This is a genomic window from Agathobaculum sp. TL06 (assembly GCF_054658635.1).
In genome coordinates this window covers 1-55069 of sequence record NZ_BAAGGY010000020.1, presented here as the reverse complement: position 1 = coordinate 55069, position 55069 = coordinate 1, and the positions used below count along the sequence as shown (strand labels likewise).

Here is a 55069-nt window from a genome sequence, read left to right as displayed (position 1 = left end):
CACCTTGCCGCCGCAGACCACCAGCACACGGGCCCTCCGCAGGTAGTCCCGCGCCATGTCGATACCGTCCTTGTGCTCCTGGGGGATACTGTCCTTCAGGAACAGGGGCAGGAACAGCAGGGGGCAGACTGGGGAGAAGCCCGCGTCGTACACCTGACGGCACCAGCGGGCGGCGTTCTCCGTGTTCTCGAACTCGTTCCCGCCCCAGGGGGCGGTGATATAAGCCAGAGGCCGTTTCATAGGCAAATCCTTTCTCCCGGCCATTCCGGGCATAAAATAAGGCGGCCCGTTCAGCCGCCGTAGTCGTGGTGGAAATCGTGGTTGACCAGCATGGTGTAGTGATTGTCTGTAGAGCTGGGTGCATTGAACAGGGCGGCCAGCAGATAAGCCTTGGTGTTCCAGACGCGGGTGGTGTTCTCGCTGATGCCGTCCAGCACCTTTTCGATGTGGCTGGAGGTGATCTGCTCAAACCGCTGTTGGACAAAGGCGGTGGGATACTCCGCGTCCCGCCCGATCTTGATCGTGGGGCTGCGGGTCATGGCTACCTCCAGCATAATCTCCACGAACTCGTCCACCTGGGTCCGGTTGACAGGGGTACAAATCAGGTCATACTCAATCTGTTCCCGAATCTCCTTTCGCTTCTCATACACGTCCGTCATTCCTTCCGCCGCAGGCGCAGAAAGAACGAATGAATGAGTGCTTGATCTTGATAGATGCGTATTTGATTTTTGAGTATTTGATCTCTTAGTATTTAATTCTGCGGGCTTTTCCGTAGATGGTTCCCCCATATCCGGCTCCACCAGATACGGGTTTTCCGTATCTGGTGCGTCCGTATCTGGCGGAGGCGTATCTGGTCCCGGTTCCTCTGGCGGTTCCTCCGCAGCGGGGCGGGGCTTCTCGTAGATGGTGTACTCGGTGTCGCTGATGCGCCCGCCGGGGCCTCGAAGCTGGCGGCGAACGATGTAGCCCGCCTTTTCCAGCTCCCGCAGCGCCCCGCCAATGGCGTCCACGCCCTCCTTGCAGATGGCCGCAAGGCCCCGGGTGGTGTAGTTCCACTCGTCTGGCAGGGAGAGCATCATGGACAGCAGACCCTTGGCTTTCAAGCTCAGGGCCGTGTCCTTCAGGTGGTGGTTGCTCATTACGGTATAGTCCCGCGTCCGTTCTATGCGGAAAACTGCCATGTTCTGTCACTTCCTATGTAGCGTCGTTAGGGGCGTTGGGCTGGATGGGGGCGGTCTGCGCCTTCTCGCGGGCAAACCGTTCCTCCAGCCGGGCAACGCTCCAGTTGGATTTGAACTGCCCCAGGGGGCTGGGGCCAAACTGCGCCCTGGCCCGGTTGTCCAGATCCAGCAGCCGTGCCCACAGCTCCGGGTGGTGCCGCCGCAGGCTCCGCAGCGCCCCAATCCGCTGGAAGGGGCAGCACCAGCAGGAGGCCCGGTGATAAATCTCATAGAGGCCGCCGAAGTCAAAGCCCCGGTCATAGCACAGTTGCAGGGCCTGGGCCTCGGTGATGCCCCAGTCCACCAGGGGATAGTTGAGGCCCTTGCACCGCCACGCCTCGTCCGCCGCAATCCCCACATATTGCTGAAGCTGGTGCGCCCCCTTGAGCCGGTTGACCTCCTTGCTGATAAGGTGGGTCTTGAGCTGGCCGGTACACCAGCGGACCTTGATGCCCGGCCAGCCGTTGCCGTAGGGCGGGATGCCCAGCCGTGCCCGGTTTTCCAGGCAGGACGGCTTCTGTTTCGGTTCCTCGAACATCATGTACTCGAAGCTCTTGGGGGAGCGCAGGGCGGTGATATGCAGGCCACGCTCCCGGAACAGGTACTCGTCTACCTTGGCGATGTGGCCGTACATCTCCGGGAACTCCATGCCGGTATCCGCCCAAATTACCGCGTCAATGGGCAGGCCGCGCTCGATCATCAGCAAAGTAAGGCAGGTGGAATCTTTGCCACCGCTCAGGCTGATGGCATGGAAATCATCTTTGGGTGTAACAGCAGCGCCCATTCATGGGCACGCCTTTCAGACCTCCTTTTCCGATTACAGCTCATAGACCGGCTGCTCATTCTCAAAACAAGGGCCGCATAGCTCGTCCAGGGCCTCGGACAGATCATCCAGGTCCAGGCACATCTCGCTCCGCGCCGGGTCTCCCTTGATGGTGCGGTATTCGGTGACATACCCGCCGCCCTCATACTCCACGCGCACACAGGCCACACAGACAAGGCTCATATCCTCCAGCAGCCACAGCTCCAGGGTCCGGGTGGTGACGGCGATCTCCGCCGTGCTCTGGTCCATCTCCTCATACAGCAGGGTGGCCCGCTGGTGGAACAGCTCCTCCCCCCGGTAGTTGAAGGACTTCTCATGCTGGCCCTGGGTGGTATAGGCATATACCGTCCGGGCCTTGTCCCGCACGGCCTGAGTCAGGGCATGGAAGTCGATGTCCCCCAGGTAGTCCATGGCGTCCTCCGAAGGGTCGCCGTCCTCCGCCATCCTGGCACAAAACAGGCGGGTAATCTCCTCCCGCAGGCGGTCCATCTCGTACATAACAATCCCTCCATTCATCAATCAGTGATGCTTTTTCTTTTTTGGCTTGATAATGTGGCCTTCTACCACCAGGGCGTGGCAAATAATACGAATTTCCTTGCGTTCCTGGCTTTTGAGAATCCTCTGGTGTCCCTGTTCACTGAGGAACAGCCGGGCGGTCTCCCCCCGCAGGGCGATGAGGTTGTCGTCCTTGAGAACTTCAAACTCCACCATGTGCCGGGTGTCGTCCCGGAACCGCTCCACCGCCAGCAGGTCATGGCCCCGTGTCGTGAACTGCCTCATATCTTGGACCCCCGTTCCCGGATGTCCAGGGCGGGCAGCCCATACCGGGCAATCAAGGTGGCGTTGACAATGAGGCGCAGGGCCTCGTCGTCCACAAGATCCCTGTCCGGCAGGTCCTGGGCCGTGGGGACCGTGCCGCCGTAGAGGTCCCGCGCCGCCGAGAGAAGGGCGTAGTCCTGGAGCGAAATCCCCCGGCGGTCCGCGTAGGCGGCCTCAAAGCCATGCCGGTAGAAACAGTTGACAGTCCGCTGCCACAGTTCCGCGCTGGAGGTCAGCAGAAACAGGGCGGCATAATAGGCGGAAGTGTCCCGGCGGCGGTAGTAGCCCAGGCGGGCCTTGGCCTGCTCCATCCGCTTCGGGTGTTGGCTGTCCCGCCAGAGTGTGCCGGGAAAGCTGGCGATCATCGGCCAGAGGCGGACGGGCAGAATACCTTGCTGCCCAAAAGTCTCCTGGACGGCCTCATAGTAACCCACCACACCAGCCTCAACCCGCTCGGCCAGCCAGGGACAGCCCTGGGCGGTACAGCCGGCCTTGGGGTTGTACTCGGTGCAGAGGCAGCAGCGGACGTGCTCCGGCTTGTATCGAAATGTGCAGATAAACATGGTGTCCTCCTGATTTTGGGCGCAAAAAAACCGGACAACATCCATGTGTCCGGCTGTGCTCCCAGTATTGAATTATCTCTCCTGGCTGCGCTGGCGCTTTTTCTGCCACGCCTCCAGCAGCTTGATGATGGTCTCCTGCATCCGCTTGGGCGTATAGGAGCGGGGGAAGTATTTGTGGAGGGTGTCGCTGGTAAACGTCACCTTGTCCTGTGCATCCTTTTTTTCCTCCAATAGAATCTCCCGCGCCTGCTCCACGGTCAGCGCCTTTTGCTGGCTGAGTTTTTTTATACGCTGGGCCTGTGAAAGCGAGGGCATATTCTGGGAGTAGTCCATGCCGTCCAGCACCATACGTTGCTCGTCATGGGTAAGGGCAGCCAAAGGGTAAGCCGTACTCAGGCCGATTTCGCCCTCGTCCACCAGCTTCATCAGGGGCGGGACGAGGTTTGTCAGGCTGGCATACCGGCGTAGAGTGTCTCCGCTGATGCCGAGACTTTTCCCGATCTCATCGTCGCTGCGCAACTTCGCCGCAATTTGCGGCGAAGTTAAATCCGTCCGTGCTCCCTGATGCTTGGAGACCTCCAGCCGGAGGCGGTAGGCCCATGCCCGTTCACTGGGGAGCACATCTTCCCGCTGGATATTGCTGTCCACCAGCTCGGTGGCGGCCTCCTCATCCGTCATATTACGAATGATAACGGGCATATCCGGGATGCCCGCCAGCTCACTGGCCCGGTGCCGCCGCTGTCCGGAGATGATCTCATACCCGCCCTCCGGGTCCGGGCGGACCACGCCGGGGTAGGTGACGCCCCGCTCTCTGATGCGGGCCACAAGCTGGATCATGGTGGGGTCGTCATCCCGCACCAGATAGGGCTGGTTCCGGGGCATGAGGCCCCGGAGGGTGGGATACCCCTTAAAGGGGTGCAGCTCTGTGAGCGGTAGACGCACTACCGTTTCGTTCTGCGGGGAGGAACGGGATTTAGGAGTGGGGGGCTGGGAAGGGTCAATCTTATCACTCAACCAGTACGACCTCCTTCAATAGAAAAAGGGCGTTCCCAAACGGAACGCCCTCAAAAATCGGTTTGTGATATTTGATTTTTGACTGTAAATACTGTTTGTCGATTGCCCTCAAACCATTGATATTCCTTGCTTTTCGGGATAAATCCTATAAGACCACTCGTACCATATTAAGGGACAAACTTTAATACAAAAACAGCCCTCCAAATCGGAAGGCTTTTGTACCTATGCCTGGAAAGCCTGATATTGTGGGCCTTTCCGGGCTTTTTCTGTTTTCCGTGAGCTTGGCAATACAACTCGCCAGCGGGCCTGGTTTTGGCATGCTGGCATGGTAAGCGTTTGGAAGTTCACTTTTGCCCCCTCCGGTCTATACGAATAAAGAAATGAGAAAACGCTAAAAGTGTCCCTCGCCAACCAGCGCCTCATATCCCATACAGAACAATTTAGCAGGAACCTCTGAGGCTCCCACTTTCTTTATTTTATAACCGTTCGAAAGGTACTCCGCAATCCCCACAGATTACATTGATTTCCCGATATTTCTCATCGCTGGCGTTCCGGATTTCATTGATACTGCAGCAGCCGTAACCACGCCTGCTGTTTGGGGATACGGTGATCGCCGGGCGAGTCAATTCGCATCATCATAAAAAATCTTGCTTCCATTCGATATAAGCAACGCTGTCCTCCATTTCTTTAATGGATTCTTGCAGCGCTTCCTGCTTCTTTGCCAGCATTTCTTTTCTTGGGATAATCGTATCATTTTTTACCGCAAAGATTTTCCCTATTTGCGCTGATTTGTGCTATAATCTTTGTACGAGCTGATAGGGAGGGATTGGATGAGCCTGTATAATATTGCAAGGGAGCAGTGGCAAGCGTGGCATGTGACAACCGCAGAGGATCTGGATTTGCGGCTGGACAGTTTCCGCATTCTGTTTGCCTACCACTCCGGTAAAATAGAGAATGAGGAGATCTCGTATCATGACACCCGTGAGATCTTTGAAAACGGCAAGGTTGTCGGCTATACCGGAAGTCCCCGTTCGTTGTTTGAGCAACAGAATCAGAAAACTTGTTATGAGTTCCTGCGGAGAAAGATTCCCGAAAAAGAGCCGCTGTCCATTCCTCTGATTCGTGAGATCCACCGCGTATTGACCGAGGGGACCTATGATGAACAGCGGTATGTTGTGAATGAGGAGCGCCCTGGGGATTTCAAGAAACATGACTATGTGACAGGTATCCATGAAGTTGGCTCCTATCCCGATGAAGTCGAAGAAGATTTGACCGAGCTGCTGGATGAAGTCAATACCATCGGACAGAAGGACCCGCTGAAAGCTGGTGCCTACTTCCACGCCCGGTTCGAGAATATCCATCCCTTTGCTGACGGGAATGGCCGCGTAGGGCGGACCCTGCTCAACTACTGGCTGATGATCAACGACTACCCTCCTATGATCATTTACGAAGAGGACAAGAAAGAATATTACAGTGTCCTACAGCAATACGATGAGCAGGAAACTCTGGAACCGCTTGTATCTTTCCTTGAGGAGCAGACTGTAAAGACCTGGAATCGTGCCATGCGCCTGTCACAAAATGAGGCCCCGCAGAGAAAAGGTTTGGATTTTCATATGATGTGAGGGGGGACACGAGCCGGCTTGCGCCTTTTGCGTGGGAAATTGAAAACGGAGGCTTGATTTCCGCACCGGAAAGCGCTATCCATATCTTATGGGATATATATTAAAAAAACAGATAAAATTCGGATTAATAAAAGGAGGAAGACGGTGGGAGCGGCGAAAGACAAGCTCGCCCCGTGGTGCCGGGCTCATGGGAAAGAGAGCCTTCTTGCTCTATATGACGAGAGCAACAGCCAGTTCGCAGAGGAAGCGGCCTATTCCTCTGCAAAAACACGGAAGTGGCGCTGTCCTGTATGCGGAATGTCCTGGACAGGCAGCACCAACAAAATGAACCGGCTGTCTCTGGGCAGCTACAATGTAATCAAGAAGCGGTCGGAGAAAACCTATTGCCCTTATTGCAAGGGAGAGCGGGTGTCCCCAGGCTATTGCCTGCTGGCGGAGCGCCCCTGGACGGGGGAGTTCTGGGATGCGGAGCGGAATGGCGAACCGGCGGAGGCGCTGGAGAGATATTTGCCCGGGACCCACAAGAAGTTCTTCTTCCGCTGTGGGGTATGCGGCTACTCCTTCCCAAAGCCCATCGCCCCCAGGGACATTGACGGGAAGCTGCGCTGTCCGGAGTGCGGAAATGGCAGGAGCCGGGAGGTGACGGAGCGTAGTTGTCTGGCCAGTCGGTTTCCCCAAATTGCGAAGGAGCTGGTGGATGAGATGAACGGGGGACTGAACGGACGGAACATCCGCCCCAGCTACCAGAAAAGCCCGCTGTGGTTCTGTTGTCCCGAGGGGCATCTCTACCAGGCGTGGGTGTATAACAGAACCGGGCGAGGGGATGGCTGCCCTCGGTGCGGCCAGCGCAAGAAAACCTCGTTCATGGAGCAAACGATTTTCTACTACCTGAAAAAGTGCAGCCGCGGTGTCCGGAACAACCAGATGGACAGGGGAAACAGCATCGACGTGCTGCTTCGGGAAATGCAGGTTGTTGTGGAGTACAACAGCCTCTATTACCATATGCGGGCCTGGGATAAGCAGGAGACGGAGGCAGTGGAGCGGTCGTTGGACAAGTACCAGCGGTTATCCCGGTATTACCGGATCTTTGTTGTGACGGAGTGGGAGAGAGAGGCCAAGGCGCTGACTGAGCTGAATTCTCCGCTTATCCGCCCCATCTTGGTCCCAGTATACGCCTATGCGAAGCAAACGTTTTCTGACTATAACCAGAAAATTCTGGAGCTTCTACGGCTGGTCTTTCCAGACAGGGAGAGCTATCCCAGTGTTGACATCCAGCGGGACGAGCTGGAAATTCTGACCCAGTATGTCAGTAGCGCCGTAGAGCACAGCTTTCAAGATCGGCATCCTCAGTTAGCCAAAGATTGGGACTGGCAGCGGAATGGTACGTTGGCGCCCAACATGTTCGCGCCCAATGCTTTACACAAGTTCTACTGGGTCTGCCGTAGCTGCGGCAGATCCTATCGGATGAGCATGGGCAATCGGCAGAAGGTGAATCCGGACACCTGCCCGTTCTGCTGCCGGAAGAGCCGCTATCCCTCGTCTTTGCTGGGAGAGTGTTACCCTGGACTGAGGAGTTTTTGGAACCAGAGCCTGAACGAACTTCCCTTTGACGAGGTTTCCGTGGCCTCGGAACGGACGGGAATTTTTAACGGACCGGAGGGACAGATCGTGCCTATCCGCGTCTGCAACGTTTCGAACTGGCTGTGGAAACATCCGGATCGCCATCCGGAGGAATATCTCCGGCTCCAGATTAAATACCAGGAAAAGAAAGCGCAGCGGAAGTCATAGCGACAAAACAGGCGGAACTGTTTCAGACAGTCCCGCCTGCTTCATGGAATACAAAATGCAATCTCTCACCCTCGTTTCGGCGTGACCATCTTGCGGAGCATGTCCGTGGGGATATCGCCGCTGCGGGCCGTAGAACCATCGTGACGATCTGCACTGTCATCTTCCCGCTGACGGGACTTTCGTCCCTCGAAAACCGTTCAGAGCGACCGAAGATTTGTCGCCCAAACAGTGGGAACAGCGGTCCCAAGCTGTCGGGAGAGGCAGGCCCCCGCCCCTCCCGTTGCCAAGAGGACTTGCGCACAGTATCCTCACTCGTCCCCACCGCGTTGCCAATGGCCTGGATGCTGGACCAGCATTGGTGGGTTTTGTGGTTCTCCCACCGCTGCAGGAAACTATATACCGCCAATTCCCCAGGATACAGCTCCGGGAGAACGACACCTCCCTGTTTTACCGTTCCATCTATACAGGCGACAGGCAGGACTATTCACAAGAAAGTAAAAGAAGACCAAACTGAAATCCCCCCTGCCGCTTTGGGCGGCAGGGGGGATTTATGGTCTAATCATTCTAAAAATTCTACACTGTCATCTTCACCAATAGCGAGTTTGATATACGTCATCACGTCATCCTCGTATGTGCTGTACACCCCCAGGTAAGCGGTATCTGGTGCAAGTTCGGTTTTGCAGTATGTTGTGCCGTTAAAGGCAAAATCGGGGCCGCCAGTTAGCACGCCGATGGCGGATTCCGTTTCCACAGTGACACCATTACAGGCGATGAACACCTTGATGAGGTTGTCATCCAATGTGGTTTCCTTGGCGGCGCCGGAAGTGACCTCTTTACAGGTGACAACGGAACCCTCCCCGAAAGAGCAATTGCTTCCCAGGCTGACCATGGCGTGGTAATCGCCTGCGATGGTAAGGCCACCGTTAAAAACACAGTTTTCAAAATAGACATAGTATTAGCTCCATTACGCGTACTGGCAGGGTCAACGGTAACCATTTGATCAAAGGTCATATCATAAACCACGGTTGGTTCTCCGGCTTTCAGCAAATAATCGTACTGCACCTCGGTAGCATCGGAGGAGGGGACGACAACTTGCGAGGTGGAGTTCGAACTCGCGCAGGCGCAAAGTGTCAGCAGCGTGACAGCAAAAAGATAAAAACGGCTTTTTCATAATTGTACATCCTTCCTTTTTCTATTTTGATAGATAGGACAAGGGGGAGTCCTTATTGGTTAAATGCCCTTTTTGTCCGCTGTTCTTGCTGCCGTCGTTTGCCAATTGAAAACTTTCTGTTTCCGTTTCGCATTCCCGAAAAACGCCGGTATCTGTTATCTGCGGGACGGACAGAGAGCGGCGTTTATCGACAAAAGCGGGTTTTGATGATAAGATTTATATAAACCTGAAAACGGAGGGGCAACAGGATGGACAAGCCAAAGCAGATGATCGTTATGCGGCGCGACTTGAAAATGCGAAAAGGGAAAATCGCCGCACAGGCTGGACATGCGTGCGTGACCGCTGTGCTCGCGGCGCTGGAAAAGGAGCGTCGGCTGGGACAGGTGCGCGTGGAAGCCGGCGGTATCCTGCTGGCGCCGGATGGCGGGGCGGCAACTCCGCTGAGCGAGTGGTTTGCAAGAGGCGTGGCCAAGGTATGCGTATATGTCGATTCCGAGGAAGAACTGCTTGAAATCGACCGAAAGGCAAAAGCGGCCGGTCTGCTGTCCGCGCTGATTTGTGACAACGGGCTGACGGAATTTCATGGGCAGCCGACCTATACCTGTCTGGCGCTCGAACCCGCGCTGCCCGAACAGGTCGATCCGATCACAGGGGAGCTGCCGCTGTTTTAACGGGCAAAAGGGAAAAGCAATCGTTTCGGGCAGGGTACGCAAAACCGCAGGTTTTGCGTACCCTGCCTTTTTGTGCATACAAAGAAAACGGAAAAATAAAACGACGGCGGAAATATGCGCGGATTCTTACTTTTATTTTACATGGATTTCGTTGCGGTTGGCAGGGCGCTCCGGTACAATTGCTTAGGCGAGAAAATCAGATGAAAAAGCAGATTGGAAAGGAGCCTTTTTGTGCTGGAACTCAAGCATATCAAAAAGTCCTATGATGGGACGCCCGTGCTCAGGGATATCTCGATTCAGGTAGGGGACGGGGAGATCGTTTCGATCCTGGGACCGTCCGGCTGCGGCAAGACGACGCTGCTCAACCTGATTTTGGGCATCACGGACGCAGACGAGGGGCAGATCCTCTACAATGGCGAGGATCTGACGCATACGGCGATGGAGAAGCGGGGCTTTAACATCGTCTTTCAGGATTACGCGCTGTTCCCGAACCTGAATGTTTATAAGAATATCATTTACGGTCTGAAAAACAGGCCGGGGATCTCCGCACGGGAAGAGGTGGAGGAACTGATCGACCTGCTCGGCCTGCGCGAGCACCTGGATAAGCGCATCGATCAATTGTCGGGCGGCCAGAAACAGCGCGTGGCGCTGGCGCGCACTATGGTGATGAAGCCGCGCATCCTGCTGCTCGACGAACCGCTCTCCGCGCTGGACGGAGTCATCAAGGAGTCGATCAAGGACCGTATCCGCACGATTGCGAAGGAGTACCACCTGACAACCATCATCGTCACACACGATCCGGAGGAAGCGCTCACGCTTTCCGACCGCGTGCTGATTATCGACCAGGGAAGTATTTCGCAGTATGCGCAGCCCGCGGAGATCATCCGCCGGCCGCAGAACGATTTTGTGCGGAAATTCATTTTGAACCAGCTTGAGATCAAGCGGAACAATATCTATGCGCTGTTTGGAGGCGGGGCGGCGCGCGGCAAGGCGGTGTGATTCGGTATGATGCGCAAGAACAGGGAACTGCGGATCGTCTTCCTCGGAATCGTCGTGTTGTTCGTGGTGTTCCTTGCCATACCGGCGCTGCAGCTTCTGCTCAAATCCGTTTGGGGGGCAAACGGGCTGACCGCGGAATTCTACGCCTCGGTATTTTCGCAAAAGGGCTTTGGAGCAGCCCTGCGCAACAGCTTTGTTGTTTCCGCGGCCGCGGCCGCAGCGGCGGTAATGCTGGCGTTTGTGATCGCGTATGCGATTCACTATACGCGCCTGCCGCGTCCGTGCAAACGGATGCTGCAGGCGGCCGCGACGCTGCCCATGTTCCTCCCAACCATCACCTACGGCTTTGCCATCATCTATTCGTTTGGCAAGCAGGGACTGATTACCCAACTGCTCGGCTTCCAATTGTTCAATATCTACGGCTTCGGCGGCCTGATGACCGGCTATGTCATCTATACCATACCCGTCGCGTTCCTGCTGATCCACAATACGATGGGATACATTGATAAAAAAACGCTGACGGTTTCCAGGGTGATGGGGGATGGCGCGCTGTCCACCTTCTGGATCGGCGTCCTCCGGCCGCTGCTGGGGACGCTCGCGGGGGCGTTCATCCAGGCGTTTTTCCTCAGCTTCACGGATTTCGGCATACCGGCGTCGGTCGGCGGCCGGTATGAGGTCGTGGCAACCGTGCTGTATAACCAGATGCTCGGCGGCATACCGGATTTTAACCGCGGCGCGGTCGTCGCCATGATTATGCTGCTTCCCTCGATCGGCAGCATCTGCCTGCTGCAGCTGTTGGAGCGGTTTAATATCCGTTACAGCCGCATTTCGGATGCGGAGCTGCGCAGGAACACGGCGCGCGACGCGGGCTGGGGGGTGTCGGGCGCGGTGATCGCGGCGGCGGTGCTGGCGGTGTTCGCGGTGATTTTTGTTGTGCCGCTGGTGGAGGACTGGCCGTACCGCACGGCGTTCTCGCTCGAGCATGTGCGCGAGGTGCTGTCCGACAGCAACCTGCTCCGTATTTACACGCGTTCCATCTGGACGGCGCTGTTGACCGCGCTGTTCGGGACGCTGCTGGCTTACGGCGCCGCGCTGATTACGGCGCGCAGCTCGCTGTCGGGAGGGTATAAGAAAGCGGTCGAAAGCATCGCGCTTGTGACGAACACCATTCCGGGCATGGTGCTGGGCATCGCGTTCCTGTTTTCCTTCTCAGGCTCGGCGCTGCAGAACACGCTGGCGCTGATGGTCCTGTGCAACATCGTCCACTATTTTTCCACGCCCTATCTGATGATGAAGAACTCGCTCTCCAAAATGAATGCGGGCTGGGAGACGACCGCGATGCTCATGGGGGACAGCTGGATCAAAACCATTCTGCGCGTGGTCACGCCTAACGCGCTGTCCAGCCTGATCGAGGTGTTCAGCTATTACTTTATCAACGGTATGGTCACGATCAGCGCGCTGGTCTTCATCGCGGGCGCGCGCACCATGGTGCTGACGACCGAGATCAAGCAGCTGCAATATGTCAATAAGTTCAACGAAGTGTTCGTTCTGTCGCTGCTGATCCTGTTTACCAACCTGATTGCAAAAGCGCTGTTTTCCTGGCTTGCCAACCGCAGCGCGCAGAAGAAAAAGGCGTGACGCAGCCGGCGTTTCGCCTGCAAACAAACTTTGTATCTATCGCTTACGATAACAGACCGGAAAGGAATTTGATTATGATGAAACTGAGAAAACTGGTGTCGCTGGGCCTTGCCTGCTCGCTGTCCCTGTCCGTTTTGGCGGGCTGCGGCGCGAAAGCTGCGGATGAGCAGGTCATTATCTACTCCAACGCGGACGACGAGGCAATCACCGCCATGTCCAACGCGCTGGACGCCAACGGCTATGAGGGCAGGTACATTTTTGAGACGTTCGGCACCTCCGAGCTGGGCGGCAAGCTGCTTGCCGAGGGAACGAATCTGGAGGCCGATCTGGTGACCATGAGCACCTTTTACCTGCAGAGCGCGCAGGAGCAGAACGGCATGTTCCTGCCGCTGGAATTTGACGTGAACACGCTGGAAGCCGTGCCGGACTACACCGCGCCGATCACCTCGCAGGAGGGGGCGATCATCGTCAATACCGAGGTGCTGGCCGAGGCGGGGCTGGACAAGCCGGCCAGCCTGCAGGACCTTGCCGACCCGAAATACGCGGGACAGGTTGCGGTGACGGATATCCAGTCCTCCTCGACCGCGTGGCTGCTGATACAGGCGCTTGTCTCCGCGTATGGTGAGGACGGCGCCCAGGAGGTGCTGCACGGCATCTATGAAAATGCGGGCGACCATATCGAATCCTCCGGCTCCGCGCCGCTCAAGCTGTGCCGCGCGGGCGAGGTGGCTATCGGCTTCGGCCTGCGCCATCAGGCGGTCGCGGACAAGGCGGACGGACTGCCGATCGATTTTGTCGACCCGACGGAGGGCAACTTCTCCCTAACCGAGTCGGTCGCCGTGCTGGACAAGGGCGACGCGACCAATCCGGAGGCCATGAAGATGGCGCAGTGCATCATTGAGAACGGCCGCGCGGCGCTGCAGCAGACCTATCCCAACCCGCTTTACGAGGGGGAGGGCGCGGATTCCGCCAACAAATCCGCTTACCCCAAAACCTTTGACCAGCCGCTGACCTTTGAACTGTTCTCCGCGCATCAGGCGCTTTCCGAAGCGGCCAAGCCGTAAGACAGGGGGGACCGATTATGACGCAAACCTATAAGCTTCTTACCCCGGGGCCGCTGACGACCACGGACTCGGTCAAGCGGGAAATGCTGGTGGACCGCTGCACCTGGGATGACGACTATAAGGCCGTGACCCAGAAAATACGCCGCCGGCTGTTGGAACTGGCGCAGGTGTCCGAGCAGGAGTATACGGCGGTGCTGATGCAGGGCAGCGGCACGTTCGGCGTGGAAAGCGTGCTGTCCAGCGTAGTCGGCGCGCAGGATAAGCTGCTGATCTGCTCGAACGGCGCTTACGGGGAGCGCCAGGTTCAGATCTGCGAATGGAACCGCATCCCGTATGCGCACTATGCGGAGGCTTACGACAAGGTGCCGGACGCGCGCAAGGTTGCGGACCTGCTGGCGCGGGACCCGTCCATTACGCATGTGGCTATGGTACACAGTGAAACCACGACCGGCATCCTGAACGATATCCAGGCCGTCGGCGCCGCGGTCAAGGCGGCGGGCCGCACATTCATCGTGGACGCGATGAGCTCGTTCGGCGGCGTGGAAATTCCGGTCGCGGACTGGGGCATCGATTTTCTGATTTCGAGCGCGAACAAGTGCATCCAGGGCGTGCCGGGGTTTTCGTTTATCCTCTGCCGGCGCGCCGCCCTGCTGGCCAGCGAGGGCAAGGCGCGCTCGCTGTCGCTCAACCTGCTCGACCAGTGGCGCGGCATGGAGCGGGACGGCAAATGGCGCTACACCTCGCCGACGCATGTTGTGCTGGCGTTTTCCAAAGCGCTGGAGGAACTGGCGGAGGAGGGCGGCATTCCGGCGCGTCACCGTCGCTACGCGGCCAACAACCGCCTGCTGATCGAACGTATGCGGCAGCTCGGTTTTACCACCTACATCGGGCCGGAGCACCAGTCGCCGATCATCACGACGTTTTGCTATCCGGCGGGCGTTTCGTTCCGCTTTCCGGAATTCTATCAGTACATCAAGGCGCGCGGCTATGCGATCTACCCCGGCAAGCTGACCGAGCGGGATACGTTCCGCATCGGCACCATCGGCGAGGTTTACGAGGAGGATATCGAAAAGCTGGCCGCGATTATTTCCGATTTTCTGCGTGAGAGGAAAGGGGAGACTGCATGATACAGGCGGTGATTTTTGACTGGGCGGGTACGACCGTGGACTATGGCTGCTTCGCGCCGGTACAGGCCTTTATCGAGGCGTTCCGTCAGTTCGGCGTTGAGCCGACCATGGAGGAGACGCGCGCCCCCATGGGGCTGCTGAAAAAAGACCATATCCGGACAATGCTGGGGATGGAGCGTATCGCGCGGGCCTGGCGGCAGGCGCACGGCAGGCCGGCCGGAGAGGCTGACGTGGAAGCGATTTACGCACAGTTCGAGCCTGGGCTGCTTTCCATTCTGGAGCAGTTCACCGCACCCAAGCCGCATGCCTGCGAAGCGGCGGCCGCGCTGCGCGATATGGGCGTCAGGATTGGCTCGACGACCGGCTACACGGATGCGATGATGGAGATTGTCGCGCCGTGTGCGGCACGGCAGGGCTACGCGCCCGATCTCTGGCTCAGTCCGGACAGCGTTGGCGGCCTGGGCCGTCCCTATCCGTACATGATCTTTGAGAACATGCGGCGGCTGGGCGTCTCCTCAGTGAAAAATGTGCTCAAGATCGGCGATACGGTGTCCGATATACAGGAGGGCGTCAACGCGGGCGTCTGGACGGCTGGCGTAATCGAAGGCAGCTCGGCGCTCGGCCTGAGCGAGGAGGCGTTTCGCGCGCTTCCACCGGAGGAACGGGAGGCGCGCTGCCGCGAAGCCGCGCGCCGCTTCCGCGAGGCGGGCGCGCATTTCGTGCTGCGCACCCTGGCCGATGCGCCGCGTCTGGCGGCGTTTTTGGGCGGGTGACAGGCCTGCAAAAGAAGCGCGGGACATACAAAAAGGGACGTCTGTAAGACGTCCCTTTTTTGATTGGGGGAATCAGCTTTGGACGGTTTCCGCGGTTTTCTTTTCCCGACGGAAACGCACCATGCCCGTGCGGTCGAGGGCGACCATGAGCACGGGGATGAAAACAAGCTGGAGGATGATGCCGGGGATGGCGGTCAAAAACGCGCCGGACAGGAACAGCTGCCAGGTAAACGGCTCGCCGCCCACGCCGGTGAGCAGCACACGGACAACGCCCCATACGATGCGCCCGCCGATCATCGCCGCGATCAGGGAGCGGTACAGCGATATGACGCACTGCCAGCGGGAGTGATTGTACAGGTAGCCGGCGATGATGCCGTAGGCGGCCAGTTCAAAGGCCATGGCGATGCCGGTTGGGAAGATCGGCGGCATACCGAACATGGCATACCGCAGCAGGGGAAGGACAAAGCCCACCAGGCCGCCGTACTGCCAGCCGCAGAGCAGGCCGCAGAGCAGGACCGGCAGATGCATGGGCAGCAACATGCCGCCGATCTGCGGAATCTGTCCGGTGAAAAACGGAAGGACGATGCCGAGGGCCATGCACAGTGCGGCGAGGACCAGATCGTAAATGCGCTGTTTGGATGTTTTCTGTTTCATAGCGGGGATACTCCTTATCAAAAGTCTGGATATGCGCCTCTTCTGAGGGCGGGGCCTTCATGGCTTTTTTACGGAGCGCGGGGGAGAAAACCGCCTTCGTGGCGGGGTGCGTCAAAGGAAGAACGCGCTCGTGTCGAGCGTCATGTCGCTGCCGGAGGCAACGCGGTACCGCTGGAAATATCGCTCCTCAAAGGGGATCCAGCGTTCCTGAAACGCGGCGTAGTGCGCGCCCTCCCTCGCCTGCAGGCGGCGGGCCTGGGCTTCGGCCGAGCAGGTCAGGAACAGCCGCAGGTCGTAAAAGCCGGACAGCGACGGATGCAGGGAATAGCTCCCCTCCACAATGGTAAGGGAGGCGGGCGCAAGCGTTTCCGGCGCGAGCATTTGTCCGGTCTGGCAGGAATACGGCCGGTAGACGGCGCTGCCGCCGGCGCGGAGCGGGACGAGGACCTCCTCGCGGAACCGCGAGAGATCCATATTCCCAGCCGGCTGCTCCGTCCAATCCGGCGGGCGCTGGTCAAACGGGAGGTAAAAATCATCCATATGTACCACGTGGCAGGGGAACAGCTCCTGCAGAAGCTGCGCGAAGCCGGTTTTGCCGCTGCCGCAGCGGCCATCGACCGCAACGATAGCGGGCCTGCCGCTCTGCGTCAGCCGCTGCACCGACAAAAGGGCGGGGAAGTAGCCCGCGTAGGCGGTGCGAAGCAAGCGGTAATGCGGCCGGTAGGCGGCGCGGAACGCCTCGCTGTGGCGGGGCGGCGGGCAGCCCTGCGCGCGGTAGTCCGCCACCCAGTCCGCCATGCAGGGGACCGGCAGGGAGGAGAGGGCGTCCAGCCGCCGCGCCAGCCCGTCTGCGGAGCCGTGGTGCGCGGCGGCCGTGCGGAGGACCAGATCGGCCAACAGGGGGACCGCCGACGCCGCATCCAACCGGCGCTCCAGATGGAAGCGCGACAGGCCGTTCCCGAGCGGGTCGGGCGCGGGGGCGCAGGCATCCGGCGCAAGCGTCTCCCACTCGCGGAAAAGCGCCTGCCGGACTGCGGTCCGGTCCGAGGCCAGATGCGCCGGCCCGAATTCACTTTGATACGCCAGCTTGCCGAAATCCTGCGGCTGCATCGCGGGGTAGCGCTCTCTATGGAGCTGCAGGATGCTTGCAAACGACAGGCTCATGAGGACAGCTCCCGCACCGCCAGCTCCGCTGCGCGCTGGAGGTATTCGTCAAGCCGGCGGTCCTCCGTCCCCGCGACAAAAATGCCGCAGGTCGAAGAGGGGATCAGGATTTTAGGGGCTTCTGCCCCGGATACTGCGGAAGCCATGGCGGGCGAAACCTCGCCCATGATGCCGTTTGCCAGGATAATGCCGATCGGGCCGAGGATCAGATCCGCGCGGGCGGCATTGTAGATAACGGCGTTTTCGCCGGTCGCTCCTTGCGCCGCCCCGGCCTTGAGCATCGCGTTTGTGGCGAGAACATTGGTGCCGACACAGCGCAGCACGCAGTCCTGCGGCAAAACAGGCGCCAGAAGGCGGATAAGCTGCGCCCCCATGCCGCCGCCCTGTCCGTCCAGAACCAGCACGCGGCGGGACTGTTGTTTTTTCATGGGTCTGCCTCCTCTGATGGGGATTCAATGGCGGCTATGGGACCGGCCTGCCTTCTGGCGCCGGTCCGCAGCCGCCGGATCGCATACGACCGAACCTGCTTCCGGATACAGTATACATTACATTTTATTATATCAGCCGACCAGGGTGGTGCGTCAAGCCCCAATTAGAAAAATATGAGAATCCGCATCAGGCCGGTGCGGTGGAAAGGCCGCGCTTGAGCTCGCTTACAAACACTTCGGCCGCGCGGGTGAACACCTGGTACTTTTTCCACGCCAGGTACATCCAGGACTCGAGCCGCGGCTCGAGCGGGCGGAAACACAGGTTGCGGCTGCCCGACAGGTCCACCAGCTTGTCCAGCGTGAACAGGCAGCCCATGCCCTCCTCCACGGCCAGGACGAGTGTGTTGACCAGATTGCCGGTGGCCACCACCCGCAGCTTTTCATAGCCGTAGCCCAGCCAGCCGGAAAGCCCGTCCTCCCCCTCCAACTGGCGGGAGGCGATGAGCGGGACGCCGGGCAGGTCCTCCGGACGGATGCGCGTCAGCCGCGCCAGCGGATGATCCCTGCGCATCAGAAGCCCCCAGGTATCCGGACTGGGCAGGCGCAGATAGTCGTATTTGCCCATGTCGAACGGCTCGATGAGCGTACCGAAATCGATTAACCCCTGGTCCAGCCGGTCGGTCACGTCGTAGCCGTCCCCGCTGGAAAAATGGAAGCGGATGGCCGGATACCGGCGCTGGATCTGCTGGGCGGTCTGTACGATCAGGCGCATGCCCTCGGTTTCGCCACCGCCGATGTACAGGTCGCCGCTGACGCCTTCGTCCGGCGCGCTGACCTCAGCCTTGGTTTTTTCCATTAGAGAGACGATTTCCTCGGCGCGCTTGCGCAGTAACATCCCCTCCTTGGTCAGCGTGATGCGGCGCTTGCCGCGCAGGAAAAGCTGCTTGCCCAGCTCGCGCTCCAGTTCCATGAGCTGCTTGGACAGGGGCGGCTGGGTCATGTGCAGCGACGCCGCGGCGCCGGAAATGGTCTGCTCCCGCGCGACCGCGAGAAAATATTCCAAAACCCGAATGTCCATGCGATCCCTCCTTCTGTGGGTAGTATAGCATGCCTTATTATATCTTTCAAGAATGATAAAGTATTCTTTATATGTATTTGCTATTTCTTTTTCGGCGGTTTATACTCAAGTCAGGGAAAGGGAGCGAGGTCATGAAGGAGCAGGAACTTCGGCGGCGCGTAAGGCAGAACCTGCTGGACGCGGGCTGCGGGGAAGCGCTCGCCCGGGAATTCTGGCGGCTGTTCGAGTGCGGAAAGCACGGCGAAGGGCTGGCGCTGCTGGCCGGACACCGGCGCCTTCTGCTCGAGCGCTGCCATGCGGAACAGCGGAGAATCGACTGTTTGGATTACCTGATTTACCAGCTTGAGCATAGCGAGACATTCCGCGCAGAAAGGGAGTAACCGATGCACGAGACAAAAATCGAAGAACAGGCGAAGCGGGCGGGCCTGCCCGTCTACCAGTACATGCGCATCGCGTCCCAGCGCGCCATGAAGCTGAGCGCCGAGCTCAACTTCTCCTACCACGAGCCGGAGGAGGTCGCGCGGCTGTTCTCCGAGCTCACCGGCAAGCCGGTGGGCGAGGGCTTCTGCCTGTTCCCGCCCTTTTACACCGACTACGGCCAGAACATCACCATCGGTAAGGACGTGTTCATCAACACGAGCTGCCACTTCCAGGACCAGGGCGGCATCACCATCGGGGACGGGGCGCTCATCGGCCACAACGTGGTGCTGGCCACGCTCAACCACAACGAGGACCCCGCCCGCCGCGACGAGCTCATCCCCCAGCCCATCACCATCGGCAAGCGGGTGTGGATTGGCGCGAACGCGACCATTACCCCGGGCGTGACCATCGGGGACGGGGCCATCGTGGCCGCCGGGGCGGTGGTCACGCGCGACGTACCCGCCGGGATGGTGGTGGGCGGCGTGCCCGCCCGCATCCTGCGGCCCATCCGTAAGGAGGAAACGCCATGAAAAAACGCCGGCTGCTGCTGACCGCCTGCCTGGCCTGCGGCCTGACTCTGAGCGCCTGCGCGGGGATGTCCCGCGAGCAGATGGAGGACTGGATGGAAGGGATGGATGGGTCCCAGACCCCTGCTGCGGCCGAGAGCGGCCGGTTTAATTTCGACACCCGCCGCGTCACCCTGAACAGCGGCTATGAAATGCCCATCTACGGCCTGGGTACATACAGCCTGCACGGCGAGGAATGTACGGGTGCGGTCACGGCGGCGCTGGAAAACGGCGTGCGGCTGTTCGACACCGCCCACGCCTACGGCAACGAGGTGGAAATCGGGCAGGCCATCCGCGCTTCCGGCGTGCCGCGCGAGGAGATCTTTGTCATCACCAAGCTCTACCCCGACCAGTTTGCCGACCCCGAAGCCGCCATCGATGAGGCGCTGGAAAAGCTCGATTTGGGCTACATCGACATGATGCTGCTCCACCACCCGGGCGACGGGGACGCGGAAGCGTACCGCGCGATGGAGCGGTACGCCGCGGAGGGCAAGATACGCTCGCTCGGCCTGTCCAACTGGTATATCGAGGAGCTCGAGGACTTCCTGCCGCAAATCAGTGTGCCGCCCGCGCTGGTGCAGAACGAAATCCACCCCTATTACCAGGAGAACGACGTCATCCCCTATATCCAGGCGCTGGGCGTCGTGGTGCAGGGCTGGTACCCGCTGGGCGGGCGCGGCCATACGGCCGAGCTGCTGGGCGATCCGGTCATCTCGCAGATTGCGGCCGCGCATGGCAAGTCCTCCGCCCAGGTCATTTTGCGCTGGAACCTGCAAAAGGGCGTGGTGGTCATCCCGGGCTCGAGCAACCCCGACCACATCCGGGAGAACACCGAGCTGTTTGACTTTGCGCTGACCGACGAGGAGATGGCGCAGATCAACGCCCTGGACCGCAACGAAAAACACGACTGGTACTAAGGCAACGCCGCACCATTGCATCTTCGATGCTTTGCGGAAATTTTAGGCCATAACGAAAGGATGAATACCCCCATGGAAAAACTGCATCTGACACAGGAATGGGACAAGACCTTCCCGCAGAGCGCGGCTGTCGCGCACAGCAAGGTCACCTTCTGCAACCGCTACGGCATCACGCTCGCGGCCGACGTATACGTCCCCAAGGACGGGCAGGGCAAGCGGGCGGCGATCGCGGTGTGCGGGCCGTTCGGCGCGGTCAAGGAGCAGGCCGCGGGCCTGTACGCCCAGACCATGGCCGAGCGCGGCTTTGTGACGCTGGCCTTTGACCCCTCGTTCACCGGCGAGAGCGGCGGCGCGCCCCGCTACATGGCCTCGCCGGACATCAACACCGAGGACTTCCAGGCCGCGGTCGATTACCTCTCCCTGCGGGAGGATGTGGACGCGGATAAGATTGGCCTGATCGGCATCTGCGGCTGGGGCGGGCTGGCCATAAACGCGGCCGCGCTGGACACCCGCGTGCGGGCTACCGTGGCTGCGACCATGTACGACATGGCCCGCGTGAACGCCAAGGGATATTTTGACGCCGAGGACTCGGCCGACGCGCGCTACGCCAGAAAGCAGGCCCTCAACGCCCAGCGGCTCGAGGACTGCAAAAACGGCGCTTATGCGCTCGGCGGCGGCGTGGTTGACCCGCTGCCCGAGGACGCGCCCTTCTTTGTCAAGGACTACTACGACTACTACAAAACGCCGCGCGGCTACCATCCCCGCTCGCTCAACTCCAACGGGGGCTGGAACGTGACCGGCTGCATGTCGTTCTTAAACCAGCCGATTTTGCAGTACAGCCGCGAGATACGCAGCGCGGTGCTGCTGGTACACGGCGAAAAGGCGCATTCCTGCTATTTCAGTCGGGATGCCTATGCCGCCATGGTCGAGGGCAGCCCCTACGCGGACAACAAGGAGCTGCTGCTCCTGCCCGATACCGTCCACACCGACCTGTACGACGGCGGCGGCAAGAACGCCATCCCGTTCGACAAGCTGACGGAATTTTTCCGGACGTACCTGGGATAAATACCGGCGCCGCGGAGAGCGGGGCGGGACAGGCAAAAAAGGGCGTGCCGCCAGGCGGCACGCCCTTTCCGGCTTCGCGGGGGGATGTCCTATTGCGTTTGACCGCGTGCCGCGGTATGATAAGGGCAGGAGGGAAAGCGATGGATATTCGGGTTTTGCAGTATTTCCTGGTGGTGGCAAGGGAGGAGAATATCACGCGTGCGGCAGGGCTGCTCCATATAACGCAGCCGACGCTGTCCCGTCAGTTGATGCAGCTGGAGGAGGAACTGGGGACAAAGCTGCTGGTGCGGAGCAACCACAATGTAACGCTGACGGAGGAAGGGTTCCTGTTCCGGCGGCGGGCGCAGGAGCTGGTGGAGCTGGCGGCGCGCGCCAAATCCGAACTGGCCGGCGGCGGAGAGGTGCTGGCGGGGCGTATTGCGATCGGCTGCGGGGAGACCCGCGCGGTCAAAGAACTGGCCGAGCGCATCGCGGCGTTCCAGCGGCGGCATCCGCTGGTCAAGTTTGAGCTATACAGCGGCAGCAACGAGGATATTCAGGAGCGGATGGAGCGGGGAACACTGGATATGGGGCTGTTTTTGGAGCCGTTCCATGCCGCGCGCTATGCGTACATCCGCATGCAGACAAAGGAACAGTGGGGCGTTCTGCTCCACAGGGAGCATCCGCTGGCGGGAGCGCGCTGCATCCGGCCGGGCGATCTGGTTGGAACACGGGTCGTGACCGTACACATCGATACGCCGGTTCATGCGACCCTGGCGGAATGGTCGGGAGAATATGCGAAGGAAATGGATTTCTGCGCCAATTATAATGTGCTGCATAACGGAGTGGTTCTGGCGCGGGAGCAAAAAGGAGTGGTCATCTGCCTTAAGCCGGACTGCCAGTATGCAGATATGGAGTACCTGCCGTTCGAGCCGCCGCTGGAATTCGGCTCCGTGCTGGCCTGGAAGGATGGTATGGCCAAGGCGCGGGCGGTTCGCGCCTTTTTACAGTTTGTCAGACCGGCATAAAACAGAAATGCGCAGAATGAATCACGAGCTATGAAACACAGGTATTTTACATTTCGGAAAACGCGGCTTATACTATTGATGTACGGAGCGGCGCAGCCGTCTCCGGAGAAACAGAAAAACCCATCCGCGCAGGCGCGGTATGGGCGGGAAACCATGCAGGGAGGCATACAAAATGGATTTTTTTGAAACGGTCAAAAAACGGTATTCATGCAAAAAATTTGACGGACGGGCGGTGGAAAAGGACCGGTTGGAAGCGATTTTTGCGGCCGGCCGGCTGGCTCCTACAGCCAAAAACCTGCAGGAGCAGCATGTCTATGTTGTGCAGTCCGAGAGTGGGCTCGCCAAGCTCGATCAGGCGACGCCCTGCCGCTATGGCGCTGCCACCGTTCTGGTGGTTGCGTATGATAGGAACAATGTGTTTACCTACCCGGGCGGCAAACGGGATTCGGGCGCCGAGGACGCCGCGATTGTGGCGACGCACATGATGCTGGCCGCGGCGGCGGTCGGAGTCGATAGCTGCTGGATCAACTTTTTCGATCCGGACGTCATGGCGAAAACGCTGGGCCTGCCCGAGACGGAAGAGGTGCTGATGCTGTTGGATTTGGGCTATGCCGCGGAGGGCGCGGGGCCGCTGCCGACACATGAGCAGAGAAAGGACCTTTCGGAAACGGTCAGCTATTTGTGAGCGGGGATAGGGACGCTGTTCAAGCGGCTGTCTCCAAGGCTCAGACGGCCGCGTCCAGAACCGCACCGATATCCTTCTGGAAGCAGAGCGACCGGCGCTGGATCGTCCGAGGGGCAAAGGCTTCCCGATCATTGACGCAGATATAGGTGGCGTTGGGATTCTGCTCGGTCAGACGCCAGAAAGGGTATTTGATGATGGACGGCGTATTGCCGCCTACGCCTAATTCCAGATACACCACCCGCAGCCCCTCGTGCCGCCGCAGAAAGCGTTCATATCGCGCGGCGGCGGCATACCAGCCGCCGTCCTGCACAAAGGTCTGATCGCAGCGCAGGTTCATGGACATGGGCCGTCCGCACACCGGACAGCGGGGGAGCAGCTCCGCCGGCACACGCATATCCTTTTGTTCGGCGGCCATGCGGCGGACGGTTTCTTCATTGTCCCAGGTCTTTTGGCAGCAGGGCTTTGAACACTGCCACAGGCCGTAGTCCCCCTGGGTATAGAACAGCCGCTCTTTATCAAATCCGGCAAGCTGGAACTGATGGTCCACGTTGGTGGTCAGCACAAAGTAGTCCTTGCCGCGCACCAGCCGCAGCAGCGCGTTATAGACCGGTTTCGGAGCTTTTTCGTAGCGGTTGATCATGATGTGGCGGCTCCACCAGGCCCAATATTCCTCCGGCGTTCCGAAAGGATAGAAGCCGCCGGCATACATATCGCGGATGCCGTACTTCCGGATGAAATCCCCGAAGTGCTTCTCAAAGCGATGGCCGGAGTAGGTCAGGCCCGCGGCGGCGGACAGGCCGGCGCCCGCGCCGATGAGCACCGCGTCCGCCTGTTCGAGCGCCCGCCGTATCCGCGCAAGCGGTTCAGAGCAGGCTGCGGTAGAGGTCTGCGTCAATATCCTTGAAAACATTGAAAATCACCTTTCTGATGGAAGTGGGTGTTTGCAGAAATGCTTTGACCGTGCGGACTGCGATAGCCGCCGCCTCCTGATGGGGGAAGCGGAACTCTCCCGTGGAGATGCAGCAGAACGCCACGCTTTCCAGGGACTGTGCCGCCGCCAGCTCCAGACAGGAGCGGTAGCAGGCGGCCAGCAGCTCCCGATCGCGTCGGGTCACACGGCCCTGTATGATGGGGCCGACGGTGTGCAGCACATATCGGGCGGGCAGGTTGTAGGCTTTGGTCAGCTTGGCCCGCCCGGCGGGCTCCGGATGGCCCTGCCGCTCCATCAGCCGGTGGCACTCGTCTCGGAGCTGAAGGCCCGCCGCCGAGTGGATGGCGTTATCGATGCACCCGTGGCAGGGGACAAAGCAACCCAGCAGACCGCTGTTGTCCGCGTCTACAATGGCGTCTGCGTTCAGGCGGGTGATATCCCCCTGCCATAGAACCAGACGGGGATCGGCCGCGGCAGCCGGAAGGGCGGCGACGTCCACCACACCCTTTTCCTCCCGCTCCGCGGAGAGCAAGGCGTCCTGCACGGCCAGGAAGCCGGTATCCAGCGGCAGCGGCGGGCGCACATTCATCAGGCTGCGGAGCAGCCTTCGCTGCGACTGTGCATCGCGGGGGAATGCGTCTGCCTGCTCCCGATAGACGGGCATCTCCCTGAGCAGCGCTTCGATCAGATATTGGATTTGTGCGAAACGGTCCATAAAGGCTCCTCCTTATCCGAAAGGTCGGTTATCGCACCGCGTACGGCCTGTGTCTGCAAAAGGCCTACCCGCCGCGCCGCTCCACCGCCCCTGCCGGACAGATGCGGTAGCAGTTGCCGCAATGGAGACAGTGCGCGGGGTCGATGCTGCGGGGAACCGAAGCGCTGATACAGCCCGCCGGACATACGCTGCGGCACCCCTGACAGCCGATACACTTATCCGGATCGATGCGGTATCCGCTTTCCCGTGCGGTCCCGCCGCCAAAGGAAAAGCACTGGCGGTAGGGAGGCAGCTGTCCCAGGTCAAAATACTCCCCCTCGCCTTTGTAAATCTGAAAGACCTCCAGCGCGTCACGGCTCTTTTCCGTGGGATAGATTTTGGCCATATAAGGGTTTTTCTCAAAAATCTCCGCCAGACGTTGCTTTCCAATGCTGCGCACCGCGCCCCGCAGGGAGATCGCCAGGGTGGAAAGCGTATCGCGGCCTTTCATGCCGGTGAGCGCTACAAAAGGCTTTGCCGTCAGGCGGGCGTAAAAGGCTTTGCCCCTGGCGGTCAGGAAATAAAGACCCGCGGCATCCGCCAGCATCAGGTCGATCACACAGGTCTGGGGCAGGCCGTGCGCATCCAGGGTGGCGAACACGGTGGAATGGATGTCCGCCTGAAGGGTTGTCAAAATCTCTTGCGTTGTCATTGCGCGGCCTCCTTGTGAAAACGAAAGGGCGGTTGCGGAAAACGGACGCGCGGCCCAGGCCGCCGGCGCTTGTGCGGGGCGGCTTGGGCCGGCTTCCGATGGCTGTCCGCAGGCTTACAGGTCATATTCCCGCGGCGGGTTGCCGGAAAAATCAGCGATCACCGCGTGCGCGCCGGCCAGATAGAACACCTCGAAAATGGGGTTGTCAGCGGTCTGGTACTGGCTCTTGACGATGGGGTTCTGGAGACACATCTCCTTAACGGGCAGGCTGTCCTCAAAGACCGCTTTGCCGTTCAGGCGGATCCAGGCGTAGGTGGGGCTGGAGACGCTGACCTCCACACAGGGATTGGCCTGCATATCCTTGTAGACCTCTTTCTGATTGTTGGTGCAGAACCACAGCCTGCCGTCCATCTCCCCGGCGAACATAAAGGGGCGGCACTTGGCCTTCCCGTCCCGTCCGACGGTGGCCAGATATTGCACCGGATTCTCGTTCAGGAATGTTACAACTTCGTTCATTTTTTTGACCTCCAAACTGTTTTCTGTGGGAACGGGTTGCTTTTTGCTTCCGTTGCTTTTATAATACTTCCATACGGCTCTGCTGTAAAGTAAGCACAATATTGTGCTATAGTTACCATTTGGATACTAAGGGAGGAATATGAATGGAAGCCGAGAAGCCGGTGAACCGGAGACCCGAAAGGGAACTGCCGGCCTGCCCTGTGGAAACGACGCTTACCCTCATCAGCGATAAATGGAAGGTGTTGATTCTCCGCGACCTGATGCCGGGGACAAAACGGTTTGGAGAGCTGAAAAGGTCCATCGGCCATGTAACGCAGAAGGTCCTTACCGCGCAGCTTCGGGAGATGGAAGCGACCGGCCTGCTGACCCGCAGGGTTTTTGCGGAGGTGCCGCCCCATGTGGAGTATACGCTGACCGATCTGGGCTACAGCCTCAAGCCGGTTCTGGATGCCATGTGGAACTGGGGCGAGGCATACAAGGCGAAAAACGCACAATAAAAAGCAGGCCGGGGATGGTTGTCCCCGACCTGCTTTTTTACTGCGGGAAAGACGCTTCCGCTGCTGAGGCGCCGAAAATGCGGTCATAGAAATAGGTTTTGAAGTCCTCGATGTCCATGCCCTGATACTGCTCGTAAAGCTTGCGGCACACACGGTCCGTAGGATAGTTGAGCTGGTCCCTGCCGTCGTTCACCGCGGTCCATACGGTCTCCGCGGCCTGTTCCGGCCCCGGGAATGCGGCGTTGCCGTCAAGCAGGTAGGCGCGCTGCCTGGCCGCTGCTTCCTCATAGCCATCCAGAATGTTGACAGGGGTTTGGAAATGGGTGCTGGTGCCGCCGGGAATCATCGCCGCCACCTTGACGCCAAAGGGCTTCAGTTCATAGTACAGGGATTCCACCATGCCCTGCTGGGCGCGCTTGGCCGCGCCATAGGCGCCGTCGCGGGGGAGGGCGATGATGCCGGCCAGCGAGGTAGTGGTCAGGATTGCACCGCCCTTGCGCGCTTTGAAGTGGGGGATAAACTGCTGTGTCACCAGCATGGTGCCGAGCACGTCGGTCTCGAAGAGCTTGCGGATCTCATGCTCGGGCAGCTTTTCGAAAGGTCCCATTATGCCGTAACCGGCGTTGTTGAACAGTACGTCCACATCATAGGCGTCCAGAGCTTTCCGGCTGGTTTCACGAATTTGTTTCGGATTCGTCAGGTCCAGCGGCAGGACGACCACATGGGGCAGGGCGGACAGGCTGCCGGCCTTTTGCGGATTGCGCATGGTGGCGATGACACGCCAGCCGTGTTCCGCGAAATATCGGGTGGTTTCACGGCCGATGCCGGAGGATGCGCCCGTGATAAAAATGGTTTTCATAATCATTCCGCTCCTTTGCGGTTGGAATAGGCAGATTGCTTTTTCGCCGCGGCTGTTCTGGCATTGGCCATTGCCTCTGTGCTTATTATATGATAGGATAGGTTATAAGTAAATTTCATTTTTTATAATATGGAGATAATCAAATGATGATGAATCGGGGCCTCGAGGTATTTCTCAGGGTGGCGGAGTGCGGAAGCGTCACACGGGCCGCCAAAACGCTGTATATCACGCAGCCGGCCGTGAGCAACGCCATTGCGAAATTGGAGGCGGAGCTGCAGGTCAAGCTGTTTTTTCGGGATAAACGAAACGGGCTGCTCCTGACCGATGCGGGGCGGAGGATTTTGCTGCTGGCCAAGCAGATGGAAGATTTGGACAACCGCATCGCGCAGACCGCCTATCGGGAAAATCATTTTGTAGAGGGGCGCCTGCGGATCGCCGCCCTGACCTCCCTTGTTTCGACCATTCTGTCCAAAGCCCTGAAAGCATATCGGACTGCCTTCCCGGGCGTGCGCGTCGAGCTCAGGGAAGGAAGCCCGAACGATATTTTTCGCATGGTGGAGGAGCATGACGTGGATTTCGCGGTGTCCTGCTCGCCTTTTGGAAAGTTCGACTCCATTCCGCTGCGCCGCGACCGCATGGCCGCTCTGCTGCCCGGGGAATCCCCCTCGGTTTCGGAGATCGACCTGAACGACCCGCCCGACCTGCTGATTATCAACAAACCGGCCTATGAAACAATTTTGGACCATATTCGCCAGCCGCTGCCCGCGACGCGGTTCCTTCAGGTGCAGACTGCGGAAACCGCGATCAATATGGTGCGGGACGGTATTGGAATCGGCATCCTGTCCGAATATACGATGGAAACGCTGGCGGCAGGGCATGCGAAATATCCGGTTAAGCCGGAAATTACTTTTGAGATTGGCCTGTTCGCCAACGACTTGAACGACCTCACGCCCGCCGCAGCGCAATTTGTTCAGATCATCACGCATGAACAGTCCGCTGGATAAGCGGAAAAACAGCGGCGCGCAAACCGGAAAGAGCGGCCGATGGGGGTACGACCGGAGGAAAACAGCAAAATGAACAAAGCGCCAAGGCCGTATAGCCTTGGCGCTTTCCCTGCGGTTTTGCCAAATGATTTATGGGTGCATATACTCTCCCAAGTGCTGGAAGCGTACCGTGCGGGGCGGTCATCCTTGCGAGGTGCCTTGCCGCTCCACCTTATAGCGCAGCCATACGGCGCTGCTGGGGAGAGGTTTGGCTTCCAACAGTGTGAAGCCTGCGGCGGTGTCGTCGCTGATGCCCGGCTTTTCCATGAACAGGGTTTGGGTGCTGGCGGAACCATCGGCGCAGGGCGCAATGACCACGCTCACCTCATCGCACAGACCGGCCTGGATAAACGACCAGTTGAGCACCGCGCCGCCGCCCAGCATCAGTGTTTCTATATGGAACAGCGCGCGCAGCTTTTGCAGAGCCAGGGCCGCGTCAAGCGTTTCCTCTCCGGCGATAATGTAAGAAATCCCCAGCCTGCGCAGGAAGGACTTGTAGGCGTTGGATGCCCGTCCGGTCAACACCTCGATCACATGGGCAGTGGTCGTCTCGTAGTGCAGCACGGCGTCCTTCCAGCCCAGGCGGCCGGCGGGATCGATGGACACATAGTACATGCCGAAGTCCGGCTGGGCCGCGAAGTCTCCGTCCGGCACGGGGGGCGCGTTCTCCTCCAGCGCGGGCTTTTCGTAAAAAGTGAAGTTGTCGTCGGTGGTCACCCGTCCGGAAAGCCAGCCCTGGTGCCGGTAATAGGGATTCTCGCCAAAGGCGATGCGGTAAAAGGCTTCGCCAGCTTCTGCGGCGGCAGGGTGGTCCATGTAATTGCCCATGATTTTCCCATCCAGAGAGGTCATCATGTGGCAGAAAATATACGGCCTTGTCACGCGGAGATGCTCCTTTCCAATCATGATTATTTCACCCGCGACATGAACCATTCCACCGTCTCCGGATCATAGTGGGAGAAGAAAGAACTCTCAGCGGTGTCCAGGGCGGCGATAGCGGCCATGTTGTCCTCGTTCAGGGTAAAGTCAAATACATTAAAGTTTTCCTCCATCCGCTCGACGTGGACAGACTTGGGAATGACCACCACACCGCTTTGGAGCAGGAAGCGCAGCGCGGTCTGGGCTACGGTTTTGCCGTATTTGGCGCCGATCTCAGTCAGGACGGGGTTGGTGAACATCTGGTTCCGGCCCTCGGCAAAGGGACCCCAGGATTCGATCTGGGTATGATGCTTTGCCAGTATCGCGCGGGCAACCTTCTGCTGCTGGAACACATGGGTCTCCACCTGATTGACCGCGGGTGTTACCTCGGCAAAGGCGGCAAGGTCGATAAAGCGGTCGGGGTAGAAATTGCTCACGCCGATCGCGCGGACCTTGCCGGCGCGGTAGGCCTTTTCCATCGCCCGATAGGTGCCGTAGTAATCCCCAAAGGGCTGGTGGATGAGCAGCAGGTCCACATAATCGGTTTGAAGGGCTTGCAGGGAGGCGTCGATGGAAGCCGCCGCCTTTTCCTCGCCGGCGTTGGCGATCCATACCTTGGTGGTGAGGAACAGCTCGTCACGGCTGACGCCGCTCTTGCGCCAGGCGTCGCCCACGCCCTGCTCGTTGCCGTAGGCCTGGGCGGTGTCGATGGAGCGGTAGCCCACGCGGATGGCGTCGGCCACGCACCGTTCGGTTTCAGCCGCGGCCACCTGATATACGCCGTAGCCCAGCTGGGGCATCCTGACCCCGTTGTTCAGTGTTACATAATCCATGATGCTTCCTCCTGTTTTAATCGATGTAATTATGGTTTGAGCGGTCCGTAAAAATACGAGGCGGTCGCGCCGCCGTCCACCAGAAAGTCCGCGCCGGTGATGAAGGCGCCGCGGCTGCCCATGAGCAGCTCGGCCACGCCTGCCACCTCGTCCGGCGTACCGGGACGGCCTGCCGGACAATTGGCGAACATGTTTTTATAAAAATCCCCGCGCGGGCCATTGAATTCGTCGAGCGCCAGAGGCGTGACGATGATGCCGGGGGAGATGGAGTTGAGCCGCGCACCGCGCGTTCCCCACTTGACCGCCTCCGCCATGACCCGCTTGACGTTGCACCGCTTGGCAAGCTGGTAGGCGTGGAGTGTGTCGCGGATGCGTTCCGGCTGGAGCAGGGGGAGGGAGAGCAATTGCTCTGTGGGAGTGGTGGCCAATTGCTCGTCCTCCTCCGGCGTCAGGGCGGGCATGCGGTGGCCCGATTGACTGGAAATGGTCACGCCCGCGCCGCCGGAGGCGATGATTTTGCCCGCCTCTTCCAGCAGCACCGCGGTACCGTACAGGTCCACCTGTAAAATGGTTTCTACCGAAGCCTGGCTGGGGGAAACGCCGGCGGCGTTAATCAGACCGGAGATAGGGCCGCGCGCCTGCGCGGCCTCCAAAAAGGACAGGATGGAGTCCCGACTGGACAGATCCAGTTCTGCGGCCGCGCAATCAAACCCCGCTTGGTTCATGGTTCGGGCGACCGCCTGGGCATGCGCGACAGCTTTGTCCCCAATGACGACCGTTTTCCCGTAGCCTATCCGGCGGGCGATGGCCATGCCGATCTGCCCCGCGCCGGAGAGGAGCAGCACTTCTTTCATAACCACACCGCCTGTTCCTCCTGCAAAAGCCAATCTCGAACCGCCGCTTCCGCCTGTCCCACGCGGCCGCCGACGACCGCCAGCCCAGGCTTGACTATCGCGCCCGAACACAGGCGGCGGATGTCCGCCTCGCTGCGGCCCAGGCCACTGCCCTCGTGGGTGCAGAAGGGATAAATGGTTTTGCCGGTAAAGTCCAGCCCTTCCAAAAAGGTGAACACCGGCATGGGCATGGTACCCCAGTAGTTCGGATAGCCAAGGAAAACAGTATCATAGTCCGCAAAACCTTCCGGCCACGCCTGTAATGCCGGACGGGCGTTCCGGCGCTGGTCGGTCTGCGCCTGGTCGATGCAGGTGTTGTAGTCCCTGGCGTAGGGCTGCACGGGCTGGAGCGCAAACAGTGTCCCGCCTGTCAACCGTGCGAGGATACCTGCGATTACCTCGGTGTTGCCTACGGTCAGGTTTCTCAACGCCCCGCCCACATAGTTCTCATCCCGACGGGAGAAATATGCGATCAGAATTTTCAATATACGCACCTCCGTTCTGCTTCTATTGTACCAGCGGCAGCCTTGACGGGGAATCTCCAATGTGTTAGCATGGTATTAACCTATTGTTGATACATAAGGAGGAGCTATGCTCAACCCATTGCTTACCACCTTCCTGACGGTGGCGGACTGCGGCAGCTTTACCAGTGCCTCCAAACGGCTGTTTATTTCAGCCACGGCGGTGATGAAGCAGATGGACGCGCTGGAAGCGCATTTGGATCTGCGGCTGCTCGAACGCACCCCGCACGGCGTGCGCCTTACTGCGGCGGGGGAAATGATTGCACGGGATGCGCGGTTTTTACAGGACTATGCAAAACGGTCGGTGGACAGCGCACGGGCCGTAACAGCCGACGCGGAAACCACTTTCTGTGTGGGAACCTCGCTACTCAACCCTGCCAAACCGTTCATGGACCTGTGGTATCAGGTCAATCGGGCGTTCCCCGGCTACAAGCTCCATCTGGTCCCTTTTGAGGACGACCATCAGGGCATTCTGGCCGAAATTGGCAGACTGGGAGAGAAGTTCGACTTCCTCGTGGGGGTGTGCGACTCCCGCGCGTGGCTGGACCAATGCGGCTTTCTGACGCTGGGTACCTATAAATGCATGGTGGCGGTGCGGCGGGAGCATCCTTTGGCCGCAAAGAAGCGGCTGACGCTTTCCGACCTGCATGGGCAGACCTTGATGATGGTGAAGGCGGGGGATTCAGGCCTTAACGACAGGCTGCGCGCGGAGCTGCGAAAAAACCATCCGCAGATCCAGGTGGAGGACACCCCGCGGTTTTACGATATTTCCGTGTTTAACCGCTGCGCGGAAACCGGACATGCACTGCTCACACTGGAATGCTGGCAGGATGTCCACCCGGGGCTGGTCTCGCTTCCGGTGGAATGGGAGTACGCTGTTCCATACGGCCTGCTTTATTCCGCGTCGCCCTGTCCGGATGTGGAGCGGTTTGTACGGACAGCGGAACGCGCGGCCGGCCGGATTCGGACGGAGAAAAAACAGCATACCCCATGAGGTGAAGTGAAATGGAACTGGGACTGACCTTTCCTCTGCAGCGATTCCTGAAAATAAAAGCGCCGGACTACGGCACACAGCCGGACCGGCGCTTTTGCTGGGACCTGCATGTGATAGATCTGCGGGGCAGGAAATGCCTGCTCGCGGTCCATTGTCACAGCCGTTATGCATTTGTGCGCTATGATGTGACGCCCTTTCAGTGGGCGAATATCCCCGCACTGTTCCGCATCGGGCTGACGGACAGCCTCACGGCTACCGGTTTTCCGGCAGCGCGGATTGAGGAGTATCTCGGACAGGCGGGGGAGCCGCATGTCACCCGCACCCATGGTCGGCGGGAAGTGGCGTTTCTCAATCGGGCGTGGGAGGATGTGCTGGCGCTTGATCTGTGCCTGGATACCAGCCGCCAGGCGCAGCCCTTGCTGGATTATTCTGTGAACGTCCGTCCGAGCCGGTGCGTGGGATTCGAGGGATTGGGGATGGGACTGAAGCGGATCGCGTGGACATTGGGGACTGAGACTGCCGCGGCGTTGTAAAAGCGTGTTCTTTGTATTATCCAACGGAAGCGGTATAATGAAAAGGCAGAGGATGTTTGATAAGGATGGTAGCAGCCAATGAAACGGATATTGTTTGTAGAAGACGACCCGAGCCTGATCAGCGGCCTGTCGTTTGCGCTGAAAAAGCAGGGCTATGAAATCGATATTGCGCGAACCGGCATGGAGGCAGGACAGCTTTGGCAGAACGGAACCTATGCTCTGGTCATTCTGGACGTGTCGCTTCCGGACGGCTCTGGCTATGACCTGTGCAGAAAAATACGGGAAACGTCCAGGGTGCCGATCATGTTCCTGACAGCGGCGGATGAAGAAACCGATATCATCATGGGACTGGATATGGGCGGCGACGATTATATCACCAAGCCCTTCAAGCTGGCGGTATTCCTGTCAAGGGTAAACGCGCTTTTGCGCCGGAGTGAGGATTTCAACCGGACCGGACCGGAGCTAAGCTCGAACGGCATTCGGGTGCAGCGGATGAAGTGCGAGGTGTATAAAAACGGGACACGGGTTGAACTGACAGCCGGCGAATACAAGCTGCTGTGCCTGTTCATGGAAAATCCGGATATGGTTCTTTCACCGGAGCAGATTTTGGGCAGGCTGTGGGATTGCGAGGAAAATTATATCGACAGCAGCACATTGACTGTCTACATCCGCCGGCTGCGCACGAAAATCGAAGACAATCCGGCCGCGCCGCAGAATGATGAAATTCGTATCGCATGGCGGAAATTTGCGCCGGTTGTCCAGATCGTCGTGCGCGATAACGGTGGCGGCATCCATCCGGAAGATCTGCCGCATATTTTCGAGCGGTTTTACCGCAGCCGTTTTTCGGAGGATACGCAGGGGATCGGGCTGGGGCTGGCGCTTACCAAGGCGGTTGTGGAAGCGCATAACGGAACGATCGAGGCGAACAGCGAGCTGGGCGCCGGCACGGCCTTTACCATGAATTTTCTCATTCCTACAAAATTGTAGGCTGTGTGTCGTCTTGCGGTAGGACGCGCGTGGTACTCTTTCTATACGAAACCAGAAAGAGGTGTGAGACCGAATGGATTTATTAGAGGTGCAGCATGTAAACAAAACCTATGGGAGCGGCGAAGCCGCCGTACACGCGCTGAAAAGTGCGTCCTTCTCGGTTCCCAAAGGGGAATTTGTCGCCGTGGTCGGGGAATCCGGCTCGGGCAAAAGCACGCTGCTCAATCTGATCGGCGCGCTGGATACGCCGACCTCCGGCAAGGTGTATATTGACGGCAAGGACATCTTCTCGCTGAAAGAGCGCAGCCTGACGATCTTCCGCCGCAGGAATATTGGCTTTATCTTCCAGAACTTTAATCTACACCCTGTATATTCGTGGCGTTCCAAAATGCCGGAAAAAGATTTATAATCCCACCGATAGAGGTTATCCGGCATGGGCTACCCGTCCCGTTTTGCGTAGTACGCTTTGACGGTCAAAACCTTTCCGGCGGTCAATGCCTTGGCAATCTGCATCGGCCCTTTTCCCGCAACGCACAAATCGAAAATCCACTTGACTACTTCGGCGGCTTCCTCGTCCACAATCCACTTTTTCTTATCGTTGGGGTCTTTCACATAGCCATAGGACGGGTTGCTGCAAAGATGTTCCACGGCGTTGTCCTTTGCACGCATAATCGCACGGATTTTTTTGCTGGTATCGCGGGCATAGAAATCGTTGAGCAAATTGCGAAAAGGGGTAAAATCGTTGTCGCCTTTGTCGCTGTTCACACCGCCGTTGATGGCGATATACAGTATATCGCGCTCAGCGAAGAAACTCTCGGTGTAGTAGCCAACTTTTAGATAATCCCGCCCCATGCGGGATATATCCTTGACAATAACCGTTTTGACCTTTCCCGCTTCCGCAAAGCGCATCCTCTGCATCCTCTTGGGACAGGCGGGCATATAATACGGTAGTGTTGTCGGGATAAATTTTCGTTGTCAGCATTGTTCATTCCTCCTGCAATGAACGCCCGACAAACAGGTTGCTATCGCTATTATAACGCTCCTTCATTTCCTTGCCACCAGGCGGCTTTACGGTTTCCGACTTAATTAAGCGTGTCATTTTGTCATAGAGCAGTTCGGAGCCACCGCAGGAAGTTTCAATTTCAAAGACCGTCCCGCCGATTTTGTAATGGACAATTTCGTGCAGGGGGTTGCCCTTTTTCGGCAAGAAATTTTCGCGTTTCGTTTCTCGCTTCTTTTCCATTCCTTTCCCGTCCTTTCCTTGATATTGAGTAGGAAGCAAGCACAGAAAATGGGTACCCACTTGCCCTTTTCGGCTTATTGGGAATATCCCAAACCCTCTGTTCCTCTTACTCATTATCCCGTCTGTAAAGGCCGATTTGTTGCATTCTGCTCCTCACTATATGAAAATCCGAAAAATATATTGACTTACCAGGCGATTTGTGATATATAGAATAAAAAGATATGTTTCTGCCGAGAAACGCTTATTTTTGCTCCATTAGGCCATTGAAGGAGTAAAAGTAGGCGTTTATTTTTTATGGATTATGGAGGTCTATATGGTATTTCGAGAAATGAGAAGAAAAAAGCAGGTGCTATCTCAAAAAGAAGTTGAGGATATTCTGCATAAGGGGACATCTGGTGTGCTTGCCCTCTTAGGCGACAATGATTATCCCTATGCCGTTCCAATCAGTTATGTGTATGACGACGGAAAAGTCTATTTTCACAGCGCAAAAAGCGGTCATAAAATAGACGCTATTCAAAGGACTGCAAAAGCGTCGTTTTGTGTGATTGATAAAGATTTGATTGTGCCGGAGGAGTACACGACTTATTTCAGAAGTGTAATTGCTTTTGGACGAATACGGATAATCGAAGATGATAGCGAAAAAAGAGCAGCGATAGAAAAATTGGCAATGAAATATGCGCCGGAAGATACTGCCGCAAACCGCGATTATACTATAAGCCTCGAGTGGAAGCTTCTTTGTATGTTGGAAATGACAATCGACCATGTTACAGGAAAAGAGGCGATAGAACTTGTAAAAGAAAGGGAAAATAAGTAAATAGACTGTAAATAAAATCAGCCCGCCGGGGTTTCATTTTATTGTGTAGTAGGCCAGCGTTACACAAACGCTGGTCTTTTTTTATTTGTTAGGAGGATTGATTATCATGTATGAAGGCAAACCACACACTTTATTTGCCAAATATGCCGTACCGCAAATGATTGGATTGCTGTTTAACTCGGTCTATATGATTGTTGACGGTGTATTCATTGGCAATCGACTTGGTCGCGATGCTATGGCCGCCGCTGCTGTTTCTGTTCCGCTTGTCGAGATACTGATTGCGTTGTCCATGGCGGTTGCCACAGGCGCAGGCGTTTTGATTTCCTCACATCTCGGTCAAGGTGAAAAAGAAAAGGCACGTCACATTTTTAGCCTTGCCGCCTTATGTACGGCTGTTATGGGACTGCTGATTAGCGTATTGGGAAATATTTTTATCCACCCGCTTGCTGAACTTTTAGGCTCAACTCCGGTTATTCATGATGAAGCAATCAGTTATATGTGGTATATCGTTACTTTTTCCCCGTTCCTGCTTTTTAGTTTCTTGTTAAGCGGTCTGGTGCGTAATGATAACCGTCCAAAACTTGCCATGTTCGCTCTCATGTTTGGCTCTGTATCAAATATTGTTTTGGACTATGTGTTTATGTACCCTTTGAACTTGGGTATTGCCGGTGCAGCCTTGGCTACCGCACTTGGCCCTATTTTCAGCGTTTTAATTATGCTGCCCCACTTTATGTTTAAGCGCGGCGATTTGTACTTAACGAAATTCAAATTGAAATGGCGGAGCGTTTGCTCGGTCTATGTACTTGGCTTCCCGTCCTTTATCATGGAGTTTACCATTGGCATTATTACCTTTGTATATAACTTTGCCATCGTGCATTATGGTTTTGGAGAAATCGGACTTGCGGCTTACCTTGTAATTGGCTATCTAATGTTAATTATTTTGACGTTGTTTCTTGGCATGGCGCAGGGCTTGCAACCCGTGTTTAGTTATTTTATGGGAACAGGAGAAGAAAAACGGAGCAAATCTCTGCTTGGTTTTTCCCTTAAAGCATTTTTAGCGATAGGTATTTTGTGCTATATCTTGATTGTTTTCTTCTCCCGCGGCTTTTTCTCTATTTTTAACCCGGGAGATATTGAACTAATCAACTTTATGGAAAGTAAAAGCCTACCTTACTTTTCCGGCTTCTTCCTTGCGGGATTTAATATTTTAATGATTTCCTATTGGCAGGCAAACGAGAGAACAAGTAAAGCCCTTACGGTATCTCTATCCCGTAGCGTAATATGGCCGCCAATTTTAATTGCCGTTCTTCCGCTGATTTTTGGCAGCGAAGCCGTATGGATCTGCCATTCTATCAGCGAAGTTATGACGGCGGTTACAGCAGGTGTTTTGATTGTTTATTTCAAGCGTAAAAAAGAAAATCAGAAAGTTGGATTTTAAGGAGGGGACACGATATGAAGCGAATTATTACCATAGGCCGCGAATTTGGAAGCGGCGGGAGAGAAGTCGGCAGACGTTTAGCCGAAAAACTGAATGTTGCCTATTATGACCGTGAGATTGTTGATGAATTGATGAAACGAACTCAATTAGCGGAAAGTTATGTGTTGCAAGTGGAGGAAAGCAGGCCCCTGCCGCTGTTGCCAATAACAACTGCTCGCACTTTTGGTATTCCTATCAACTACCCGTTGGAAAACCGTCTGTCTATTTATAAGCAGGAAAGCGAAATAATCCGTGAAATGGCAGAGAAATCAGATTGTATCATTGTGGGACGGTGTGCGGACTACATTTTGCAAGACTTGAAACCTTTTCGGCTATTTATATATGCCGATATGTGTTCTAAAATTGCTCGTTGCAGAGAAAAAGGAGCCGACGCAGCGGCGGTGACGGATAAAGAATTACAGCAAAAAATTATGTCTATTGATAAGAAAAGAGCGCGTTACTACCAATTTTATACGGAGCAAAATTGGGGAGATAAAGCAAACTACGATTTATGCGTTAATACAACCAATACCGAAATCAAGAAAATCGCCGCTGCCATAGAGAAGTTTATCGTTTAGCAGTGTTGGGGGTGTCAATATGCCTGTATTTCGTGATCTTTCTTCATATACCCTACGGTTAAAGATTTTGTAAAAAGGCGGGCAGTCAAGATCACACAGGGGATTAAATAAGGTTCCAAGCAACTGTGCAATCTGACTCTGAGACATATTTCGCTTTTTTGGATCTCGCGCAAAGGGGACACCTCCCCAAAATATATTGGCGCTTCTCAGTGGCAGTTTTTTTAAGTTGGTCGCCGTAGGCCGAGAGCCGTTTTCCCTGATAGGAACAAACATTGGCCTATAGCAGCGATATACCAGGGGAATACCCTGAAAGATGGAATGGCGAACTTCATTAACAAATGATCTGGTTCAGAAAAAAGCATTCTAATTCCCTCTCAAAGTTTTGCACAGGAACAAGAAAATTAATGTCTTTTAAAGCACTGTACCGCAAAGTAAGACAGTAATTTCATCCGAAAGCGCACTGTTCTCCAAAATCGCAAGCGTCGAAGAGATGTCCTTTTTCAGTATTGCGGTGCGTCCGCCAGCTTTTCCTGCCATAGCTCGAACAACGCTTCGATATCGCTTCTGAATTCGGCTTCGGTCTGCGTCTCCTTTTGGGTCAGCTCCTCCAATACCTCAAAAACGAATGCCCGGCCATCGTTCCGCCAGTCCGCCTGCAGGGCGTGGTCGGTGCAGGAACCGGTCATCTGCGCGAACTGGAAGCGGTTTTCGCTGCCGCGCAGGTCGAGCGTACGGCGCAGCAGGATGCGTCCGGTCTGTGTGTTGCGGATCTGGAAAACTCCGCCCTGCTGGCGGCGCGCCTTGTAAGCCGCCACGGCTTCACGCCGCTGCTGCTTTTCCATGGTAAGGCCCTCCTTTCTTTTGGATTTACTAAATTACTAATTTACTAATATTATAGCGCTGGGAACGGTGTTTGTCAATGAAAAATCCCCCGCCTGCCGGCGGGGGAAATCGAGTGGCTTTATTTGCGGAGGAATTTGACCGCACTCATAGCGGCCTGCGCTCCGTCTGCCACGGCCTTGGCGACCTGTAGCAGCCCGCCGGTGCAATCTCCGGCCGCAAACAGGCCGGGGACTGCGGTTGCCATGCCGGCATCGGTCTGGATACGGCCGTTTTCAAGCTGGGCGCCCAGCTTACGGGCAAAATCCGCGCTGCCTGCCGTGCCATAGGCGATGAACACACCGTCCGCCGGCAACGGTTCGCCGCTTTCGAAGGCGATCTGCGTCACCCGATCGGTACCTCCGACCGCCGCGACCGGACGGGTATCGACTGACAGGCCGGCGGGGACAGCCGCCTGCGGCGCGCCGCCCGCTGTCAGCAGCGTAACAAAGGACGCGACCGGCAGCAGGGTGCGCGCCTCCTCCAGCGCATACTCTCCCTGTCCCAGCACAGCGACCGGCTTGCCGCGGTAAAAGAAAGCGTCGCATACCGCGCAATAGCTGACGCCGCGCCCCTCAAATTCCAGTACGCCCGGGATTGGAGGGACTGTGCGCGGCGCGCCTGTTGCCAGAATAACCGCGTCCGCGGGGAACGCGCCGTCTGTGGATTTGACGGAAAAGCCGGCTTCCGCGTATTCGATACCGGTGACCTCGGTTTCGGTCAGGGTCACGCCCAGACGGGCGGCCTGGGCGCGGCCGCGCGCCAGCAGGTCGGGACCGGAAAGCGGCTCGGCAAAGCCGAAATAATTCTCGATTTTTTCCGTCCTGCCCAGCGCGCCGCCATCCTTATACAATACGGTGGTTGGGATGTTCGCCCGCGCGGCATAGATCGCGGCGCTCAGTCCGGCCGGCCCGCCGCCGATAATGAGGATAGATGGCATAACGGCTCCTTTCGTTTATCCGGCGGTTTGCGCGTCGAACCACTCCTGATAAGCGGTTTGCAGCCTGTTCAGCAGGGCGGCGTCGCGGCCGCCGACCGGCCGGCCGTCGATCTCGCTGACCGCAATACAGTGCGAGCCGGTGGACAGGATCATGATTTCATCCGCCTGCAGCAATTCATCGACCGTGAACGGCGCGACGCGCGACGGGATGCCGAGCTTACCGCACAGCTCAAGGAAGTGCTTGCGCGTGATGCTGGGCAGGATCAGCTCGTCCGCCGGCGGGGTGCAGAACACACCGTCCTTGAGCATCGCAAGGCCGGAATGGGCGCCCTCGGTCACGCGCTCGCCCCGATGGAACACGACCTCGTCGCAGCCGGCCTCGGCTGCTTGCTGCATGGCCATGCAGTTGGGGATGAGGTTGAGCGTTTTGATGTTACAGTGCAGGAAGCGGGTGTCCTCAACCGTAATCAGCTTGTAGGGCCTGTCCTGCCGGTCGAGGCCGCACGGCTCGGAAAAGGCCATCAGGGTGGATTTCGCGCCTTTGGGGAACGCGTGCATGCGGTGCGCCGCCGCGCGGGTGGACTGCCAGTAGAGCATATGCGGCGCGTCCGAATCCAGACGGGCGACAAGGTCGTTCAGCACGGCGGCGAGTGCGTCCCGCTCCATCGGCGGGTCGATGCGGAGCAGCGCCAGGCTGTTATAAAAGCGGTCAAGATGGTCCGCGAGCGCGAATATTTTTTTGTTCCGCACCATAGCGGCGTCGTAAACACCGTCGCCAAAGTAAAGGCCGCGGTCGGTGATCGGTGCGCGTATCTCGTCGATGCGGCCGATCGCGCCATTGTAGTAGGCAATATCTTTCATAGGGGAGGCCTCCTTTCTCTCTGTGATTCCAGTATAACGGCTTTGGACGGGCTTTGCAAGAGCGGCTGAAATATGATAGAATAACAAAACAGAGGGAGGGATAACGCATGAAAACACTGCTGCACATCTGCTGCGCGCCCTGCTCGATCGCCTGCATCGACACGCTGCGACAGGAGGGCATCGAGCCGGTGGGCTTCTGGTACAACCCGAATATCCATCCGTTTACGGAATATAAGATGCGCAAGAACACGCTGGTCGAGTATGCGAAAAGCATTGACCTCAAGCTGGAGATCGAAAATGAATACGGCCTGCGGCGGTTTATCGCGGGGGTGTACCCCAATTTTGACAACCGCTGCGCCTTCTGCTATACCCTGCGGTTTGAAGAAACCGCACGCTATGCGGCGGAGCATGGGTTTGACCAGTTCACGTCCACGCTGTTCGTCAGCCCTTACCAGAATCATGCGCTCATGCGCGAGGCGGCCGAGCGGGCGGCGGAAAAATACGGCGTGCAGTACCTGCACAGGGACTTTTCGCCCCGCTTCCGCGAGGGGCAGGACAGAGCGCGCGAGCTGGGCCTGTACATGCAGAAATACTGCGGCTGCATCTTCTCGGAAGAAGACCGCTATAAAAAGAAGCCGAAAAAGAAAAAGCCGGAAGCGGACGCTTTACAAACCGCGGAAAAGCTGGTATAATACTTTCTGTACCCGCGCCCGTAGCTCAGCTGGATAGAGCGTTGGACTCCGACTCCAAAGGCCGTGCGTTCGAATCGCATCGGGCGTACCACGAAAAGCCGCTTGTTTGAAAGAACAGGCGGCTTTTTTTGCTTTGCGCACTGCCATGACATAATATTTTTTTCCACTGATGCTGCGAAATAATTATCATATGATAATGCTGGCCGAAAATGATTCGATTATAATGATAATGTGAATCAAGCAAAGGGGTATTTGGAAATGACGATCTTGGAATTCCTGAGCGATGCACTGCTTTTGCAGGATGATGAACTGAATCAGCGGCTGCTTCCGCTTGTACATGTGCGCCACCTGAAAAAGGGCGAGCTTTTGATCCGTGAAGAGGATATGCAGACCAACGTATACTTCCTCATGAATGGGGTGCTGCGCGGCTATTTCATTGACGGAGAGGGGTGCGATATCACCGATTGCTTCTGCGTCCACTGCGGACAGGCCGCGATGTCCTGTCTCAGCCTGGATGCGCCTTCGCCGATCAGCATAGAAGCAGTGACAGAAAGTGATATCCTATCCATACCGGTAGCGGTGGCAGTACCGCTGCTGCAGACCGAGCTGCCGCTGATCCATATGTACAACCGGATGCTGCTTTCCGCGCTTTCTATGCATTGGGAGCTGAAAACGCTCAAATACCAATGCACCGCCATGCAGCGCTATCAATGGTTTTTGCAAAACTACCCGGGGCTGATCGATACGGTCAGCAACAAGCATATTGCTACGTTTTTGGGAATGACGCCCGTAACGCTCAGCCGCCTGCGCCGCGAGCTGCGGGAGAACGGGCTGGATGCGGACAGGGCAAGCGACTCACCATCAGACACCCTCGCTTACGGGGGGGGGGGGTATAATTTATGAAAAAAAGAGTAATCAGCCTGATTTTGACCTGCGCCCTGCTGGTTGGCATGCTGCCGGTGTGGGCGCTCGCGGCATATCAGCGCGCACAGCCGGAAATCTGGGACGGCACGGTTGCGGAAAGCTATGCCGGCGGCAGCGGAACTCAAAAAGACCCTTACCTGATCGCAAACGGCGCGCAGTTGGCAAAATTCGCACAGGCGGTCAATAACGGTACATTTGGCATGCGCTATGCGGCGCTGACCAATGATATCTACCTCAATGATACGAGCGACTGGCAGAGCTGGGATGAAGACACCGCGCCGAAAAACCATTGGACGCCAATCGGCAATGTAACCAATACATTTTATGGACAATTGGACGGAAGGGGCTATGCCATCCGTGGTGTGTACATCAATCTGCCGGAGCAGGAAAAGGTCGGGCTTTTTGGGGTTATTCGAAAGTTGGATAGCTGGACGAATGTACTAAATCTTTCGCTGGAAGAATCCCTGATTATCGGAAAGGAAAATGTTGGGGGTATTGCAGGTTTTGCAAGATGGTCCAATATGGGAAGATCTTCAACTATTTCCAATTGCCATAATGACGCTACCGTGCAGGGAGTCAATCGTGTAGGTGGAATTTTAGGCGGCGTAGAAGACACCCTGTATGTTGATATTACAATTGATAAAAGTTCGAACAGCGGAACAATCAATGGAGATTATGAGACGGGGGGCATTGCTGGTTATTGTGATGTATTCCGGATAAAAAACTGCTATAATGTTGGCACTATCACCGGCGAACATGACATTGGCGGGATCGTGGGGCTTGCACATAACAGCGTGAGTGATTGCTGGAATCTGGGCAATGTGTTCGGCCGCACCAAAAATGTCGGCGGTGTTGCCGGTGCGATGACAAACCGGCTGTCGCCTACCACCTCTGTGACAATTGAACGCTGCTTCAACGCCGGTGCAGTTTCCGGAGAGTATGATGTCGGCGGCATTACCGGATACATGACCGCGCAAACTGGATACAAATCCAATGTCAATAACTGCTATAACACCGGCACGGTGACGGCAACGAAAAAGGCGGCGGGTATCGTTGCAACAACAGCTAATACGGTGCGCCTGAACGGCGTTTATAATGCTGGTACGGTGCAGGGCGAGCCTGTGGCTATGCTGAGCGCAAGCGCCAGGCTGAATTACTCCTGCTATCTGGATGAAACAGGCACGGCGACTGACGCGCAGGCCAGAACCGCGCGCGAGCTGAAAAAGCAGAAGACCGTGTATGAGCTGAACGGCGACAGCGACGTTTGGGTCCGCGACACCGGCTACTACAACAGCGGCTATCCGTTGATTTCCACGATTGACTACTCGGTTTATGCGCAGTATGTACCCATGACAACGCCGGACCCGCCGATCGGCACAGCGGAATTCAGCCAGGCGGAGTATGAAGTGGATATTTACAATGAGGTAACGATGTTCGTGCAGATCGATACGGAGGTCGAGCTGACGCAGGCGGATATCGAATGGTATTCCTCAAATGAAACGGTCGCGCCGCTTGTTCCGGAGCAGCAAAGCTTTCTGGAACTGACCGAGGAAGAACAGGCCGCGCTGGGCTACCGGTATCTGGCCGGAATCAAGATCGCCTGTGAGAATGCAGGCAGCAGCGTGGTTTCCTGTGCAATTGATAACATCGGCGACCGGTGCCGCCTTGTCGTCGGGCAAGAAACGCCGGATTTCGACCTGAGTCTGTTCCGCGCCACGGTACAGTTTGCGGAAAAGGCGGATGGAAGCTTCCAGGACCAAACCACATATAGCGACCTGATCTACAACGATACCCCCGGTGAAACCGTGCTTCAGCTTCTGGAGGAAGGCGGCTTTATCGATTACGCTAAGTGGTGGACGGCGCTGGAAAACTGCTGGGCCATGTACGATGATATTTCCCAGGTGCATCAGCTGGCCAATGTAAAGGAAAAGGATATCTATGCCGGCGTGCTGATAGCGATGCTGCAGACAGCCGACGAGAGGATATTCAGCAAAATGATCAGCACGGCCCAAAAGATTTTTGATGAGGATCGCAAGAGTGAGCTCGTCAAAGAAACCGTGTCCTTTTTTAATGACGTCTTAGAAAAGAATGTGGACACGCAAGCGGGCTGGGACAGCCTGACCGAAAAGGAGGTGGGGCGGCTGAAGGTTCTGACGTATGAGAAATTGGGGAAATTTTATCATACTGTGAACTTCTTCGACACGGTCTTTAATTCGGTCGATAAAGTGTTAGAGCGCGCCAAATCACTGGACGGATATGTGGATGACCTGTTCAACGCGCTGGCGCTGGCCGAAGCCTGTGACGAACGGATTAATATTATGGAACGTATGCTGGCCGCCAGTCCGGAGGGGTCCCAGCTGCGCGCCGCGATTGAGGAATGTCTGGAACTCATGAAGGGCAGCACGGAGAACGCATTGGTCAATTTCATGGAAAAGAGCTGTGCGACAGCCGGTATCCAGGCGGCCGGCTATCTGCTGAATGAGTTCATTTGGAAAAATATCAAGCTGGCCATGTCGCCGGAGCTGGAAACTATCCATGCCGCTTATAAAGGGATGGTGTTTGTCGTCAATTTGCTGACGGATAATGACAAGAAGATTGAACAGATGAGCAAGCTGGCGGCCACTGTAATCGTGGAATCGCTGCTGAACCAGGCGTATTCGGACACCAAAAACGAATTCCTGACGGGAATACAGGCGGATGAAGAAGAAAACATCAAGCTTGCCAAAAATTATCTGGCCGCTGTCGATCTGGGATACAGCGCGCTGCTCCAGGATTGTGATGAGGCCATCCGCTATTACGAAATCTGTAAGGATGCGCCTTTCGTGGGGGATGAACCGTTTGACAAATTAATCGAGCAGGTGAACGGGCAAAAGGACGGCTATGATGCGCGCTTTGAGGAATCCCAGACCGGCTGGATCGAATTTTTGAAGGACAATGAGAAGTATCAGGCTCTGTATGAGCAGTATAAGCGGCTGGAAGAATGGCAGGCCAGAAAGTATACCGTCGCCTGTCCGGTGGACGTTTATGTATACCAAAGCGGCAACCAGGAGCCGGTAGCGTGGGTGAAGGATAACCAGCCCGGCTGTGCTGAGGGCAGCATGATCTCGGTCATTGTCGAGGGCGACCAGAAGACCTTTTTGTTCTATGACGATACACAATACGATTTCCGTTATGTCGGAAACGGCGACGGCGACATGGATGTGACGATTCAGGAGTTTGATCAGGTGGGGGCGCTCGCCCGCACAGTCGCCTATACCGCGTTGCCGCTGTCCGTAGGGCAGGTCTACACCTCGCAGGAAACCAAGGGCGCGGGTGCGGCGATTTCTTATACGATGACACAGGAGCAGACAGGCAGCGACACGGACCGGCCCATAACTCCTGCTGTGGACACCCAGACCGATCCCAAGTATCAGGCGGATATCGTGCAGGGCAGCTTCTGGATCGGCAATACGGTGGCCGTTTCGGCCGAGGTGTGCGCCAACGAAACCCTGGAAATCTATGCCCATGTCCCGACGGGGTACGAGTTCGTTCGCTGGGAGTCGGAAACGGGCAAGGCCGAATTTGCCGATGCATCGGCCAGTGAAACCAGCGTCCGCATGCCGGCTGCCGATGAAACAATTACGGCTGTCCTGCGGGAGCTGCCTGCCCCGCCGGACGAGCAACCCCAGCCCCCCGCAGGCGGGACCGGCGGTGGCTCCACTGGCGGCGGTACGGCGGGCTACACGGTCAGCCTACCGTCCGATGTGAAGAATGGCTCTGTTTCCGTCAGCCCGAAAAACGCCGCTGAAAATGCAACGGTCACCATTACGGTGAAACCGGATGCCGGCTATGTGTTGGACACCCTTACCGTCACCGCCGGGGATGGCAGCAAGCTCGCAGTAACCAAGGTTAACGACACCCAATATACCTTCCGGATGCCAGCCTCCCAGGTCAGCATCGAAGCGGCCTTCAGGCAGACATCTGCGGAGCCGGTCAATCCGTTCACCGATGTTTCAGCGAACCAGTATTACTACGACGCGGTGCTGTGGGCGCTTGCAAACGGGATCACGAATGGCACGTCCCCCACGACCTTCGAGCCGGATGCAGGCGTATCGCGGGCGCAGATGGTAACCTTCCTGTGGCGTGCGTCCGGCTCGCCCCAGGCGGCGGGAACGAATCCGTTCACCGATGTCGAGCGCGGCGACTACTACTATGACGCGGTCCTCTGGGCGGCGGCCAACGGCATCACCAACGGCACTTCGGCGGCTGCGTTCAGCCCGGGCGAACCGGTATCCCGTGCGCAGGCAGTCACCTTCCAGTGGCGCGCAGCCGGTTCTCCGGCGGTGTCCGGCGGCAGCTTTACGGACGTAGCGGCTGATGCCTACTACGCAAGTGCGGTAGCTTGGGCGGTCGAGAACGGGGTTACCAACGGCACGGCCGCAACCACCTTTGAACCTGACGCCAAGGTATCCCGTGCGCAGGCGGTCGCATTTCTGTATCGTGCGGCGAGTTGAGCGCTTGCGGAGACACACCTGATTTGCAAGGGTATAACTTGATGACGGTACATCGTTTCAGCAAAAAGGCTTCTGGCTTTTGGGCCAGAAGCCTTTTGCTGTTTGCCGATTGCTCCGATCAGAGGCGCCGCGAACGATATCCGCACGCCGGCAAGTGGTTTGCGGCAGCCGCAGGCTCGGTTGTGGATGGCATGGAGGATGAACAGGCTGTCCGCTTCAGGGCAAAGTGCGCCCTCTGCAGATACCTGGGGCAATTCTAAAAAACGGCTGCTTGTGCAGCCGTTTTTTTATCATTCAAAACATCTTCTTAACCACACTGTCCGCCACCGTACGGCGAAGCTGGTCCACAATATCCGGATCCGCGTCTTCGGTACTGGCATAGACCTCAACCGCGGCTTGGACCACCTGGATAGAGCGTCCCATCAGCCGGATCTTTTTTGACGAGTGCAGCGCGTCCAGAAGGCCTTGGGCCATTTCGCGGCTCGGTTCGCGCATGCATTGCTGGGCAAACGCTTTCACGAGGTTGTGCGGCCGCAGGCTGGACCCGCCGAGGATCAAAAGAAGGGCGCCGGGGCCGGCGAAAATCAGGCTGACAGCCAGCATGGAGGTGCCGAAAATGAAATTGGCGCCAATGCCGATTGCCAGCAATGCGCCGCCGATAACCTCAAACCGGATCGCAGCCGCGCGGAAGCGCTTGTAATAAGACTGTTCTGTTGCATGGTCCATTGGAAATTGCTCCTCTCAGCATATTAAATAATATCTGTGTCGCTGCGGAACCGCAGGATCGTGGTCAAAGCGGACTGCTTGGAAAATTCCAGATGCTGCAGCATCGCGGATGCGGCAAGCTCCCAGTTCCGCGCAAGGCAGGCGTCAGCAATCTGCGCATGCTCCTCCATTGATTCCTGCAGGCGGCGGTCAATGGACTGACCGCTCATGATGCGCAGCCGGATATTCTGCGTTTGAATGCGTGCATACAGGTCAAGCAGATAATCATTCTGCAGGGCGGAAATCAGGAAAAGATGGAACCGGTCGTCCAGTTCATAGAAATCCGGACAATTATTGGTCGTTTCAAAGTCGTGAAAGATTTGGGAGAAGCGCTCAATCTCATGCCGGTTGATGTTGTCGCCGCAGGTGCGCAGCGCGTATGGCTCGACCAAGGTGCGCACCTCAAAAATCATGCGGATATCGCTGACGGTGATGCCGGACACAACGATGCCGCGCTTGGGAAACACCTTGAGCAGACCCTCCTGTGCCAGGCGGCTGATCGCCTCGCGGACAGGTGTGCGGGAAAAACCAAGCTCCTCCTGCAGCAGGGATTCGCTGAGCAGCTGGTTTGGGGCATATTCGCACGAAGTGATTTTGTTTTTGATAAAATGGTAAGCTTTGGACTGCATTGAGGGCTCTTTTTTGGCTGCCATAATCCGCACCTCCGAAAGAGTATATAAATTAATTATATTGCGCTTTCTCGTAATATGCAATAGGGATACAAGCAAAAATGGATTGTTAATTTAGACATAATGCCTGCTCGTAAATTAGGCAATCTTACAATTTTGTTTGTTTTTGATAAAAGGCGATTGACAATAACGGGATAGGGGGATAGAATGGTTGCGTAAGATACATCTGGGATACAAGTTGTAGCCCAAACTGCGGCGCGCGCAGTGCAGCGTCCGGACACCGTGGTCCGGAAAATGTCGGTTTGGAGGGATTCCGTTAAAGATGAAAGCAATCTGCATAGAAAAGCCAGGGAAAGTCGTCCTCAAGGAAATTGAAAAACCGGTAAGGAAGCCGGGGGAAGCGTTGCTCAAGCTTCTGTACGGGGGAATCTGCGGAAGCGACCTCGGTTCCTATCGGGGTGCGAACGCATATGTATCGTATCCGCGCATACCGGGACACGAGTTTTCGGCGGAGATCGTGGAGATCGACGAAAACGAGGAAGGGCTTAAGCCGGGCATGATCGTAACCTGTAATCCGTATTTCAACTGCGGGACATGTTATTCGTGCAAGAGAGGCCTGGTCAATGCCTGCACAGACAATCAGACGATGGGCGTACAGCGCGAGGGCGCGTTCGCAGAATACATCACCATGCCGGTCGAGCGCATTTACGACGGCAAGGGGCTGGACCCCAAGGTGCTGACGCTGATCGAGCCGTTCTGCATCAGCTACCACGGCGTGCAGCGGGCAAACGTCAAGGCGGGCGAAAAGGTGCTGGTCGTCGGCGCTGGCACGATTGGCGTGCTGGCCGCGGTCGCAGCCAAAGCCAAGGGAGCCGAGGTAACAATCTGCGATATTGCGCCGGATAAGCTGGAATACGCATACCAGACTTTTGGCCTGGATCACAAGCTGGTCAATGAATCGCCGGAGGCGTTCGCAAAAGGCGTCGCCGCGCTGACCGACGGGAATGGGTTCGATGTAACGATCGAGGCGGTCGGCATGCCGAACACCTTCCAGAACTGCATCGACGCGGCCTGCTTTGGCGCGCGCGTGGTGCTGATCGGGGTTTCCAAGCGCAACATCGAAGACTTTTTCTTCACGATCATCCAGAAAAAAGAGCTGAATATTTACGGCTCGCGCAACGCGATGAAAAAGGACTTTGTGGAGCTGATCGATCTGGTGAAAGCGGGCGGCGTCGATTTGGAGAAGATCGTCACCAACACCTACAAATGGACGGACGCGCCGCAGGCGTTTGAGGAGTTTTCCGCCAATGCCGGCAAAATGCTGAAAGTTGTGATCGACTTCACCTGAAGAACCGATGCGCGGCGGTGAAGTGAAATAAAGAAATGAGAAAAGGAGAATCAACATGAAAACGAAATGGACAAAGAGAATGCTGGCCACCCTGCTTTGCGGAGCGATGATGGCAGGCCTTGCGGCGTGCGGTAGCAGCACGGACACGGCGGCGGACGACGGCACGGCGGGGAACGACGCTGCGGCGGACAGCACGGGCGCTGTCGTCACGATCAACGTCGGCTATGAGAACGCGACCACCGAGCCGGCGGCACAGGCGGCTGAGAAGTGGAAAGAGCTGGTTGAGGAGAAGTCCGGCGGCTCGATTCAGCTTGAGCTGTTCCCGAACTCCACCCTGGGTAAGAAAAACGACCTGATCGACCAGATGTTGATGGGTGAAAACGTGATCACGGTTGCGGACGGCGCGTTCCTCGCGGATTACGGCGTGCCGGATTTCGGTATCTTCTATGCGCCGTATACCTTTGAGAGCTGGGATGAACTGTGGGCTGTGCTGGACAGCGACTGGTACGCTGACCTGTGCGACCAGCTGGCAAGCGCCGGCGGCCTGCGTGTGCTGACCTCCAACTGGATTTACGGCGCGCGCGACATCCTCTCCATCAAGGAAGTCCACACCCCGTCCGACCTGTCCGGCCTGAAGCTGCGCGTATCCTCCAACGATCTGTCGGTCAGAAGCTTTGAGGACCTGGGCGCAACGCCGGTCGGCATGGATATGGGCGACGTTTACCAGGCCATGAGCGGCGGCACGATCGACGCGGTCGAGAACCCGATCACCTCCCTCTACAACCGTTCCTTCCAGGAGGTTGCCAAGTACCTGACCAAGAACGAGCACATCCTGGCCACCTCGATGTGGATTTGCGGCGAGTCCTTCTTCACCACCCTGACCGAAGAGCAGCAGCAGATTCTGATGGAGTGCGCGGACGAAGCAGGCCTGTACAACAACGAGCTGTACGACGCGGCAACGGAAGAAGCCGAGCAGGGCATGAAGGACGCGGGCGTAACCGTTATCGAGCTGACCGACGACGAGAAGGCACAGTGGGTTGAGGCTGCGCAGAAGTTCTTCGACGAAGCCTCCAGCACCTTGGGCTGGACCGAAGGCCTGTACGACACCGTGAAGGGGATTTCGACCGGCGCCGCTGCATAACACGACAATAACACATAATCTGTTTTCTTCGCTGGGAGAAGCGGGTCGCTGATCCGCTTCTCCTCCCCGCGGGGACGGAATATGTGCGAAAAGATGCGTTAATAGAAGAGAGATCGGAGGTAAAACGCATGAAGCAACAGCGCAATTGGAAATTCCTGCTGCTCAACATCGACGTGGCGATTGCGTCCATTGCGATGTGTGTGCTGGTAGGCCTTACCTTTGCCGGCGTAGTTGCACGCTATATTTTGGGCTCCCCCTTTACCTGGATCGAGGAGATTCAGGCGGCCATGATCGTCTGGGTGATTTTCGGCGCGGCCGGCGCTGCGTTCCGCACCGGCAACCATGCGGCGATCGAGGTGTTTTTTGAGTTTTTCCCCAAATCGGTAAAGAACATAATCAACATCCTGATCCTGCTCGTAACCATTGTCACGCTGCTGTTCCTGGGCTACCTGTCCATACAGTACATGATGGTGTTCGCAAACAGCGGCCGCACCACCGCGGTGCTGCACATTTCCTATATTTTAATTTACTGCATTGTACCGGTATCCTGCATCTGGCAGATCTTCAACTTTATACTGGTGAATTTCTTCCATTATTCCGAGCAGGAGACCATTGAAGCGATTACGGAGGAAGAGTTCGAGGAGGCGAAGAAAGAATGAATATCATTGGTATCTCCTGCATCCTTTTGCTGGTTATGCTTTTCCTGAAGGTACCGGTGTATATCTCGGTGCTGGCGGCCTCGGCGATCTATTTCCTCGGCAATCCGGCAACCAACGCAACGATTTTCGCCCAGCAGACGCTGGCCGGCGCACAGGGCCTGTCCCTGCTGGCGATCCCGTTCTTCGTCATGGCGGGCGTATTCATGAACTATACGGGCGTTACGCGCCGCATCATGGACTGCTGCGCCGTCCTGACCGCGCGCATGCCCGGCGGCCTGGCGCAGGTCAACATCCTGCTGTCCACGCTGATGGGCGGCCTGTCCGGCTCCTCGCTCGCGGACGCAGCGATGGAGGCTAAGATGCTCGTCCCCTCCATGGAGGCGCACGGTTTCTCCAAGGCGTTCTCGACCGTTATCACCGCGGCCTCCGGCATGGTCGTGCCGCTGATCCCGCCCGGAACCGGCCTGATTATTTACGCCTGCATCAATAACATCTCGGTCGGCCAGCTGTTCGTCGCGGGCATCGGCCCCGGCCTGTTCCTGACCGTCACGCTGATGATCTTCACGCACTTTGTATCCAAAAAGCGCGGCTACAAGCCCATGCGCACGACCAAGATTCCGGCGCATGAAAAGTGGGATGCGATCCGTCCGGCGATCCTGCCCATGCTGCTGCCGATCATCATTATCGGCGGCGTGCGTATCGGCGTGTTCACCGCGAACGAGGCCGGTACGGTTGCGATCGTTTACGCGCTGGCGCTCGGCGTGCTGTACCATGAGATGAAGCTCAAGAACTTTGCAAAGGGCTGCAAGGAAACGGTCACCACCACCAGCTCGATCATGCTGATCGTGGCGGCGGCGTCCTGCTTCTCCTGGGTGCTGACCCGCGAGCAGATCCCGCAGACGTTCGCCAACTGGATGACCAGCGCCATCGACAATAAATACATATTCCTGCTGGTCGTCAACATCTTCCTGATCATCGTAGGCATGTTCGTGGAAGGCAATGCGTCGATGATCGTACTCGGGCCGCTGCTGCATCCGGTTGCGCTGGCGTTCGGCATCGATCCGATCCACTTCGCAATGGTTTATATCTTCAACTGCACGATCGGTGCGTTCACCCCGCCGATGGGTACGCTGATGTTCGTCACCTGCGGCATTACCAAGTGTCCGACCAAGGACTTCATCAGGGAAGCGGTGCCGTTTTATATCCTGTTCGCGGCCGATATCCTGCTGCTGACGTATTTCCCGCCCCTGTCCACGTTCCTGGTCAACCTGATCTACTAAGAGAATAATTGATAGCAAATTGGCTAAGACCCGGTGCTGCTGCGGCCGCGATTGCGCGCTGGAGAAGGCCGGGTTTTGCCGCTGTTTGAATGGAGGGCTTTGCCATGAGAGAACGGCCGTTGGTCGCCGATTTAGTAAAGGATACTTTTGTGCCGAAGATGTTCCGCGTGCGTCAGAAATTCCCGCGTCCGCGCATCGATCCGGCGGATATACCGGATGTCATCCGCAGCCTGCTCAGCGAGGAAAAATTCGCCTCGCGCGTCAAGCCCGGTATGCGCATTGCCATCACCGCGGGTTCGCGCGGCGTGGCGAACGTCGCGCTGACCACCAAGTGCATCGCGGATTTTGTCAAATCCCGCGGCGCGCATCCGTTTATCGTGCCGGCGATGGGCAGCCACGGCGGCGCCACCGCCGAGGGCCAGCGGGAGATTCTGGCCGGCTACGGCATTGTGGAGGAATATGTCGGCTGTCCGATCATCTCCTCGATGGAGGTCAAGAAGATCGGCGTCAACGACGAGGGCGGCGACGTCTATATTGACAAAAACGCGGCGGAGGCGGACGGCATCATCCTGGGTTGCCGCGTCAAGCCGCACACCGCGTTCCGCGGGCCGTACGAAAGCGGCCTGATGAAAATGATGGCGATCGGCCTGGGCAAGCAGTACGGCGCGGAGGTCTGTCATGCGGAGGGCTTCAAGAACATGGCGAAAAACGTGCCGCTGTTCGGCCGCTGCATCCTGAAAAACGCGCCCATCCTGTTCGGCGTGCCGACGATTGAGAATGCGTTCGACGAGACCTGCAAGATCGTTGCGGTCGCGGCGGAGGATATCGACGCGGTCGAGCCTGAGCTGCTCAAGGAAGCGTTTTCCTATATGCCGCGCATCCTGGTCGATTCGTGCGACGTATTGATTGTCGATCAGATCGGCAAGAATTTCAGCGGCGACGGGATGGACCCGAACATCACAGGCACATTCTGCACGCCTTACGCGACCGGCGGTATCGATGCGCAGCGCGTGGCGGTGCTCGACCTGAGTCCGGAAACCCACGGAAACGGCATCGGTCTGGGCTATTCCAGCGCGACGACCAAGCGCGTGTTCGACCAGCTCGATCTCGCGTCCATGTACCCGAACGCGATCACCTGCACGGTGCTGGGCGGCGTGCGCATCCCGATTGTGATGGAAAGCGATAAGGAGACGATCCAGGTCTGCATCAAGAGCTGCAACGAGATCGACAAGTCCAACCCGCGCGTGGTGCGTATCCCGAACAGCCTGCATCTGGAGCATATCATGCTGTCCGAATCCTATCTGGAAGAGGCAAAGAACAACCCGCAGATGGAGATCGAGTCCGAGCCGGAATACCTGCCCTTTGACGAGGACGGCAACCTTTGGTAATGCGTTTTGAGGAGTGAAATATTAAAGATGGAAGAACTGAACTACAAAACAATAAAAGCGAGCGGATACAAGGGGTATATTCTGGAGGAAGCGCCGGAGAAGATCCTGCAGTTTGGCGAAGGGAATTTCCTGCGCGCGTTCGTGGACTACTGGTTCGATGTGTCGAACGAGCGCGTGGGCTGGAACGGCAAAGCGGTGCTGGTGCAGCCGATCGCGCAGGGGCTGGCGGAGCAGATCAACCGGCAGGAGGGGCTGTATACGCTGTACCTGCGCGGTCGGGAGAACGGGGAAAAGGTGGACCGGAAGCGCGTGATCTCGTCGGTGTCGCGGTGCCTGAACCCGTATGAAAAAGCGGGCTATGAGGCGATGATGCAGGTCGCGGAGTCGGACGATCTGGAATACATCGTGTCCAACACAACCGAGGCGGGGATCGTGTACGACCCTGCCTGCCGGCAGGAGGACTGCCCGCCGGCGTCGTTTCCGGCGAAGCTGACGCAGGTGCTGTACCGGCGCTGGCAGGCGGGGAAGAAGCCGGTGGTCATCCTCTCCTGCGAGTTGATCGACAACAACGGCAAAGAGCTGCAGAAGTGCGTGGAGCAGTACATCGGCCAGTGGGGCCTGGAAGATGCGTTCAGAGCCTGGTGCGGGAGCTGCACGTTCTGCTCGACGCTGGTGGACCGCATCGTGCCGGGGCGGATCAAGGACGCGGCGGAAGCGGCGCGCATGGAGGAGGAAAACGGCTACCATGACG

The 55069-nt window shown here is 57.3% G+C and carries 59 protein-coding genes, 1 tRNA gene and 2 pseudogenes (1 of these 62 cut by a window edge); 34 read left to right on the top strand and 28 right to left on the bottom strand.

Translation table 11 applies throughout. The annotated features are described in order from the left end of the window. The 7 genes from ACYQ3S_RS12320 to ACYQ3S_RS12290 form a co-directional block, all read right to left on the bottom strand. On the bottom strand, nt 1–240 hold the 5' portion of the coding sequence (locus ACYQ3S_RS12320; protein ID WP_459689472.1) for a DUF7768 domain-containing protein. The gene continues 105 nt to the left of window position 1, outside the view; 240 of the gene's 345 nt are visible here — the first part of the coding sequence; its start codon is at nt 238–240; the stop codon falls past the left edge of the window. 50 nt (nt 241–290) lie between these two features. Beyond that, nucleotides 291–1181, bottom strand: coding sequence for a DUF6017 domain-containing protein (locus ACYQ3S_RS12315; RefSeq protein ID WP_459689470.1), 891 nt, complete (start codon nt 1179–1181; stop codon nt 291–293). A 13-nt stretch (nt 1182–1194) separates the two neighbouring features. Then, a complete protein-coding gene (locus ACYQ3S_RS12310; RefSeq protein ID WP_459689468.1) occupies nt 1195–2004 on the bottom strand; it encodes a phosphoadenosine phosphosulfate reductase domain-containing protein in 810 nt (269 codons plus the stop codon). 33 nt (nt 2005–2037) lie between these two features. Further along, the gene (locus ACYQ3S_RS12305) at nt 2038–2541 is read right to left on the bottom strand and encodes a hypothetical protein (RefSeq protein ID WP_459689467.1); all 504 of its coding nucleotides are present in this window, start codon (nt 2539–2541) and stop codon (nt 2038–2040) included. A gap of 21 nt (nt 2542–2562) precedes the next feature. Continuing rightward, the gene (locus ACYQ3S_RS12300) at nt 2563–2823 is read right to left on the bottom strand and encodes a DUF5720 family protein (protein WP_459689465.1); all 261 of its coding nucleotides are present in this window, start codon (nt 2821–2823) and stop codon (nt 2563–2565) included. After that, nucleotides 2820–3425 carry a hypothetical protein gene (locus ACYQ3S_RS12295; protein WP_459689464.1) on the bottom strand — a complete coding sequence of 202 codons (606 nt, stop codon included), beginning with the start codon at nt 3423–3425 and terminating at the stop codon, nt 2820–2822. Before ACYQ3S_RS12295 ends, ACYQ3S_RS12300 begins: the two co-directional genes overlap by 4 nt. 72 nt (nt 3426–3497) lie before the next feature. Then, a complete protein-coding gene (locus ACYQ3S_RS12290) occupies nt 3498–4439 on the bottom strand; it encodes a ParB/RepB/Spo0J family partition protein (protein WP_459689462.1) in 942 nt (313 codons plus the stop codon). A gap of 830 nt (nt 4440–5269) precedes the next feature. Here ACYQ3S_RS12290 and ACYQ3S_RS12285 point away from each other — a divergent pair. Both ACYQ3S_RS12285 and ACYQ3S_RS12280 read left to right on the top strand, forming a co-directional pair. Beyond that, nucleotides 5270–6061, top strand: a complete 792-nt coding sequence (locus tag ACYQ3S_RS12285) for a Fic family protein (protein ID WP_459689461.1) — start codon at nt 5270–5272, stop codon at nt 6059–6061. A 144-nt stretch (nt 6062–6205) separates the two neighbouring features. After that, nucleotides 6206–7849, top strand: a complete 1644-nt coding sequence (locus ACYQ3S_RS12280) for a zinc-ribbon domain-containing protein (protein WP_459689459.1) — start codon at nt 6206–6208, stop codon at nt 7847–7849. A 559-nt stretch (nt 7850–8408) separates the two neighbouring features. Here ACYQ3S_RS12280 and ACYQ3S_RS12275 read toward each other — a convergent pair. Continuing rightward, nucleotides 8409–8738, bottom strand: a complete 330-nt coding sequence (locus ACYQ3S_RS12275; RefSeq protein WP_459689458.1) for a hypothetical protein — start codon at nt 8736–8738, stop codon at nt 8409–8411. A gap of 530 nt (nt 8739–9268) precedes the next feature. Here ACYQ3S_RS12275 and pth2 point away from each other — a divergent pair. The 6 genes from pth2 to phnX all read left to right on the top strand — a co-directional run bounded on the left by pth2 (nt 9269) and on the right by phnX (nt 15292). Next, the gene (gene pth2 / locus ACYQ3S_RS12270) at nt 9269–9691 is read left to right on the top strand and encodes an aminoacyl-tRNA hydrolase (RefSeq protein WP_459689456.1); all 423 of its coding nucleotides are present in this window, start codon (nt 9269–9271) and stop codon (nt 9689–9691) included. Nucleotides 9692–9922: 231 nt separating this feature from the next. After that, the gene (locus tag ACYQ3S_RS12265; protein WP_459689455.1) at nt 9923–10690 is read left to right on the top strand and encodes an ABC transporter ATP-binding protein; all 768 of its coding nucleotides are present in this window, start codon (nt 9923–9925) and stop codon (nt 10688–10690) included. A gap of 6 nt (nt 10691–10696) precedes the next feature. Then, on the top strand, nt 10697–12328 hold the full coding sequence (locus tag ACYQ3S_RS12260; RefSeq protein WP_459689454.1) for an ABC transporter permease subunit: 1632 nt from the start codon (nt 10697–10699) through the stop codon (nt 12326–12328). 74 nt (nt 12329–12402) lie between these two features. Then, entirely contained in the window at nt 12403–13392 is a 990-nt protein-coding gene (locus ACYQ3S_RS12255; RefSeq protein WP_459689452.1) for an ABC transporter substrate-binding protein, read from the top strand. Between the two features lie 17 nt (nt 13393–13409). Next, a complete protein-coding gene (gene phnW / locus ACYQ3S_RS12250) occupies nt 13410–14519 on the top strand; it encodes a 2-aminoethylphosphonate--pyruvate transaminase (protein ID WP_459689450.1) in 1110 nt (369 codons plus the stop codon). Then, entirely contained in the window at nt 14516–15292 is a 777-nt protein-coding gene (gene phnX, locus ACYQ3S_RS12245) for a phosphonoacetaldehyde hydrolase (protein ID WP_459689448.1), read from the top strand. Before phnW ends, phnX begins: the two co-directional genes overlap by 4 nt. Before the next feature lie 72 nt (nt 15293–15364). Here the strand turns inward: phnX and ACYQ3S_RS12240 are convergent, their stop codons facing one another. From ACYQ3S_RS12240 to ACYQ3S_RS12225, 4 genes are all read right to left on the bottom strand, one after another. Continuing rightward, nucleotides 15365–15946, bottom strand: coding sequence for an ECF transporter S component (locus ACYQ3S_RS12240; protein ID WP_459689446.1), 582 nt, complete (start codon nt 15944–15946; stop codon nt 15365–15367). A gap of 111 nt (nt 15947–16057) precedes the next feature. Continuing rightward, a complete protein-coding gene (locus tag ACYQ3S_RS12235) occupies nt 16058–17110 on the bottom strand; it encodes a uridine kinase family protein (protein WP_459689444.1) in 1053 nt (350 codons plus the stop codon). Continuing rightward, entirely contained in the window at nt 17107–17538 is a 432-nt protein-coding gene (locus ACYQ3S_RS12230; protein WP_459689443.1) for a DUF3842 family protein, read from the bottom strand. The genes ACYQ3S_RS12235 and ACYQ3S_RS12230 overlap by 4 nt, the downstream gene beginning before the upstream one ends. Before the next feature lie 187 nt (nt 17539–17725). Beyond that, nucleotides 17726–18616 (bottom strand): LysR family transcriptional regulator, encoded by an 891-nt coding sequence (locus ACYQ3S_RS12225; RefSeq protein WP_459689441.1) that lies wholly within the window; start codon nt 18614–18616, stop codon nt 17726–17728. 131 nt (nt 18617–18747) lie between these two features. Here ACYQ3S_RS12225 and ACYQ3S_RS12220 point away from each other — a divergent pair, with 131 nt between their 5' ends. From ACYQ3S_RS12220 to ACYQ3S_RS12195, 6 genes are all read left to right on the top strand, one after another. Beyond that, on the top strand, nt 18748–18996 hold the full coding sequence (locus tag ACYQ3S_RS12220; protein ID WP_459689440.1) for a hypothetical protein: 249 nt from the start codon (nt 18748–18750) through the stop codon (nt 18994–18996). 3 nt (nt 18997–18999) lie between these two features. After that, nucleotides 19000–19566 (top strand): sugar O-acetyltransferase, encoded by a 567-nt coding sequence (locus ACYQ3S_RS12215; protein ID WP_459689439.1) that lies wholly within the window; start codon nt 19000–19002, stop codon nt 19564–19566. After that, entirely contained in the window at nt 19563–20519 is a 957-nt protein-coding gene (locus ACYQ3S_RS12210) for an aldo/keto reductase (RefSeq protein WP_459689437.1), read from the top strand. Before ACYQ3S_RS12215 ends, ACYQ3S_RS12210 begins: the two co-directional genes overlap by 4 nt. 72 nt (nt 20520–20591) lie before the next feature. Further along, nucleotides 20592–21584 carry an alpha/beta hydrolase gene (locus ACYQ3S_RS12205; protein ID WP_459689436.1) on the top strand — a complete coding sequence of 331 codons (993 nt, stop codon included), beginning with the start codon at nt 20592–20594 and terminating at the stop codon, nt 21582–21584. 140 nt (nt 21585–21724) lie between these two features. Beyond that, complete coding sequence (locus tag ACYQ3S_RS12200; RefSeq protein ID WP_459689434.1) at nt 21725–22591, top strand: LysR family transcriptional regulator; 867 nt, start codon at nt 21725–21727, stop codon at nt 22589–22591. A gap of 172 nt (nt 22592–22763) precedes the next feature. Next, entirely contained in the window at nt 22764–23276 is a 513-nt protein-coding gene (locus ACYQ3S_RS12195) for a nitroreductase family protein (protein ID WP_459689432.1), read from the top strand. Nucleotides 23277–23316: 40 nt separating this feature from the next. Here the strand turns inward: ACYQ3S_RS12195 and ACYQ3S_RS12190 are convergent, their stop codons facing one another. From ACYQ3S_RS12190 to ACYQ3S_RS12175, 4 genes are all read right to left on the bottom strand, one after another. Next, on the bottom strand, nt 23317–24186 hold the full coding sequence (locus tag ACYQ3S_RS12190; protein ID WP_459689431.1) for an SIR2 family NAD-dependent protein deacylase: 870 nt from the start codon (nt 24184–24186) through the stop codon (nt 23317–23319). Continuing rightward, complete coding sequence (locus tag ACYQ3S_RS12185; RefSeq protein ID WP_459689430.1) at nt 24140–24922, bottom strand: protein-ADP-ribose hydrolase; 783 nt, start codon at nt 24920–24922, stop codon at nt 24140–24142. The genes ACYQ3S_RS12190 and ACYQ3S_RS12185 overlap by 47 nt, the downstream gene beginning before the upstream one ends. Before the next feature lie 64 nt (nt 24923–24986). Beyond that, the gene (locus ACYQ3S_RS12180; RefSeq protein WP_459689429.1) at nt 24987–25613 is read right to left on the bottom strand and encodes a 4Fe-4S binding protein; all 627 of its coding nucleotides are present in this window, start codon (nt 25611–25613) and stop codon (nt 24987–24989) included. A 114-nt stretch (nt 25614–25727) separates the two neighbouring features. Then, the gene (locus ACYQ3S_RS12175; protein ID WP_459689427.1) at nt 25728–26129 is read right to left on the bottom strand and encodes a pyridoxamine 5'-phosphate oxidase family protein; all 402 of its coding nucleotides are present in this window, start codon (nt 26127–26129) and stop codon (nt 25728–25730) included. A gap of 143 nt (nt 26130–26272) precedes the next feature. Between ACYQ3S_RS12175 and ACYQ3S_RS12170 the strand changes: the two genes are divergently transcribed. Continuing rightward, nucleotides 26273–26626, top strand: a complete 354-nt coding sequence (locus ACYQ3S_RS12170) for a winged helix-turn-helix transcriptional regulator (RefSeq protein WP_459689426.1) — start codon at nt 26273–26275, stop codon at nt 26624–26626. A gap of 37 nt (nt 26627–26663) precedes the next feature. On the opposite strand, the gene ACYQ3S_RS12165 is transcribed toward ACYQ3S_RS12170, so the two are convergent. Next, nucleotides 26664–27485, bottom strand: coding sequence for an SDR family oxidoreductase (locus tag ACYQ3S_RS12165; protein WP_459689424.1), 822 nt, complete (start codon nt 27483–27485; stop codon nt 26664–26666). A 143-nt stretch (nt 27486–27628) separates the two neighbouring features. Between ACYQ3S_RS12165 and ACYQ3S_RS12160 the strand changes: the two genes are divergently transcribed. Further along, nucleotides 27629–28489 carry a LysR family transcriptional regulator gene (locus ACYQ3S_RS12160; protein WP_459689423.1) on the top strand — a complete coding sequence of 287 codons (861 nt, stop codon included), beginning with the start codon at nt 27629–27631 and terminating at the stop codon, nt 28487–28489. Nucleotides 28490–28669: 180 nt separating this feature from the next. Here ACYQ3S_RS12160 and ACYQ3S_RS12155 read toward each other — a convergent pair whose 3' ends face one another. Genes ACYQ3S_RS12155 through ACYQ3S_RS12140 form a run of 4 tightly spaced genes read right to left on the bottom strand, consistent with a single transcriptional unit; the run spans nt 28670 to nt 31666 of the window. Next, nucleotides 28670–29410, bottom strand: a complete 741-nt coding sequence (locus ACYQ3S_RS12155; protein WP_459689421.1) for a dihydrofolate reductase family protein — start codon at nt 29408–29410, stop codon at nt 28670–28672. A gap of 26 nt (nt 29411–29436) precedes the next feature. Further along, a complete protein-coding gene (locus tag ACYQ3S_RS12150; protein WP_459689420.1) occupies nt 29437–30279 on the bottom strand; it encodes an aldo/keto reductase in 843 nt (280 codons plus the stop codon). Nucleotides 30280–30308: 29 nt separating this feature from the next. Next, a complete protein-coding gene (locus ACYQ3S_RS12145) occupies nt 30309–31133 on the bottom strand; it encodes an SDR family oxidoreductase (RefSeq protein WP_459689483.1) in 825 nt (274 codons plus the stop codon). Continuing rightward, a complete protein-coding gene (locus tag ACYQ3S_RS12140; RefSeq protein WP_459689419.1) occupies nt 31130–31666 on the bottom strand; it encodes a flavodoxin in 537 nt (178 codons plus the stop codon). Before ACYQ3S_RS12140 ends, ACYQ3S_RS12145 begins: the two co-directional genes overlap by 4 nt. 97 nt (nt 31667–31763) lie before the next feature. Here ACYQ3S_RS12140 and ACYQ3S_RS12135 point away from each other — a divergent pair, with 97 nt between their 5' ends. From ACYQ3S_RS12135 to ACYQ3S_RS12115, 5 genes and pseudogenes are all read left to right on the top strand, one after another. Beyond that, nucleotides 31764–32687 carry a LysR family transcriptional regulator gene (locus ACYQ3S_RS12135; RefSeq protein ID WP_459689418.1) on the top strand — a complete coding sequence of 308 codons (924 nt, stop codon included), beginning with the start codon at nt 31764–31766 and terminating at the stop codon, nt 32685–32687. Nucleotides 32688–32698: 11 nt separating this feature from the next. Then, nucleotides 32699–33220 carry a DUF6933 domain-containing protein gene (locus tag ACYQ3S_RS12130; protein WP_459689416.1) on the top strand — a complete coding sequence of 174 codons (522 nt, stop codon included), beginning with the start codon at nt 32699–32701 and terminating at the stop codon, nt 33218–33220. 78 nt (nt 33221–33298) lie between these two features. Continuing rightward, nucleotides 33299–33934: pseudogene (locus ACYQ3S_RS12125) on the top strand (response regulator transcription factor); the annotation flags it as partial. Continuing rightward, on the top strand, nt 33908–34207 hold the full coding sequence (locus ACYQ3S_RS12120; protein WP_459689481.1) for a sensor histidine kinase: 300 nt from the start codon (nt 33908–33910) through the stop codon (nt 34205–34207). The pseudogene ACYQ3S_RS12125 and the gene ACYQ3S_RS12120, both read left to right, overlap by 27 nt. Before the next feature lie 73 nt (nt 34208–34280). Further along, a pseudogene (locus tag ACYQ3S_RS12115) lies at nt 34281–34574 on the top strand (ABC transporter ATP-binding protein); the annotation flags it as partial. A gap of 71 nt (nt 34575–34645) precedes the next feature. Here the strand turns inward: ACYQ3S_RS12115 and ACYQ3S_RS12110 are convergent. Together ACYQ3S_RS12110 and ACYQ3S_RS12105 are read right to left on the bottom strand one after the other, a co-directional pair. After that, nucleotides 34646–35116 (bottom strand): recombinase family protein, encoded by a 471-nt coding sequence (locus ACYQ3S_RS12110; RefSeq protein ID WP_459689414.1) that lies wholly within the window; start codon nt 35114–35116, stop codon nt 34646–34648. 76 nt (nt 35117–35192) lie between these two features. After that, nucleotides 35193–35450 carry a hypothetical protein gene (locus ACYQ3S_RS12105; protein WP_459689413.1) on the bottom strand — a complete coding sequence of 86 codons (258 nt, stop codon included), beginning with the start codon at nt 35448–35450 and terminating at the stop codon, nt 35193–35195. 313 nt (nt 35451–35763) lie between these two features. Here ACYQ3S_RS12105 and ACYQ3S_RS12100 point away from each other — a divergent pair, with 313 nt between their 5' ends. The 3 genes from ACYQ3S_RS12100 (at nt 35764) to ACYQ3S_RS12090 (ending at nt 38319) form a co-directional block, all read left to right on the top strand. Continuing rightward, nucleotides 35764–36264, top strand: a complete 501-nt coding sequence (locus tag ACYQ3S_RS12100) for a pyridoxamine 5'-phosphate oxidase family protein (RefSeq protein ID WP_459689412.1) — start codon at nt 35764–35766, stop codon at nt 36262–36264. A gap of 106 nt (nt 36265–36370) precedes the next feature. Continuing rightward, complete coding sequence (locus tag ACYQ3S_RS12095; protein WP_459689411.1) at nt 36371–37702, top strand: MATE family efflux transporter; 1332 nt, start codon at nt 36371–36373, stop codon at nt 37700–37702. Between the two features lie 14 nt (nt 37703–37716). After that, nucleotides 37717–38319, top strand: coding sequence for a cytidylate kinase-like family protein (locus ACYQ3S_RS12090; RefSeq protein ID WP_459689409.1), 603 nt, complete (start codon nt 37717–37719; stop codon nt 38317–38319). A gap of 500 nt (nt 38320–38819) precedes the next feature. Here ACYQ3S_RS12090 and ACYQ3S_RS12085 read toward each other — a convergent pair whose 3' ends face one another. From ACYQ3S_RS12085 to ACYQ3S_RS12075, 3 genes are all read right to left on the bottom strand, one after another. After that, a complete protein-coding gene (locus ACYQ3S_RS12085; RefSeq protein ID WP_459689407.1) occupies nt 38820–39161 on the bottom strand; it encodes a GIY-YIG nuclease family protein in 342 nt (113 codons plus the stop codon). 119 nt (nt 39162–39280) lie between these two features. Further along, nucleotides 39281–40138 (bottom strand): NAD(P)/FAD-dependent oxidoreductase, encoded by an 858-nt coding sequence (locus tag ACYQ3S_RS12080; protein WP_459689405.1) that lies wholly within the window; start codon nt 40136–40138, stop codon nt 39281–39283. 15 nt (nt 40139–40153) lie between these two features. After that, a complete protein-coding gene (locus ACYQ3S_RS12075) occupies nt 40154–40999 on the bottom strand; it encodes an aminotransferase class IV (protein ID WP_459689404.1) in 846 nt (281 codons plus the stop codon). Between the two features lie 107 nt (nt 41000–41106). On the opposite strand from ACYQ3S_RS12075, the gene ACYQ3S_RS12070 reads away from it, so the two are divergent. From ACYQ3S_RS12070 to ACYQ3S_RS12055, 4 genes are all read left to right on the top strand, one after another. Further along, a complete protein-coding gene (locus tag ACYQ3S_RS12070; RefSeq protein ID WP_459689402.1) occupies nt 41107–41691 on the top strand; it encodes an epoxyqueuosine reductase QueH in 585 nt (194 codons plus the stop codon). 14 nt (nt 41692–41705) lie between these two features. Further along, nucleotides 41706–41782, top strand: a tRNA-Arg gene (locus ACYQ3S_RS12065). A 167-nt stretch (nt 41783–41949) separates the two neighbouring features. Then, on the top strand, nt 41950–42594 hold the full coding sequence (locus tag ACYQ3S_RS12060; RefSeq protein ID WP_459689400.1) for a Crp/Fnr family transcriptional regulator: 645 nt from the start codon (nt 41950–41952) through the stop codon (nt 42592–42594). After that, a complete protein-coding gene (locus tag ACYQ3S_RS12055; protein ID WP_459689398.1) occupies nt 42591–47108 on the top strand; it encodes an S-layer homology domain-containing protein in 4518 nt (1505 codons plus the stop codon). Before ACYQ3S_RS12060 ends, ACYQ3S_RS12055 begins: the two co-directional genes overlap by 4 nt. Before the next feature lie 294 nt (nt 47109–47402). Here ACYQ3S_RS12055 and ACYQ3S_RS12050 read toward each other — a convergent pair whose 3' ends face one another. Together ACYQ3S_RS12050 and ACYQ3S_RS12045 are read right to left on the bottom strand one after the other, a co-directional pair. Then, complete coding sequence (locus tag ACYQ3S_RS12050) at nt 47403–47834, bottom strand: hypothetical protein (protein WP_459689396.1); 432 nt, start codon at nt 47832–47834, stop codon at nt 47403–47405. Nucleotides 47835–47857: 23 nt separating this feature from the next. Continuing rightward, nucleotides 47858–48526 (bottom strand): GntR family transcriptional regulator, encoded by a 669-nt coding sequence (locus ACYQ3S_RS12045; protein WP_459689395.1) that lies wholly within the window; start codon nt 48524–48526, stop codon nt 47858–47860. 298 nt (nt 48527–48824) lie between these two features. On the opposite strand from ACYQ3S_RS12045, the gene ACYQ3S_RS12040 reads away from it, so the two are divergent. The 6 genes from ACYQ3S_RS12040 to ACYQ3S_RS12015 all read left to right on the top strand — a co-directional run. Beyond that, nucleotides 48825–49850, top strand: a complete 1026-nt coding sequence (locus ACYQ3S_RS12040) for a zinc-binding alcohol dehydrogenase family protein (protein WP_459689394.1) — start codon at nt 48825–48827, stop codon at nt 49848–49850. A gap of 55 nt (nt 49851–49905) precedes the next feature. Continuing rightward, nucleotides 49906–50991 (top strand): C4-dicarboxylate TRAP transporter substrate-binding protein, encoded by a 1086-nt coding sequence (locus ACYQ3S_RS12035; RefSeq protein WP_459689392.1) that lies wholly within the window; start codon nt 49906–49908, stop codon nt 50989–50991. Nucleotides 50992–51119: 128 nt separating this feature from the next. Further along, nucleotides 51120–51650 carry a TRAP transporter small permease gene (locus tag ACYQ3S_RS12030; protein ID WP_459689390.1) on the top strand — a complete coding sequence of 177 codons (531 nt, stop codon included), beginning with the start codon at nt 51120–51122 and terminating at the stop codon, nt 51648–51650. Beyond that, entirely contained in the window at nt 51647–52930 is a 1284-nt protein-coding gene (locus ACYQ3S_RS12025) for a TRAP transporter large permease (RefSeq protein WP_459689388.1), read from the top strand. Before ACYQ3S_RS12030 ends, ACYQ3S_RS12025 begins: the two co-directional genes overlap by 4 nt. Before the next feature lie 104 nt (nt 52931–53034). Then, nucleotides 53035–54318: a nickel pincer cofactor-dependent isomerase, group 22 gene (locus ACYQ3S_RS12020; RefSeq protein WP_459689387.1), complete on the top strand. Its 1284-nt coding sequence runs from the start codon at nt 53035–53037 to the stop codon at nt 54316–54318. Nucleotides 54319–54345: 27 nt separating this feature from the next. Then, nucleotides 54346–55069, top strand: a 724-nt coding sequence (locus tag ACYQ3S_RS12015; protein ID WP_459689385.1) for a mannitol dehydrogenase family protein, incomplete at its 3' end; no start/stop codon positions are given.

Bases quoted from the DNA above. Each gene is read 5' to 3' on its own strand.
- ACYQ3S_RS12315 (WP_459689470.1), bottom strand. From the start codon at position 1,181: ATGGCAGTTTTCCGCATAGAACGGACGCGGGACTATACCGTAATGAGC.
- ACYQ3S_RS12310 (WP_459689468.1), bottom strand. From the start codon at position 2,004: ATGGGCGCTGCTGTTACACCCAAAGATGATTTCCATGCCATCAGCCTG.
- ACYQ3S_RS12305 (WP_459689467.1), bottom strand. From the start codon at position 2,541: ATGTACGAGATGGACCGCCTGCGGGAGGAGATTACCCGCCTGTTTTGT.
- ACYQ3S_RS12300 (WP_459689465.1), bottom strand. From the start codon at position 2,823: ATGAGGCAGTTCACGACACGGGGCCATGACCTGCTGGCGGTGGAGCGG.
- ACYQ3S_RS12295 (WP_459689464.1), bottom strand. From the start codon at position 3,425: ATGTTTATCTGCACATTTCGATACAAGCCGGAGCACGTCCGCTGCTGC.
- ACYQ3S_RS12285 (WP_459689461.1), top strand. From the start codon at position 5,270: ATGAGCCTGTATAATATTGCAAGGGAGCAGTGGCAAGCGTGGCATGTG.
- ACYQ3S_RS12275 (WP_459689458.1), bottom strand. From the start codon at position 8,738: ATGGTCAGCCTGGGAAGCAATTGCTCTTTCGGGGAGGGTTCCGTTGTC.
- pth2 (WP_459689456.1), top strand. From the start codon at position 9,269: ATGGACAAGCCAAAGCAGATGATCGTTATGCGGCGCGACTTGAAAATG.
- ACYQ3S_RS12260 (WP_459689454.1), top strand. From the start codon at position 10,697: ATGATGCGCAAGAACAGGGAACTGCGGATCGTCTTCCTCGGAATCGTC.
- ACYQ3S_RS12255 (WP_459689452.1), top strand. From the start codon at position 12,403: ATGATGAAACTGAGAAAACTGGTGTCGCTGGGCCTTGCCTGCTCGCTG.
- phnW (WP_459689450.1), top strand. From the start codon at position 13,410: ATGACGCAAACCTATAAGCTTCTTACCCCGGGGCCGCTGACGACCACG.
- phnX (WP_459689448.1), top strand. From the start codon at position 14,516: ATGATACAGGCGGTGATTTTTGACTGGGCGGGTACGACCGTGGACTAT.
- ACYQ3S_RS12240 (WP_459689446.1), bottom strand. From the start codon at position 15,946: ATGAAACAGAAAACATCCAAACAGCGCATTTACGATCTGGTCCTCGCC.
- ACYQ3S_RS12235 (WP_459689444.1), bottom strand. From the start codon at position 17,110: ATGAGCCTGTCGTTTGCAAGCATCCTGCAGCTCCATAGAGAGCGCTAC.
- ACYQ3S_RS12230 (WP_459689443.1), bottom strand. From the start codon at position 17,538: ATGAAAAAACAACAGTCCCGCCGCGTGCTGGTTCTGGACGGACAGGGC.
- ACYQ3S_RS12225 (WP_459689441.1), bottom strand. From the start codon at position 18,616: ATGGACATTCGGGTTTTGGAATATTTTCTCGCGGTCGCGCGGGAGCAG.
- ACYQ3S_RS12220 (WP_459689440.1), top strand. From the start codon at position 18,748: ATGAAGGAGCAGGAACTTCGGCGGCGCGTAAGGCAGAACCTGCTGGAC.
- ACYQ3S_RS12215 (WP_459689439.1), top strand. From the start codon at position 19,000: ATGCACGAGACAAAAATCGAAGAACAGGCGAAGCGGGCGGGCCTGCCC.
- ACYQ3S_RS12210 (WP_459689437.1), top strand. From the start codon at position 19,563: ATGAAAAAACGCCGGCTGCTGCTGACCGCCTGCCTGGCCTGCGGCCTG.
- ACYQ3S_RS12205 (WP_459689436.1), top strand. From the start codon at position 20,592: ATGGAAAAACTGCATCTGACACAGGAATGGGACAAGACCTTCCCGCAG.
- ACYQ3S_RS12200 (WP_459689434.1), top strand. From the start codon at position 21,725: ATGGATATTCGGGTTTTGCAGTATTTCCTGGTGGTGGCAAGGGAGGAG.
- ACYQ3S_RS12195 (WP_459689432.1), top strand. From the start codon at position 22,764: ATGGATTTTTTTGAAACGGTCAAAAAACGGTATTCATGCAAAAAATTT.
- ACYQ3S_RS12190 (WP_459689431.1), bottom strand. From the start codon at position 24,186: ATGTTTTCAAGGATATTGACGCAGACCTCTACCGCAGCCTGCTCTGAA.
- ACYQ3S_RS12185 (WP_459689430.1), bottom strand. From the start codon at position 24,922: ATGGACCGTTTCGCACAAATCCAATATCTGATCGAAGCGCTGCTCAGG.
- ACYQ3S_RS12180 (WP_459689429.1), bottom strand. From the start codon at position 25,613: ATGACAACGCAAGAGATTTTGACAACCCTTCAGGCGGACATCCATTCC.
- ACYQ3S_RS12175 (WP_459689427.1), bottom strand. From the start codon at position 26,129: ATGAACGAAGTTGTAACATTCCTGAACGAGAATCCGGTGCAATATCTG.
- ACYQ3S_RS12170 (WP_459689426.1), top strand. From the start codon at position 26,273: ATGGAAGCCGAGAAGCCGGTGAACCGGAGACCCGAAAGGGAACTGCCG.
- ACYQ3S_RS12165 (WP_459689424.1), bottom strand. From the start codon at position 27,485: ATGAAAACCATTTTTATCACGGGCGCATCCTCCGGCATCGGCCGTGAA.
- ACYQ3S_RS12160 (WP_459689423.1), top strand. From the start codon at position 27,629: ATGATGATGAATCGGGGCCTCGAGGTATTTCTCAGGGTGGCGGAGTGC.
- ACYQ3S_RS12150 (WP_459689420.1), bottom strand. From the start codon at position 30,279: ATGGATTATGTAACACTGAACAACGGGGTCAGGATGCCCCAGCTGGGC.
- ACYQ3S_RS12145 (WP_459689483.1), bottom strand. From the start codon at position 31,133: ATGAAAGAAGTGCTGCTCCTCTCCGGCGCGGGGCAGATCGGCATGGCC.
- ACYQ3S_RS12135 (WP_459689418.1), top strand. From the start codon at position 31,764: ATGCTCAACCCATTGCTTACCACCTTCCTGACGGTGGCGGACTGCGGC.
- ACYQ3S_RS12130 (WP_459689416.1), top strand. From the start codon at position 32,699: ATGGAACTGGGACTGACCTTTCCTCTGCAGCGATTCCTGAAAATAAAA.
- ACYQ3S_RS12110 (WP_459689414.1), bottom strand. From the start codon at position 35,116: ATGCGCTTTGCGGAAGCGGGAAAGGTCAAAACGGTTATTGTCAAGGAT.
- ACYQ3S_RS12105 (WP_459689413.1), bottom strand. From the start codon at position 35,450: ATGGAAAAGAAGCGAGAAACGAAACGCGAAAATTTCTTGCCGAAAAAG.
- ACYQ3S_RS12100 (WP_459689412.1), top strand. From the start codon at position 35,764: ATGGTATTTCGAGAAATGAGAAGAAAAAAGCAGGTGCTATCTCAAAAA.
- ACYQ3S_RS12095 (WP_459689411.1), top strand. From the start codon at position 36,371: ATGTATGAAGGCAAACCACACACTTTATTTGCCAAATATGCCGTACCG.
- ACYQ3S_RS12090 (WP_459689409.1), top strand. From the start codon at position 37,717: ATGAAGCGAATTATTACCATAGGCCGCGAATTTGGAAGCGGCGGGAGA.
- ACYQ3S_RS12085 (WP_459689407.1), bottom strand. From the start codon at position 39,161: ATGGAAAAGCAGCAGCGGCGTGAAGCCGTGGCGGCTTACAAGGCGCGC.
- ACYQ3S_RS12080 (WP_459689405.1), bottom strand. From the start codon at position 40,138: ATGCCATCTATCCTCATTATCGGCGGCGGGCCGGCCGGACTGAGCGCC.
- ACYQ3S_RS12075 (WP_459689404.1), bottom strand. From the start codon at position 40,999: ATGAAAGATATTGCCTACTACAATGGCGCGATCGGCCGCATCGACGAG.
- ACYQ3S_RS12070 (WP_459689402.1), top strand. From the start codon at position 41,107: ATGAAAACACTGCTGCACATCTGCTGCGCGCCCTGCTCGATCGCCTGC.
- ACYQ3S_RS12060 (WP_459689400.1), top strand. From the start codon at position 41,950: ATGACGATCTTGGAATTCCTGAGCGATGCACTGCTTTTGCAGGATGAT.
- ACYQ3S_RS12055 (WP_459689398.1), top strand. From the start codon at position 42,591: ATGAAAAAAAGAGTAATCAGCCTGATTTTGACCTGCGCCCTGCTGGTT.
- ACYQ3S_RS12050 (WP_459689396.1), bottom strand. From the start codon at position 47,834: ATGGACCATGCAACAGAACAGTCTTATTACAAGCGCTTCCGCGCGGCT.
- ACYQ3S_RS12045 (WP_459689395.1), bottom strand. From the start codon at position 48,526: ATGGCAGCCAAAAAAGAGCCCTCAATGCAGTCCAAAGCTTACCATTTT.
- ACYQ3S_RS12040 (WP_459689394.1), top strand. From the start codon at position 48,825: ATGAAAGCAATCTGCATAGAAAAGCCAGGGAAAGTCGTCCTCAAGGAA.
- ACYQ3S_RS12035 (WP_459689392.1), top strand. From the start codon at position 49,906: ATGAAAACGAAATGGACAAAGAGAATGCTGGCCACCCTGCTTTGCGGA.
- ACYQ3S_RS12030 (WP_459689390.1), top strand. From the start codon at position 51,120: ATGAAGCAACAGCGCAATTGGAAATTCCTGCTGCTCAACATCGACGTG.
- ACYQ3S_RS12025 (WP_459689388.1), top strand. From the start codon at position 51,647: ATGAATATCATTGGTATCTCCTGCATCCTTTTGCTGGTTATGCTTTTC.
- ACYQ3S_RS12020 (WP_459689387.1), top strand. From the start codon at position 53,035: ATGAGAGAACGGCCGTTGGTCGCCGATTTAGTAAAGGATACTTTTGTG.